At 58.5% G+C, this 57,082-nt stretch carries 56 protein-coding genes and 1 tRNA gene (1 of these 57 only partly in view); 23 read left to right on the top strand and 34 right to left on the bottom strand.

Features of this window, described 5'->3' with window-relative positions:
- The 20 genes from BK659_RS11055 to trmJ form a co-directional block, all read right to left on the bottom strand.
- Window positions 1-345: the 5' portion of a pyridoxal phosphate-dependent aminotransferase gene (locus BK659_RS11055; RefSeq protein ID WP_123425102.1), read on the bottom strand. It extends 804 nt beyond the left edge of the window; 345 of the gene's 1,149 nt are visible here — the first part of the coding sequence; its start codon is at window positions 343-345; the stop codon falls past the left edge of the window.
- 247 nt (window positions 346-592) lie between these two features.
- Window positions 593-2,062 (bottom strand): ribosome biogenesis GTPase Der, encoded by a 1,470-nt coding sequence (der, locus tag BK659_RS11050; RefSeq protein WP_123425101.1) that lies wholly within the window; start codon window positions 2,060-2,062, stop codon window positions 593-595.
- Between the two features lie 140 nt (window positions 2,063-2,202).
- Window positions 2,203-3,354, bottom strand: a complete 1,152-nt coding sequence (gene bamB / locus BK659_RS11045; RefSeq protein ID WP_123425100.1) for an outer membrane protein assembly factor BamB — start codon at window positions 3,352-3,354, stop codon at window positions 2,203-2,205.
- Complete coding sequence (locus BK659_RS11040; RefSeq protein WP_123425099.1) at window positions 3,347-3,988, bottom strand: tetratricopeptide repeat protein; 642 nt, start codon at window positions 3,986-3,988, stop codon at window positions 3,347-3,349. Before BK659_RS11040 ends, bamB begins: the two co-directional genes overlap by 8 nt.
- A 40-nt stretch (window positions 3,989-4,028) precedes the next feature.
- Window positions 4,029-5,318: a histidine--tRNA ligase gene (gene hisS / locus BK659_RS11035; RefSeq protein ID WP_123425098.1), complete on the bottom strand. Its 1,290-nt coding sequence runs from the start codon at window positions 5,316-5,318 to the stop codon at window positions 4,029-4,031.
- A 22-nt stretch (window positions 5,319-5,340) separates the two neighbouring features.
- Window positions 5,341-6,450 (bottom strand): flavodoxin-dependent (E)-4-hydroxy-3-methylbut-2-enyl-diphosphate synthase, encoded by a 1,110-nt coding sequence (gene ispG / locus BK659_RS11030; RefSeq protein ID WP_019693460.1) that lies wholly within the window; start codon window positions 6,448-6,450, stop codon window positions 5,341-5,343.
- Between the two features lie 3 nt (window positions 6,451-6,453).
- Window positions 6,454-7,488, bottom strand: coding sequence for a RodZ domain-containing protein (locus BK659_RS11025; RefSeq protein ID WP_123425097.1), 1,035 nt, complete (start codon window positions 7,486-7,488; stop codon window positions 6,454-6,456).
- A complete protein-coding gene (gene pilW / locus BK659_RS11020) occupies window positions 7,488-8,246 on the bottom strand; it encodes a type IV pilus biogenesis/stability protein PilW (protein WP_123425096.1) in 759 nt (252 codons plus the stop codon). The genes BK659_RS11025 and pilW overlap by 1 nt, the downstream gene beginning before the upstream one ends.
- Window positions 8,247-8,258: 12 nt before the next feature.
- A complete protein-coding gene (gene rlmN, locus BK659_RS11015) occupies window positions 8,259-9,407 on the bottom strand; it encodes a dual-specificity RNA methyltransferase RlmN (protein ID WP_123425095.1) in 1,149 nt (382 codons plus the stop codon).
- A gap of 28 nt (window positions 9,408-9,435) precedes the next feature.
- Window positions 9,436-9,861: a nucleoside-diphosphate kinase gene (ndk, locus tag BK659_RS11010; protein WP_007903599.1), complete on the bottom strand. Its 426-nt coding sequence runs from the start codon at window positions 9,859-9,861 to the stop codon at window positions 9,436-9,438.
- 90 nt (window positions 9,862-9,951) lie between these two features.
- Window positions 9,952-10,152 carry a Fe-S cluster assembly protein IscX gene (gene iscX, locus BK659_RS11005; protein ID WP_071553503.1) on the bottom strand — a complete coding sequence of 67 codons (201 nt, stop codon included), beginning with the start codon at window positions 10,150-10,152 and terminating at the stop codon, window positions 9,952-9,954.
- A 14-nt stretch (window positions 10,153-10,166) separates the two neighbouring features.
- Complete coding sequence (fdx, locus tag BK659_RS11000) at window positions 10,167-10,508, bottom strand: ISC system 2Fe-2S type ferredoxin (protein ID WP_123425094.1); 342 nt, start codon at window positions 10,506-10,508, stop codon at window positions 10,167-10,169.
- Window positions 10,509-10,511: 3 nt separating this feature from the next.
- Window positions 10,512-12,374: a Fe-S protein assembly chaperone HscA gene (gene hscA / locus BK659_RS10995; RefSeq protein ID WP_123425093.1), complete on the bottom strand. Its 1,863-nt coding sequence runs from the start codon at window positions 12,372-12,374 to the stop codon at window positions 10,512-10,514.
- Window positions 12,375-12,425: 51 nt separating this feature from the next.
- Window positions 12,426-12,947 carry a co-chaperone HscB gene (hscB, locus tag BK659_RS10990; protein ID WP_123425092.1) on the bottom strand — a complete coding sequence of 174 codons (522 nt, stop codon included), beginning with the start codon at window positions 12,945-12,947 and terminating at the stop codon, window positions 12,426-12,428.
- A gap of 8 nt (window positions 12,948-12,955) precedes the next feature.
- Complete coding sequence (gene iscA / locus BK659_RS10985; RefSeq protein WP_123425091.1) at window positions 12,956-13,279, bottom strand: iron-sulfur cluster assembly protein IscA; 324 nt, start codon at window positions 13,277-13,279, stop codon at window positions 12,956-12,958.
- Window positions 13,280-13,313: 34 nt separating this feature from the next.
- The gene (iscU, locus tag BK659_RS10980; RefSeq protein ID WP_003443374.1) at window positions 13,314-13,700 is read right to left on the bottom strand and encodes a Fe-S cluster assembly scaffold IscU; all 387 of its coding nucleotides are present in this window, start codon (window positions 13,698-13,700) and stop codon (window positions 13,314-13,316) included.
- Between the two features lie 94 nt (window positions 13,701-13,794).
- Window positions 13,795-15,009, bottom strand: coding sequence for an IscS subfamily cysteine desulfurase (locus BK659_RS10975; protein ID WP_123425090.1), 1,215 nt, complete (start codon window positions 15,007-15,009; stop codon window positions 13,795-13,797).
- A gap of 50 nt (window positions 15,010-15,059) precedes the next feature.
- Window positions 15,060-15,551 (bottom strand): Fe-S cluster assembly transcriptional regulator IscR, encoded by a 492-nt coding sequence (gene iscR, locus BK659_RS10970; RefSeq protein WP_019693470.1) that lies wholly within the window; start codon window positions 15,549-15,551, stop codon window positions 15,060-15,062.
- 251 nt (window positions 15,552-15,802) lie between these two features.
- Window positions 15,803-16,579 carry a serine O-acetyltransferase gene (gene cysE, locus BK659_RS10965; RefSeq protein ID WP_123425089.1) on the bottom strand — a complete coding sequence of 259 codons (777 nt, stop codon included), beginning with the start codon at window positions 16,577-16,579 and terminating at the stop codon, window positions 15,803-15,805.
- Window positions 16,580-16,581: 2 nt separating this feature from the next.
- Window positions 16,582-17,352, bottom strand: a complete 771-nt coding sequence (gene trmJ, locus BK659_RS10960) for a tRNA (cytosine(32)/uridine(32)-2'-O)-methyltransferase TrmJ (RefSeq protein ID WP_123425088.1) — start codon at window positions 17,350-17,352, stop codon at window positions 16,582-16,584.
- 146 nt (window positions 17,353-17,498) lie between these two features.
- On the opposite strand from trmJ, the gene suhB reads away from it, so the two are divergent.
- On the top strand, window positions 17,499-18,317 hold the full coding sequence (suhB, locus tag BK659_RS10955) for a type III secretion system regulator SuhB (RefSeq protein ID WP_123425087.1): 819 nt from the start codon (window positions 17,499-17,501) through the stop codon (window positions 18,315-18,317).
- A gap of 245 nt (window positions 18,318-18,562) precedes the next feature.
- Here the strand turns inward: suhB and BK659_RS10950 are convergent, their stop codons facing one another.
- From BK659_RS10950 to queA, 6 genes are all read right to left on the bottom strand, one after another.
- A complete protein-coding gene (locus BK659_RS10950) occupies window positions 18,563-19,117 on the bottom strand; it encodes a glycine zipper 2TM domain-containing protein (RefSeq protein ID WP_123425086.1) in 555 nt (184 codons plus the stop codon).
- A 118-nt stretch (window positions 19,118-19,235) separates the two neighbouring features.
- Window positions 19,236-20,150: a protein translocase subunit SecF gene (gene secF / locus BK659_RS10945; protein ID WP_123425085.1), complete on the bottom strand. Its 915-nt coding sequence runs from the start codon at window positions 20,148-20,150 to the stop codon at window positions 19,236-19,238.
- A 9-nt stretch (window positions 20,151-20,159) separates the two neighbouring features.
- Window positions 20,160-22,028: a protein translocase subunit SecD gene (secD, locus tag BK659_RS10940; RefSeq protein WP_123425084.1), complete on the bottom strand. Its 1,869-nt coding sequence runs from the start codon at window positions 22,026-22,028 to the stop codon at window positions 20,160-20,162.
- Window positions 22,029-22,090: 62 nt separating this feature from the next.
- Complete coding sequence (yajC, locus tag BK659_RS10935) at window positions 22,091-22,426, bottom strand: preprotein translocase subunit YajC (RefSeq protein WP_123425083.1); 336 nt, start codon at window positions 22,424-22,426, stop codon at window positions 22,091-22,093.
- A gap of 44 nt (window positions 22,427-22,470) precedes the next feature.
- Window positions 22,471-23,586: a tRNA guanosine(34) transglycosylase Tgt gene (gene tgt, locus BK659_RS10930; protein ID WP_185015345.1), complete on the bottom strand. Its 1,116-nt coding sequence runs from the start codon at window positions 23,584-23,586 to the stop codon at window positions 22,471-22,473.
- A gap of 14 nt (window positions 23,587-23,600) precedes the next feature.
- Complete coding sequence (queA, locus tag BK659_RS10925) at window positions 23,601-24,650, bottom strand: tRNA preQ1(34) S-adenosylmethionine ribosyltransferase-isomerase QueA (RefSeq protein ID WP_123425081.1); 1,050 nt, start codon at window positions 24,648-24,650, stop codon at window positions 23,601-23,603.
- Window positions 24,651-24,757: 107 nt separating this feature from the next.
- Here queA and BK659_RS10920 point away from each other — a divergent pair.
- The 11 genes from BK659_RS10920 (at window position 24,758) to BK659_RS10875 (ending at window position 36,908) form a co-directional block, all read left to right on the top strand.
- Window positions 24,758-24,842 (top strand) — tRNA-Leu (locus tag BK659_RS10920).
- 160 nt (window positions 24,843-25,002) lie between these two features.
- The gene (locus tag BK659_RS10915; RefSeq protein WP_123425080.1) at window positions 25,003-25,332 is read left to right on the top strand and encodes a hypothetical protein; all 330 of its coding nucleotides are present in this window, start codon (window positions 25,003-25,005) and stop codon (window positions 25,330-25,332) included.
- A 402-nt stretch (window positions 25,333-25,734) separates the two neighbouring features.
- Window positions 25,735-26,463, top strand: a complete 729-nt coding sequence (locus BK659_RS27640; RefSeq protein WP_148050430.1) for a hypothetical protein — start codon at window positions 25,735-25,737, stop codon at window positions 26,461-26,463.
- Between the two features lie 28 nt (window positions 26,464-26,491).
- Window positions 26,492-28,441, top strand: a complete 1,950-nt coding sequence (locus BK659_RS10905) for a hypothetical protein (protein ID WP_123425078.1) — start codon at window positions 26,492-26,494, stop codon at window positions 28,439-28,441.
- Window positions 28,442-28,653: 212 nt separating this feature from the next.
- The gene (locus tag BK659_RS10900; protein WP_123425077.1) at window positions 28,654-29,427 is read left to right on the top strand and encodes an alpha/beta fold hydrolase; all 774 of its coding nucleotides are present in this window, start codon (window positions 28,654-28,656) and stop codon (window positions 29,425-29,427) included.
- A 119-nt stretch (window positions 29,428-29,546) separates the two neighbouring features.
- Entirely contained in the window at window positions 29,547-30,047 is a 501-nt protein-coding gene (locus BK659_RS10895) for a DUF3916 domain-containing protein (protein WP_123425076.1), read from the top strand.
- A 117-nt stretch (window positions 30,048-30,164) separates the two neighbouring features.
- Window positions 30,165-30,608: a hypothetical protein gene (locus tag BK659_RS27635; protein ID WP_148050429.1), complete on the top strand. Its 444-nt coding sequence runs from the start codon at window positions 30,165-30,167 to the stop codon at window positions 30,606-30,608.
- Window positions 30,609-31,769: 1,161 nt separating this feature from the next.
- Complete coding sequence (locus BK659_RS10890) at window positions 31,770-32,246, top strand: formate dehydrogenase subunit gamma (RefSeq protein WP_123425075.1); 477 nt, start codon at window positions 31,770-31,772, stop codon at window positions 32,244-32,246.
- Window positions 32,243-33,805, top strand: a complete 1,563-nt coding sequence (locus tag BK659_RS10885) for a formate dehydrogenase beta subunit (protein WP_185015328.1) — start codon at window positions 32,243-32,245, stop codon at window positions 33,803-33,805. The genes BK659_RS10890 and BK659_RS10885 overlap by 4 nt, the downstream gene beginning before the upstream one ends.
- Window positions 33,802-36,690, top strand: coding sequence for a formate dehydrogenase subunit alpha (gene fdhF / locus BK659_RS10880; RefSeq protein WP_123425074.1), 2,889 nt, complete (start codon window positions 33,802-33,804; stop codon window positions 36,688-36,690). Before BK659_RS10885 ends, fdhF begins: the two co-directional genes overlap by 4 nt.
- Entirely contained in the window at window positions 36,687-36,908 is a 222-nt protein-coding gene (locus tag BK659_RS10875; RefSeq protein ID WP_123425073.1) for a formate dehydrogenase subunit delta, read from the top strand. Before fdhF ends, BK659_RS10875 begins: the two co-directional genes overlap by 4 nt.
- 222 nt (window positions 36,909-37,130) lie before the next feature.
- Here the strand turns inward: BK659_RS10875 and BK659_RS10870 are convergent, their stop codons facing one another.
- Window positions 37,131-38,468, bottom strand: a complete 1,338-nt coding sequence (locus BK659_RS10870; protein WP_123425072.1) for a sensor histidine kinase — start codon at window positions 38,466-38,468, stop codon at window positions 37,131-37,133.
- 8 nt (window positions 38,469-38,476) lie between these two features.
- A complete protein-coding gene (locus BK659_RS10865; protein WP_123425071.1) occupies window positions 38,477-39,187 on the bottom strand; it encodes a response regulator in 711 nt (236 codons plus the stop codon).
- Between the two features lie 213 nt (window positions 39,188-39,400).
- On the opposite strand from BK659_RS10865, the gene BK659_RS10860 reads away from it, so the two are divergent.
- The 4 genes from BK659_RS10860 (at window position 39,401) to BK659_RS10850 (ending at window position 41,108) form a co-directional block, all read left to right on the top strand.
- Entirely contained in the window at window positions 39,401-39,697 is a 297-nt protein-coding gene (locus tag BK659_RS10860; protein ID WP_123425070.1) for a hypothetical protein, read from the top strand.
- Window positions 39,694-39,801 (top strand): DUF6124 family protein, encoded by a 108-nt coding sequence (locus BK659_RS28300; protein ID WP_221178151.1) that lies wholly within the window; start codon window positions 39,694-39,696, stop codon window positions 39,799-39,801. The genes BK659_RS10860 and BK659_RS28300 overlap by 4 nt, the downstream gene beginning before the upstream one ends.
- 202 nt (window positions 39,802-40,003) lie before the next feature.
- Entirely contained in the window at window positions 40,004-40,444 is a 441-nt protein-coding gene (locus BK659_RS10855) for a bleomycin resistance protein (protein WP_123425069.1), read from the top strand.
- An 85-nt stretch (window positions 40,445-40,529) separates the two neighbouring features.
- Window positions 40,530-41,108, top strand: a complete 579-nt coding sequence (locus BK659_RS10850; protein ID WP_123425068.1) for a DedA family protein — start codon at window positions 40,530-40,532, stop codon at window positions 41,106-41,108.
- 249 nt (window positions 41,109-41,357) lie between these two features.
- Here BK659_RS10850 and BK659_RS10845 read toward each other — a convergent pair whose 3' ends face one another.
- Window positions 41,358-42,539 carry an aspartate aminotransferase family protein gene (locus tag BK659_RS10845; protein WP_123425067.1) on the bottom strand — a complete coding sequence of 394 codons (1,182 nt, stop codon included), beginning with the start codon at window positions 42,537-42,539 and terminating at the stop codon, window positions 41,358-41,360.
- Between the two features lie 102 nt (window positions 42,540-42,641).
- Here BK659_RS10845 and BK659_RS10840 point away from each other — a divergent pair, with 102 nt between their 5' ends.
- Window positions 42,642-43,550: a LysR family transcriptional regulator gene (locus BK659_RS10840; RefSeq protein WP_123425066.1), complete on the top strand. Its 909-nt coding sequence runs from the start codon at window positions 42,642-42,644 to the stop codon at window positions 43,548-43,550.
- 131 nt (window positions 43,551-43,681) lie between these two features.
- Window positions 43,682-44,695, top strand: a complete 1,014-nt coding sequence (locus tag BK659_RS10835) for a GGDEF domain-containing protein (RefSeq protein ID WP_123425065.1) — start codon at window positions 43,682-43,684, stop codon at window positions 44,693-44,695.
- A gap of 7 nt (window positions 44,696-44,702) precedes the next feature.
- On the opposite strand, the gene msrA is transcribed toward BK659_RS10835, so the two are convergent.
- The 3 genes from msrA to msrB all read right to left on the bottom strand — a co-directional run bounded on the left by msrA (window position 44,703) and on the right by msrB (window position 47,867).
- The gene (msrA, locus tag BK659_RS10830; protein WP_123425064.1) at window positions 44,703-45,410 is read right to left on the bottom strand and encodes a peptide-methionine (S)-S-oxide reductase MsrA; all 708 of its coding nucleotides are present in this window, start codon (window positions 45,408-45,410) and stop codon (window positions 44,703-44,705) included.
- 82 nt (window positions 45,411-45,492) lie between these two features.
- A complete protein-coding gene (locus BK659_RS10825; protein WP_123425063.1) occupies window positions 45,493-47,304 on the bottom strand; it encodes a cytochrome c biogenesis protein DipZ in 1,812 nt (603 codons plus the stop codon).
- 44 nt (window positions 47,305-47,348) lie between these two features.
- On the bottom strand, window positions 47,349-47,867 hold the full coding sequence (gene msrB, locus BK659_RS10820; protein WP_123425062.1) for a peptide-methionine (R)-S-oxide reductase MsrB: 519 nt from the start codon (window positions 47,865-47,867) through the stop codon (window positions 47,349-47,351).
- 152 nt (window positions 47,868-48,019) lie between these two features.
- Here msrB and BK659_RS10815 point away from each other — a divergent pair, with 152 nt between their 5' ends.
- Window positions 48,020-48,736, top strand: a complete 717-nt coding sequence (locus BK659_RS10815; protein ID WP_123425061.1) for a response regulator transcription factor — start codon at window positions 48,020-48,022, stop codon at window positions 48,734-48,736.
- Window positions 48,733-50,259, top strand: a complete 1,527-nt coding sequence (locus BK659_RS10810) for a sensor histidine kinase (protein ID WP_123425060.1) — start codon at window positions 48,733-48,735, stop codon at window positions 50,257-50,259. The genes BK659_RS10815 and BK659_RS10810 overlap by 4 nt, the downstream gene beginning before the upstream one ends.
- Window positions 50,260-50,334: 75 nt before the next feature.
- Here the strand turns inward: BK659_RS10810 and BK659_RS10805 are convergent, their stop codons facing one another.
- Together BK659_RS10805 and BK659_RS10800 are read right to left on the bottom strand one after the other, a co-directional pair.
- Window positions 50,335-51,690, bottom strand: a complete 1,356-nt coding sequence (locus BK659_RS10805; protein WP_123425059.1) for a hypothetical protein — start codon at window positions 51,688-51,690, stop codon at window positions 50,335-50,337.
- Window positions 51,690-52,793 (bottom strand): LysR substrate-binding domain-containing protein, encoded by a 1,104-nt coding sequence (locus BK659_RS10800; protein WP_221178150.1) that lies wholly within the window; start codon window positions 52,791-52,793, stop codon window positions 51,690-51,692. Before BK659_RS10800 ends, BK659_RS10805 begins: the two co-directional genes overlap by 1 nt.
- A 43-nt stretch (window positions 52,794-52,836) precedes the next feature.
- On the opposite strand from BK659_RS10800, the gene BK659_RS10795 reads away from it, so the two are divergent.
- The 3 genes from BK659_RS10795 to BK659_RS10785 all read left to right on the top strand — a co-directional run bounded on the left by BK659_RS10795 (window position 52,837) and on the right by BK659_RS10785 (window position 56,970).
- Window positions 52,837-54,777, top strand: coding sequence for an FAD/NAD(P)-binding protein (locus BK659_RS10795; RefSeq protein WP_185015327.1), 1,941 nt, complete (start codon window positions 52,837-52,839; stop codon window positions 54,775-54,777).
- A complete protein-coding gene (locus BK659_RS10790) occupies window positions 54,770-55,837 on the top strand; it encodes an NAD(P)H-dependent flavin oxidoreductase (protein ID WP_123425056.1) in 1,068 nt (355 codons plus the stop codon). The genes BK659_RS10795 and BK659_RS10790 overlap by 8 nt, the downstream gene beginning before the upstream one ends.
- Window positions 55,838-56,265: 428 nt before the next feature.
- Window positions 56,266-56,970, top strand: coding sequence for a hypothetical protein (locus BK659_RS10785; protein ID WP_123425055.1), 705 nt, complete (start codon window positions 56,266-56,268; stop codon window positions 56,968-56,970).
- The last annotated feature ends 112 nt before the right edge of the window (window positions 56,971-57,082 follow it).

Below are 57,082 nucleotides of genomic sequence, written 5' to 3'. Positions count from 1 at the left end.
GAAGACGATCACTTCGTCACCGCTGTGGATAACCGTTTGAATGGCACAGAAAATCGCCTGGGTCGCGCCGGGAGTGATGGTCACCTCGGTGTCGGCATTGACGTTTACGCCATAACTGCGGGCGATCTTTGCCGCCACCTGTTGGCGTAGCGCCGGCAGGCCGGTCATCGGTGAATACTGGTTATGGCCATTGGCGATGTGCCGGCCGACCGCATCGCACAAGGCTTGCGGAGCATCGAAATCGGGGAACCCCTGAGACAGGTTGATCGCGCCGGTCTGTGCCGCGAGCTGAGACATTTGGGTGAAGATAGTGATGCCGATATTCGGCAGCTTGCTGGTGATCATCGGTGATTCCCTACTGAACACCCGGCTCTAACGGCGGCGCGGGAGAGCCCGAGGATAGCCCATCCAGCGCCCATAAAAAAAGGGTGCCCTGGGGGGCACCCTTTTTACTATCGCCACCTGTAGGAGCTGCCGCAGGCTGCGATCTTTTGATCTTCGGCGTTCTAATCGCTGAAAAGATCGCAGCCTGCGGCAGCTCCTACAAAGCAGTTGATAATTTACCCGCGAGTTCGGCGGTGATCCCTTCGAATCAACGCTTGTCGCGGCGCTTCTTGTCGGCTTTCTTGTGGTGCGTCATCAAGCGGCGCTTCTTGTTGACCTGACGGTCGGTAAGCGTGTTCTTGTTGCCTTCGTACGGGTTCTCACCACCTTTGAACTCGATGCGGATCGGCGTACCGACCAGCTTCAAGACGCGACGGTAAGTGTTTTCCAGGTAACGGACGTAAGACTTTGGAACCTTCTCGACCTGGTTACCGTGGATCACGATGATCGGCGGGTTCGCGCCACCCAAGTGGGCATAACGCAGCTTGATCCGGCGGTTGTTGACCATCGGCGGCGCGTGCTCACCGACCGCATCTTCGAGAATCTGGGTCAGGCGGTTGGTCGGCCAGCGAGTGACCGCGGACTTGAACGAGTTCTGCACCGACGCGTAGAGGTTGCCCACGCCAGTACCGTGCAGGGCCGAGATGAAGTGGATGTCGGCGAAGTCGACGAAGAACAGCCGACGTTGCAACTCGACCTTCACGAAGTCGCGCTCGCTCGGCGTCATGCCGTCCCACTTGTTGATCGCGATCACCAACGCACGACCCGCTTCCAGGGCAAAGCCCAGCAGGTTGAGGTCGTGGTCTACCACGCCTTCGCGGGCGTCCATCACGAAGATCACCACGTTGGCGTCTTTGATCGCTTGCAGGGTTTTGACCACGGAGAACTTTTCGACTTCTTCGTGGATCTTGCCGCGCTTGCGCACACCCGCGGTATCGATCAGCGTGTACTTCTCGTCGTTACGTTCGAACGGGATGTAGATACTGTCGCGGGTGGTGCCTGGCTGGTCATACACGATCACCCGGTCTTCACCGAGCATGCGGTTGACCAGGGTCGATTTGCCGACGTTCGGGCGACCAATGATAGCGATCTTGATACCGTCTTTTTCGCTCGGGCCAGGAATGCGCTTGGCTTCCTCGCCTTCGGCAACGATTTCTTCTTCGCCGTCTTCCGGCTCTTCATCGTCTTTAGGGAAGTCGCTCAGGGCGATTTCCAGCATCTGGGTGATGCCACGACCGTGGGCACCGGCGATCGGGATCGCGTGGCCCATGCCCAGCGGGGCGAACTCGGCGCGGGCCATTTCAGGGTCAATGTTGTCGACCTTGTTGGCAACCACGTAAGAACGCTTGTTACGCTTGCGCAAGTGCTCGGCGATCATCTGGTCGGCCGCGGTGAAACCGGCTTTGGCATCTACCAGGAACAGAACGACATCCGCTTCTTCAATGGCCAGCAGCGACTGCTCGGCCATTTTTTCGTCCATACCGTGTTCGTCACCGGAGATACCGCCAGTGTCGACCAAAATGTAGGAACGCCCTTGCCACTTGGCCTCACCGTATTGGCGATCACGGGTCAGACCGGACAAGTCGCCGACGATGGCGTCACGAGTCCTGGTCAGGCGGTTGAACAAGGTGGACTTGCCGACGTTCGGTCGGCCCACCAGGGCGATTACGGGAACCATGCGGCTCTCCACTTCGTTATTTCAGAAAATACAAAAGCCGCTGCGAGGCAGCGGCTGGTGCTCGGGGCAGCGCCTGTAAGCGCTGCGAGCCCCGTAGAACGGGGCCGCTTGGGGAACTAACCCCAAGCATAGTCAAACCATTACTTGATGGTCAGGGCTTCCAGTTTGCCGCTGTTGCCATACACGTAAATCATGTCACCCATCACCAGCGGACGGGCACGCAGGCCGTCGCTGTCGATGCGTTCACGGCCGACGAAACGACCGTCTACCTGACTCAGCAGGTGCAGGTAACCTTCCAGGTCACCGACTGCAACGTAGCTGGAGAACACTTCCGGCGCCGACAGTTGACGGCGGGCCAGCGAGTCGTTGGCCCACAAAGACGTGGTCGAACGCTCGTCGACGCCTTCAACGGTACCCGAAGCGAGGCTGATGTAGACGCTGCCGAAACCTTGAGCGACACCGGCATAGCTGGAAGCATCACGCTGCCAGAGCTGACGACCGCTTTGCAGGTCCAGGGCCGCAACGCGCCCCTGATAGCTGGCCACATAGACCTTGTCGCCGGACAGCAGCAGGCCACCGTCGATGTCGACCACACGCTCCAGCTCCGAGCGGCCCTGTGGAATCGCAATGCGCTGCTCCCAGACCGGCACGCCGTTGGAGATATCCAGCGCCACGACTTTACCGGTCGACAGACCGGCAATCGCCAGGCGGTTGGTAACGATCGGCGCACTGGTGCCACGCAGAGTCAGTACCGCTGGAGTGCTGTCATACAACCAGCGCTGATTACCGGTGGCAGCATCCAGACCGATCACACGATCGTCCTGAGTCTGCACCACTACAACGTCACCGTTGTTGGCTGGCGGCGCGAGGACTTCACTGGTCACGCGAGCGCGCCATTTCTCTTCACCCGAACTCGCATCCAGGGCAACGACTTCGCCTTTGAGCGTGCCGACCATGACCAGCCCGTAACCCACGCCAACGGCGCCGGACACCGGCAGTTCAAGATCTTTCTTCCATTTGACGTCGCCGTTCATGCGATCCAGCGCCATCACAATGCCTTTGACGTCGGCGGCATAGATGGTATTGCCATCGATGGCCGGCACCAGCATGTTGTAGGTTTCGCCCTGACCATTACCGACCGAACGGCTCCACTGCTTCTGCAGGACAACTTCTTCTTTGAAGTTGACCAGCTCAGCCGGCGGCAGTTCTTTTTTGCTGTTGCTGCTGCAACCCGCGGCCAGAATGGCCAGAGCCAGCAATGCTGCATGTTTCCAACGGATCACGTCACGCATCCCCTTTGGCCAGGTCGTCCAGCTTGATTTGTAAGCCACCGACCGCCGCTTCATCCGACAGCGCAGCCTTGGCTTTTTGATAAGCAGCGTGGGCTTCATCGGTACGACCCAACTGGACCAGCAGGTCACCCTTGAGTTCTTCGCGAGTGGCCAGGAATGCCTTGTCGGCATCGCCTTCGAGCAGTTTCAGCGCTTCGTCAGCCTTGTTCTGTGCGGCCAGAACCTGAGCCAGACGTTGACGCGCCACTTCGCCCAGAGTCGGGTTGACAGGCTTGTCAGCCACAGCCTTGAGTTCGCTTGCAGCATCATCCAGCTTGCCGCTGTCGACCGCGACTTTCGCCACGAACAGGCTGCCGTATTGTGCGTAAGCCGTGCCGCCGAACTCGCTGTTGAGCTTGTTGGCGAGGTCCGCTACGCGGGCCATGTCAGGCTTGCCGTCCGGGGTCAGCGTGGTTTCCAGCAATTGCTGATAGAGCATCGAGGCGCCTTGCGACTGATTGCTCTGATACTTGTGAAACGCCTGCCAGCCGAACACGATGACCAGTGCCAACAGGCCGCCGGTCACTAGAGGTTTGCCGTTACGCTGCCACCAGTCTTTGAATTCCGCCAGATGTTCGTCTTCGGTACTCGACACCCCAATACTCCTTATTCGCTAAATCGGCTGTTTGACAGCTTCAACCCTGCACGACGCAGGTGGCCAGGTGAGCGGCAAGCGCATCCCAGGCAATGCTTTGTTGTTCGCCCTGGCCACGCAGGGGTTTGAAACCTACCACTTGCTGGGCCATTTCATCGTCACCGAGGATCAATGCGTACAACGCACCACTCTTGTCGGCCTTCTTGAACTGACTTTTGAAGCTGCCGGCGCCAGCATTGATCTGCAGACGCAGGTTAGGCAGTTGATCGCGCACCCGCTCGCTCAGCGTCAGAGCAGCCAGTTCGGCCGCCTCGCCGAAGGCGCAAAGGTAGACGTCAACCTGACGGGAGATTTCTTCCGGGATCTGCTCCAGGGTTTCGAGCAGCAGCACCAGACGCTCGATGCCCATGGCGAAACCAACGCCCGGGGTCGGCTTGCCGCCCATCTGCTCGACCAGACCGTCGTAACGGCCACCCGCGCAGACGGTGCCCTGGGCGCCGAGCTTGTCGGTGACCCATTCGAATACGGTTTTGCTGTAGTAATCCAGCCCGCGCACCAGCTTCGGGTTGATCACATAAGGAATGCCGGCAGCATCCAGACGCGCCTTCAGGCCCTCGAAGTGAGTACGCGACTCTTCGTCGAGGTAGTCCGCCATCTTCGGCGCATCGAGCAGTGCCGCCTGGGTATCGGCGTTCTTGGTATCCAGCACCCGCAGCGGGTTGGTTTTCAGACGGCGCTGGCTGTCTTCGTCCAGTTGGTCCAGACGTGCTGTCAGGTACTCCACCAGTGCATCGCGATAACGACCGCGAGATTCGCTGGTGCCCAGGCTGTTGAGCTCGAGCTTGACCGCGTCACGGATCCCCAGCTCGCCCCACAGGCGCCAGGTCAGCACGATCAGTTCGGCGTCGATGTCCGGACCATCAAGGTTGAAAACCTCGCAACCGATCTGGTGGAACTGACGATAACGGCCTTTCTGTGGACGCTCGTGGCGGAACATCGGACCGATGTACCAGAGTTTCTGCACCTGACCACCGCCCGTGATGCCGTGCTCAAGCACTGCACGCACGCACGCCGCCGTGCCCTCGGGGCGCAGCGTCAGCGAGTCGCCGTTACGGTCGTCGAAGGTGTACATCTCTTTTTCGACGATGTCGGTCACTTCACCGATGGAGCGTTTGAACAGCTCGGTGAATTCGACGATCGGCATGCGAATCTGCTTGTAACCGTAGTTATCCAGCAGACGCGAAACGGTGCCCTCGAAATGACGCCACAAAGGGGTCTGTTCGGGCAGGATGTCGTTCATGCCACGAATGGCTTGCAGAGACTTGCTCACAAAAATTCCTTAATTCGTTCGATCAGCCGCGGGCGATAACTGCCGCGTCGGCTTCGACCTTTTCGGCCGCTTTCTGACGGATCAGCCTTTCCAGCTCATCCACCAGATTGTCATTCGTCAATTTCTGCGACGGCTTGCCGTCGATGTAAATCAGGTTCGGCGTACCGCCAGTCAGGCCAATGTGGGCCTCTTTGGCTTCGCCGGGACCGTTGACCACGCAACCGATGACTGCAACATCCAGCGGCACCAGCAGATCTTCGAGGCGCCCTTCCAGTTCGTTCATGGTTTTCACCACATCGAAGTTCTGCCGCGAGCAGCTCGGGCAGGCGATGAAGTTGATGCCACGGGAACGCAGGTGCAGGGATTTGAGAATGTCGTAGCCGACTTTCACTTCCTCGACCGGGTCAGCCGCCAACGAGATGCGAATAGTATCGCCAATCCCTTCGGCGAGCAGCATACCGAGGCCCACGGCGGATTTCACTGTGCCTGAACGCAAACCGCCGGCTTCAGTGATACCCAAGTGCAGTGGCTGGACGATTTCCTTGGCCAGCAGACGATAGGCTTCGACGGCCATGAACACGTCGGAGGCCTTCACGCTGACCTTGAAGTCCTGGAAGTTCAGGCGTTCAAGGTGCTCGACGTGACGCAGGGCCGACTCGACCAGCGCGGCAGGCGTTGGCTCGCCGTATTTCTTTTGCAGGTCTTTTTCCAGGGAACCGGCGTTGACGCCGATACGGATCGGAATCCCGCGGTCACGGGCGGCATCGACCACCGCGCGCACACGGTCTTCACGACCGATGTTGCCCGGGTTGATGCGCAGGCAATCGACGCCCAGTTCGGCTACGCGCAAGGCGATCTTGTAGTCGAAGTGAATGTCGGCAACCAGCGGCACCTTGACCAGCTGTTTGATTCGACCGAAGGCTTCGGCGGCGTCCATGTCTGGAACGGAAATCCGCACGATATCGACGCCAGCCGCTTCCAGACGATTGATCTGGGCCACGGTGGCGGCAACGTCATTGGTGTCGCTGTTGGTCATGCTCTGTACAGCGATAGGCGCATCACCGCCCACCGGTACCGAACCAACCCAGATTTTGCGGGATTCGCGACGCTTGATTGGAGATTCGCCGTGCATGACTTATTGACCCAACTTCAGGCGAGCAGTCTCGCCACTGGTGAACGGAGCTACATCGACCACTTGCCCGTTGTAGCTGACCTGCGCGCCACGGGCGTAGCCCAGGCGTACTGTAAACGGTGGTTTACCGCTGACGTCGGCGGTTTCGCCCTTACGTTTTAGACCGCTCAACAGCACTTTGCCGTTGCCATCGGTGACTTGCGTCCAGCAGTTGGCAGAGAACTGAATCCGAACCTGACCCGCGCCGGCAACCGGAGCGGCCGGTGCAGCAGCCGGAGCGGCTAGTGCTGGCGCGGCGGCCACGACTGGCGCTGGCGCAACAGGCGCGGGTGCCACGGGTGTCGCAACAACCGGGGCCGGCGCAGTGCGAGCTGGCGCGACAACCGGAGCCGTCGGCACGACTACAGGGGCTACCGGAGCAGCCGGAGCTGGCGCTTCAACAGTTGCCTGAACGTCGCTAGTCGCCGGGCCTTCAGGCAGTGCAAGAGGCGTCCCGGCTTCGGTCTGACCTTCTACCACAGCTTGATCTTCCGGCTCGTCGAGCGGATGGATCTGTGTGGTGCCATCGGCGCCTTCGACTTCGACGTGCTCTGGGCTCAGACCAATCAGGTCCTTGGTGCGCAACGACGTTTGATCCTGCCACCAGACAAAACCGCCCCCCACCACGGCAATCAGCAGCAACAGGCTGACGATGCGCAAAATGGTGTGGGAAACCCGCGATGGCTCCTCGATACGCCCAAGGCCTTGCACGTTGCTGCCCTTGGAATCGGTGCCGGTGTGCTGGTCGAACTGCTGCACCAGAACGGCCTGGTCCATGCCCAGCAATTTAGCGTAAGCACGGATATAGCCGCGAGCAAAGGTATGCCCAGGCAGCTTGTCGAAAGCGCCGTCTTCCAGATTCTTCAAGGAATTCACGGTGAGATTGAGCTTGAGCGCTACTTCCGCCAGCGACCAACCATTGCCTTCGCGGGCCTGACGCAGGGTCTCTCCGGGGTTTACGCGAGTCGCTGCTACAACTTCTGGATGCGCCGCTTTCATCATTGCTCCGACAGGTATTGCTGATATTCCGGCGTACCGGGATAGAGTCGTTTTAATTGCAGGCCAAAACTGGCGGCCTTGTCGCGATCTTCGAACACTTTGGCCAGCCGAACGCCGAGCAATAGACTACGTGCATTTTGCTCGGCGAGCAGGCTAAAACGATCGTAATAGTCACGCGCGGGCACATAATGCCTGTCTTCGTACGACAACTCAGCCATTTCCAGCAACGCACGTGGCTGTTGTCGGTTCAGGCGCAGGGCTTTTTCCAGTTGCTGCCGGGCCAGGTCACGCTGGCCGAGCATTGAAGCAGTCATGCCAAGGTTCTCGAAAACCCGTGAACGCTCAGGATAAAGGCTATCGGCAGCCGCTTGCTCAAAGCGCTCGTACGCTTCTTTGTAACGTTTCTCTTCAAAGAGAAAGCTGCCGTAGTTGTTCAGGATGCGTGCATCGCCCGGACGACCGGACAGTGCCTTGCGAAAATGTTGATCGGCGAGCTCAGGCTCCATTTCGGCCTGAAATACCAGGCCCAACGCCGCGTTGGCATCCGGGTCGGAGCTATCCAGTTCAAGGGCCTTCTTCAACGGGACTTTCGCCCGCTCGGTCATGCCCTGTTGCAAATACCCCACGCCCAGCTGCACGTAAGCAGCACGCGCCTCGTCGCGCCCCTTGCTGGTTTTCATCGGATTGAAATCACCCGACAGAACACAACCAGCCGACAGGCTGGCGAACAGCAGAAGCAGCGCTAGGCGCAGTGACATAGAGATCCTCTCTTAAGTGCGATTCGCAGCGTCTTGCGCCATATCGTTGTCGGCGCTCAACTCACGCACGGCGATATAACGTTCGCTACGACGGGTGCGATCCAGCACCTGTCCTACCAATTGGCCACACGCAGCGTCGATGTCTTCGCCACGGGTGGTGCGCACGGTGACATTGAAGCCAGCGTGATGAAGTTGATCCTGGAAACGACGGATGGCGTTGTTGCTCGGCCGCTCGTAACCGGAATGGGGGAACGGGTTGAACGGGATCAGGTTGATCTTGCAAGGGGTGTCCTTGAGCAACTCGATCATTTCAACCGCATGCTCGACCTTGTCATTGATGTCCTTGAGCAAGGTGTACTCGATGGTCAGCACGCGCTTCTCGCCCAGGGACGACATGTAGCGGCGGCAGGACTCGAGGAGCATTTTCAGCGGGTATTTCTTGTTGATCGGTACCAGCTGGTTGCGCAACGCATCGTTGGGTGCGTGCAGGGACAACGCCAGGGAAACGTCGATGTGCTTGGACAGCTCATCGATCATCGGCACCACGCCTGAGGTCGACAGGGTTACACGGCGCTTGGAAATGCCGTAGCCCAGGTCGTCCATCATCAGGTGCATGGCGGCAACGACGTTGTCGAAGTTCAGCAGCGGCTCACCCATGCCCATCATCACCACGTTGGTGATGGCACGGTCGGCGGTTGCCGGGATGCTGCCGAACGATTTATTGGCAATCCACACCTGGCCGATGACTTCGGCGGCGGTGAGGTTGCTGTTGAAACCTTGCTTGCCGGTGGAGCAGAAACTGCAATCCAGGGCACAGCCTGCCTGGGACGAAACGCACAGAGTGCCGCGTTTGCCCTGGGGAATGTAGACGGTCTCGACGCAGCTGCCGGACGCCACGCGCACCACCCACTTACGGGTGCCGTCGCTGGAGATGTCCTCGCTGACCACTTCGGGGCCGCGAACTTCGGCAATAGCCTTGAGCTTGTCGCGCAAGGCCTTGCTGACGTTCGTCATGGCGTCGAAATCATCGACGCCAAGGTGGTGAATCCACTTCATTACCTGACCGGCACGGAAACGCTTCTCCCCGATTGAGTCGAAGAATTTTTCCATTTCCAGCTGAGTCAGACCCAGCAGGTTAGTTTTTGCAGTCGATGTAGTCATGGATTCACCTTCACTCATAAGCCAATGCTTAGCGAGTGGTTACTTCAGTAGCTGCGAAGAAGTACGAGATTTCGCGAGCAGCAGCGGCTTCGGAGTCCGAACCGTGCACAGCGTTGGCGTCGATGGAGTCAGCGAAGTCAGCGCGGATGGTACCGGCAGCAGCTTCTTTAGGGTTGGTAGCGCCCATCAGCTCACGGTTCAGAGCGATAGCGTTTTCGCCTTCCAGAACCTGAACGACAACCGGACCGGAGATCATGAAAGCAACCAGGTCGTTGAAGAAACCACGAGCGCTGTGCTCAGCGTAGAAGCCTTCAGCTTCAGCTTTGGACAGTTGCTTCAGTTTCGAAGCTACAACGCGCAGGCCAGCTTTTTCGAAACGAGTGGTGATCTCGCCGATAACGTTTTTTGCAACTGCGTCAGGCTTGATGATGGAGAAAGTACGTTGAACAGCCATGGTGTAACTCCAGAAACGGTAATTTGCGAAAAATTAAACCCGCGAATTATACGCGGGTTCTTTGGTATTGCCTAACGGCGTACGGTGCGTTCAGTCGGCTTCTTCGATCCAGGCCGCTTGAATGGCTTCAAGCACCTTCTCGCCACCGCGAGCAGCGTCATCATTGAACTCCGGCAACGCCAGCACCCATTGGTGCAGATCGACGAAGTTCACGTAACGCGGATCCACATCCGGCTTGCTTTCAGCCAGCTGGATCGCGATTTCCAGCACATCAACCCATTTAAGACTCATGCCAGTTCCTTGAATCAATGCGGCGCTTCGGCTGCATGGTTGAGCGAGTATTTAGGAATTTCGACGGTCAGGTCTTCAGTCCCGACGACTGCCTGGCAGGTCAGTCGCGACTGCGCTTCCAGACCCCAGGCTCGATCAAGATAGTCCTCTTCCAGCTCATCGGCCTCATTCAGCGAGTCAAAGCCTTCGCGAATGATGCAGTGACAGGTGGTGCAGGCACAGACGCCGCCGCAGGCGCTCTCGATCTCGATATGGTTGTCATGGGCCACTTCGAGGATGGACTTGCCGGTCTCAGCCTCTACAACCAAACCGTCCGGGCAATGCTCGGCGTGTGGCAGAAAAATGATCTGCGGCATCAGTTATTCCTCGATTTCATTCAGGTTACGCCCCGCCAGAGCGGCTTTCACCGTCGAGTCCAGGCGGCGCGCAGCAAAGGCATCGGTCACTTGCGACAGACGCTTGGTCTGCTGCTCGATGGCGTAACCATCGGTGCCTTTCATCAATTCGGTCAGTTTCTGCATCTGCAACTCGATGACCATGCGCTCTTCGGCGTCGAGCAGACGCTCGCCGTCAACATCGAGGGCGCCCTGCACCGCTTCGATCAAACGCTGGGCATCGACTTGCTGCTCACGCAATACGCGGGCGACTTTGTCGTCGTTGGCGTGCTGGAACGAATCCTTGAGCATGCGGGCGATTTCGCCGTCGGTCAGGCCGTAGGACGGCTTGACCTGGATGCTCGCCTCAACGCCCGAACCCAACTCGCGGGCGGCCACGCTGAGCAAGCCATCGGCGTCGACCTGGAAGGTCACGCGAATCTTCGCCGCACCCGCCACCATGGCCGGAATACCGCGCAATTCGAAGCGCGCCAGGGAACGGCAATCGCTGATCAGCTCGCGCTCGCCCTGCAGCACATGAATCATCATGGCCGACTGGCCATCTTTATACGTCGTGAAATCTTGAGCGCGGGCGACAGGGATGGTGGTGTTACGCGGAATCACCTTCTCCATCAGACCGCCCATGGTTTCCAGCCCCAGGGACAACGGAATCACGTCGAGCAGCAGCAGTTCGCCGCCATCGCGCTTGTTGCCAGCCAAGGTATCGGCCTGGATCGCAGCACCAATGGCCACCACCTGATCCGGATCGATCTCGGTCAGTGGCTGACGACCAAAGGCTTGCGCCACGGCATCGCGAACACGCGGTACACGGGTCGAACCGCCGACCATCACCACGGCGTGCACTTCTTCCAGTTCGATACCGGAATCACGCACGGCGCGACGGCAGGCTTTCAGACTGCGAGCAACCATCGGCTCGATCAGCGCATCGAAGGCTTCACGGGTCAGCTGGGATTTCCAGCCGTCATAGGCGACTTCAACCGTCGCGGCATTCGTCAGGGCTTCTTTGGCCGCACAGGCGGTTTGCAGCAGATGACGTTGCGCCCCCGGATCGAGGTCAGCGGACAAGCCCGCGCTCTCGATGATCCAGCCAGCAATCGCGTGGTCGAAATCATCGCCGCCCAGGGCGCTGTCGCCACCGGTGGCCAGCACTTCAAACACGCCGCCGGTCAGACGCAGAATCGAAATATCGAAGGTGCCGCCGCCCAGGTCGTAAATGGCAACCAGGCCTTCAGCATGCTGATCCAGACCATAAGCCACCGCCGCCGCGGTCGGCTCGTTGAGCAAACGCAGCACGTTCAGACCCGCCAGCTTGGCCGCATCCTTGGTCGCCTGGCGTTGTGCGTCATCGAAATAAGCCGGAACGGTGATCACCGCGCCAACCAGTTCGCCGCCCAGCGTCAACTCGGCGCGCTGACGCAGCACCTTGAGGATATCGGCGGAAACTTCGACCGGGCTTTTCGACCCTTGCACGGTGTCGATGAACGGCATGTGCGACTCGCCATCGACAAAGCGGTACGGCAGCTGTTCGCCCAATTGCTTGACGTCGGACAGACCACGACCCATCAAGCGCTTGACCGACAACACCGTGTTCAGCGGATCGGTAGCGGCTGCCAGTTTGGCGGACTCGCCGACCTCGACACGGTCAGCGTGATAGCGCACCGCAGACGGCAGAATGACCTGCCCGTCTGCGTCGGCCAGCGGCTCGGAAAGACCACTGCGCAACGCAGCGACCAGCGAATTGGTAGTGCCCAAGTCGATCCCCACAGCCAGACGACGCTGGTGCGGTTGAGGACTTTGGCCGGGTTCGGCGATCTGCAGTAGGGCCATCGTTATCAGGACTTATCTGTATATCAGGCGTGCGACCGAGGCGGCACTGGGTTAATCGTCGAGGCGCTCTTCTAACTGGCGCACTTCGTAGGTGAGCTTGTCGAGGAACTGCATGCGCCGCATCAGGCGTTCGGCCTGTTCACGTTGCGCTGCATCATTCCAGCAAGCTGCGAAGCTTTCGTTCAGTTCATCCTGAGCGACCTTCAGGCGACGCTTGAACACTGCAATACCCGCCAGATCGGCGCTGTCCTGCAGGTCTTCGAGCTCTTCACGCCAATGCATCTGCTGCAGAAGAAATTCCGGATCATGCACCGTGACCTCCAGCGGCAGCTCACGACCACCCATGGCGAGCAGGTAACGCGCGCGCTTGGGGGGACTTTTGAGCGTCTGGTAGGCCTCGTTGAGGCTTGCGGATTGCTCTAGCGCCAGCCGTTGCTCGCGCTCGGAAGCGTCAGCAAAGCGATCTGGATGAACGCCGCGCGCCAACTCACGGTAGCGCGTAGCCAGCTGATCGAGATCCAGAGTGAAGCTCGGTTGCAGCTCAAATAAAGCGAAATGACAAGGAGTACCCACGAGCAGCCTCAGATGTTGAAGCTTTCGCCGCAGCCACATTCACCGCGCACGTTGGGATTGTTGAACTTGAAGCCTTCGTTCAACCCTTCCTTGACGAAATCGAGCTCGGTGCCGTCCAGGTACGCCAGGCTTTTCGGATCGATGATCACTTTCTCGCCGTGACTTTCGAATACCTGATCGTCTGCCCCTACCTCATCGACAAACTCCAGCACGTAGGCAAGGCCGGAACAGCCCGTGGTGCGAACACCCAGACGAATCCCATCACCCTTGCCGCGCCCGTCGAGGGAGCGTCGCACGTGTTGAGCAGCCGCTTCTGTCATGCTGATAGCCATCGGTGACTCCTTACTCGTCGCCAATACTTGAAAGTCAGATCAAGCCTTTCTTCTGCTTGTAATCGCGAACGGCAGCCTTGATGGCGTCTTCAGCGAGTACCGAGCAGTGGATTTTCACTGGCGGCAAGGCCAGTTCTTCAGCCAGCTGAGTGTTCTTGATGGTTTCTGCCTCATCCAGCGTCTTGCCCTTCATCCACTCGGTGGCGAGGGAGCTGGAAGCAATGGCAGAGCCGCAGCCGTAGGTCTTGAACTTGGCATCTTCGATGATGCCTTGCTCGTTGACCTTGATTTGCAGGCGCATAACGTCGCCGCACGCCGGAGCGCCGACCATGCCGGTGCCGACATCAGGATCTTCCGCGTCCATCTTGCCGACGTTGCGCGGGTTCTCGTAGTGGTCGATGACCTTTTCGCTGTAAGCCATGATTCAATCCTCACTCATCAGATAGTCGCTCTTCGGGCCCTGCAAGCCAACGTTTCAACAGGTTTACAGAGCCCGTGTGCGGCGACTTAATTCGTTAGTGTGCCGCCCACTCGATTTTCGAAATGTCGACGCCGTCTTTGTACATGTCCCACAGCGGCGACAGAGCGCGCAGCTTGGTGACGGCCTCGCAGACTTTCTGCGCGGCATAATCGATTTCTTCTTCGGTGGTGAAACGGCCGAAGGTGAAGCGAATCGAGCTGTGTGCCAGTTCGTCGTTGCGGCCCAGGGCGCGCAGTACGTACGAAGGCTCAAGCGACGCCGAGGTGCAGGCCGAACCGGACGATACTGCCAGATCCTTGAGCGCCATGATCAGCGACTCGCCTTCAACGTAGTTGAAGCTCAGGTTCAGGTTGTGCGGAACGCGAGCAGTCAGGCTGCCGTTGACGTACAGCTCTTCGAGGCCTTCGACCTGCTTGAAGAAACGGTCGCTCAGGGCTTTGATACGGACGTTTTCGGCAGCCATGTCTTCCTTGGCCACACGGAACGCTTCGCCCATGCCAACGATCTGGTGAGTCGCCAGGGTGCCGGAACGCATGCCGCGCTCGTGACCGCCGCCGTGCATGGCCGCTTCAAGGCGAACACGCGGCTTGCGGCTTACGTACAGCGCACCGATGCCTTTAGGGCCATAGGTTTTGTGAGCCGAGAAGGACATCAGATCGACTTTCAGCTTCTGCAGGTCGATCTCGACCTTGCCAGTGGACTGTGCAGCGTCGACATGGAACAGGATGCCCTTGGAGCGGGTCAGTTCGCCGATGGCTGCGATGTCGTTGATGGTGCCGATTTCGTTGTTCACGTGCATGACCGAGACCAGGATGGTGTCATCACGCAGCGCGGCTTCGATCATCTCAGGCGTCACCAGACCGTCTTCACGAGGATCGAGGTAGGTGACTTCGAAACCTTCGCGCTCCAGTTGGCGCATGGTGTCGAGGACAGCCTTGTGTTCGATCTTGGTGGTGATCAGGTGCTTGCCTTTGGTGCCATAGAAATGCGCGACACCCTTGATTGCCAGGTTGTCGGACTCGGTGGCACCGGAGGTCCAGACGATTTCACGCGGGTCGGCGTTGACCAGATCGGCGACCTGGCGGCGAGCGTTTTCGACCGATTCTTCGGCTTTCCAGCCGAACACGTGGGAGCGGGACGCCGGGTTACCGAAGTTTCCGTCGACCAGCAGGCATTCACTCATCTTTTGCGCGACACGCGGATCAACCGGGGTGGTCGCAGAGTAATCAAGGTAAATCGGCAATTTCATGGACTCTCTCCTAAATCAGGCTGGCTGGCGTGCCGCTAGCTCTTTGGCTGTCATTCGACGGCGGACGCTTCAATCTTGTCCAGACGCGGTGTCTTGCTGTTGCAACGACGCTGGTCCTGACGCTGGGCTACTTCCTGCACCTCACGGCGAGTGACAAGGTCAGCCAAGCTGATACCGCTCAGAAATTCGTGGATTTGCAGGCTCAGATCACACCACAAGTGGTGAGTCAGGCAGGTGTCGCCACCATGGCAATCACCCAGGCCCTGGCATTTGGTTGCATCGACCGATTCGTTTACCGCATCGATCACCTGAGCGACCTGGATGCCCTGCATGTCACGCGATAGCTGGTAGCCACCACCCGGACCACGAACACTGGAGACCAGATTGCTGCGGCGCAATTTGGCGAAAAGCTGTTCGAGGTAGGACAGGGAAATGCCTTGGCGCTCAGAGATATCGGCCAGGGACACCGGCCCGTGTTGCGCGTGCAACGCCAGGTCAAGCATGGCGGTGACAGCGTATCGGCCTTTTGTAGTCAGTCGCATGGACAATTACCACGGAGTTTCGGGATGGGGGCGAGTATGCAATTCCCGAGTATTTAAGTCAACTATAAGACCTAGTACTTTAGTCAGGTTTACCCGCAAAAGAGCGCGCGCACTATAGCAAAGGCTGGAGGTGATCGACCAGCAAATGCGCGTTATCGCTCATCGCGAGCAAGCTCGCTCCCACAAGGGTTCTCTGGTGTTGCATAGATCCAGTGTGGGAGCGAGCCCGCTCGCGATGGGGCCAACCCGATTCAGCTGGCCTTGCTTTCATCCTTGCCTTTTACACAGGCGAAGTCTTCTTCGCGCAGCTCGGGCAAGTCTTTGGCACAGTAAGGGCTGCCCAGGTCCTTGAGCGCGCCGCACATGTCTTCCAGACGACCGTCGACCGCTTGCAGGTGATCCAGCAACTGACCGATGGCGCGCGCCACCGGGTCCGGCATGTCTTCACTGACGCCGTAGGCATCAAAACCAATCTTCTCGGCCATGGCCTTGCGCCTGGCTTCCAGCTCATCATCGGACTTGACGATAATCCGCCCCGGAATACCGACCACCGTTGCCCCTGCCGGCACAGCCTTGGTCACCACCGCATTGGAACCCACCTTGGCACCGGCACCCACGGTGAACGGACCCAGCACCTTGGCACCCGCCCCCACCACTACGCCGTCTTCCAGCGTCGGGTGGCGCTTGCCTTTGTTCCAACTGGTACCGCCGAGGGTCACGCCCTGATACAGCGTCACGTCATTGCCGATTTCAGCGGTTTCGCCGATGACAATACCCATGCCATGGTCAATAAAGAAGCGACGGCCAACCTTGGCGCCTGGATGAATTTCGATCCCGGTCAACCAGCGACCGAAGTTCGATACCAGCCGGGCCAGCCATTTCCAGCCCATGCCCCATAACGCCGACGACAGACGATGAATCCAGATGGCGTGCATGCCCGGGTAGCAGGTCAGCACCTCGAAAGCATTACGTGCCGCCGGGTCACGGTGGAAAACGCTCTGGATATCTTCATGCAAACGCTCGAACATCATTAATCCTTCCGCTTAAGGAGCTCACCACGGGCCGCTTTTTGGGTTTCCGTGAGGATGCCACGCAAAATATTCATTTCCGCCCGACTGACCGAGCTTCGTCCGTACAACCGACGCAGGCGCGCCATCAAGTGCCGTGGCTTTTCCGGATCGAGGAATTCGATGGCCACCAGAGTCTGTTCCAGGTGCTCATAGAATCGCTCAAGCTCATCCATGGTCGCCAGCTCGCCACTCTTGGTGGACGCCACTTCATCCTTCTCGATCTTGCTTGGCTGACCTTCAGCCGCCAACCAGGACATGCGCACTTCATAGCTCAACACCTGCACCGCTGCCCCGAGATTCAGCGAACTGAACTCAGGGTCCGATGGGATGTGCACGTGATAATGACATCGCTGCAGCTCTTCATTGGTCAGGCCGGAGTCTTCACGACCAAACACCAACGCGATCTCGGCGCCTTGCGCCGCTTCCTCGACCACCTTCACCCCACATTCACGGGGATCGAGCAGCGGCCAAGGGATACGACGGTCACGCGCGCTGGTGCCGAGCACCAGATTACAGCCGACCAGCGCATCTTCCAGCGTGGCGACGACCTGGGCGTTTTCCAGGATGTCGCCAGCACCGGAAGCACGCGCATCGGCTTCGTGGTGCGGGAACAACCGCGGCTCGACCAGCACCAGTCGCGACAGGCCCATGTTCTTCATGGCACGCGCAGCCCCGCCGATATTCCCCGGATGGCTGGTATTGACCAGGACGACACGAATGTTCTGCAGCAAGGGAGGCGCTCTCTGACACTAAATATGGGGAGCAAATCTTACAGTTGATCCTACCGTTAAGCTATGAAAGCGAACGCCGACCTTCACCTGAAGAAAACTTCTGATAGAATGCTCGGCTTTCTTTAACAACCTTAGGTGACACATCCATGCAGCCCATGCTGAATATCGCGCTGCGCGCCGCCCGCAGCGCCAGTGAATTGATCTTCCGCTCCATCGAGCGCCTGGATACCATCAAGGTCGACGAAAAAGACGCCAAGGACTATGTGTCCGAAGTGGATCGCGCTGCCGAACAGAAAATCATCGACGCGCTGCGCAAGGCTTACCCGAATCATTCGATCATGGGTGAAGAGACCGGCATGCACGCCGGTACCGGGATCGAAGGTGAAGAATACCTGTGGATCATCGACCCACTGGACGGCACCACCAACTTCCTGCGCGGCGTTCCGCATTTCGCCGTCAGCATCGCCTGCAAATACCGTGGCCGCCTGGAACACGCAGTGGTTCTGGACCCGGTTCGCCAGGAAGAATTCACCGCCAGCCGTGGTCGTGGCGCTCAACTCAACGGTCGTCGTCTGCGCGTAAGCGGTCGCACCAGCCTTGAAGGCGCGCTGCTGGGTACGGGCTTCCCGTTCCGTGACGACCAGATGGACAACCTCGACAACTACCTGGGCATGTTCCGCGCCCTGGTTGGCCAGACCGCCGGCATCCGCCGCGCTGGCGCAGCGAGCCTGGACCTGGCCTACGTAGCTGCCGGCCGTTTCGACGCATTTTGGGAGTCGGGCCTGTCCGAGTGGGACATGGCTGCAGGCGCCCTGCTGATCCAGGAAGCTGGCGGCCTGGTGAGCGACTTCACCGGCGGTCACGATTTCCTTGAAAAAGGCCACATCGTTGCCGGTAACACCAAGTGCTTCAAAGCAGTCCTGACGGCCATCCAGCCGCACCTGCCAGCCTCGCTGAAACGCTAAGCGCCAGGCACAAAAAAGCACCCTTCGGGGTGCTTTTTTTATGCCTGAGATTTGACCTTGAAAACACCACATCCCCATTGTGGGAGCGAGCTTGCTCGCGATGACCATCTAACATTCAACATTGATGTCGACTGATATATAGCCATCGCGAGCAAGCTCGCTCCCACAGGGGATGAGGGGTGGGCATAAATCCCGGGTACAAAAAAGCACCCGTTCGGGTGCTTTTTTTGAGCCTGGCAATCAGCTTATTTCTGAGCGGGCTGATTCTGTCCCAGGATCAGATGACCGTCCTTGTCGACCGGAATCTGGTTGCCCGGATCACGATCCATCCGCACTTTGCCTTCTTTACCACCCAACGAATACCGAACGTCATAGCCTACGAGCTTGTCGCTGACGTCGTTGACCGTTTCGCAACGCCTTTGCATCGAGGTGCTGGTATCACGCTCCTGCATGCCTTCCTGCACTCTGTTGCCGGCGTAACCGCCGCCAACCGCACCGGCCACGGTGGCAAGTTTTTTGCCATTACCGCCACCGACCATATTGCCCAACAGACCACCGCCGACTGCGCCGATCACCGTACCGAGGATCTGATGCTGATCCTTCACCGGCGCCTGCCGGGTAACAGGTACATCCCTGCACACTTCACGTGGCGTCTTGATCTGTGTCTTGACCGGCTCGACTGCCAGTACTTGCGCATACTCAGGTCCGCCGCTTTTTACCAGGCTGTAGGTGGCAACAGCGCCTCCGGCAGTGACACCGACAGCACCCAATACCGCACCAACCAGTAACGACTTGTTCACATGAACCTCCTGACCATCACATGCGGGACGTGCCCGCGCTTCTCCCAATGTTGGAGCATAAAAAAAGGCGCGAGTTCAATACTCGCGCCTTCTGGTTATAACGAGAGGAAATAACGCCTCAAGGGCGGTCGTCCACTTCCTTCTCGGTATTGGCAGGAGGAATCAGGTCCTCGCTGCTCAGGTTCAGCCAGATCAGCACCACGTTCGCGATGTAGATCGACGAGTAAGTACCCGCCAGAACACCGATAAACAGCGCAATGGAGAAGCCGAACAGGTTGTCGCCGCCGAAGAACAGCAGCGCCGAGATCGCCAGCAAGGTGGAGATCGACGTCGCCATGGTCCGCAGCAGGGTTTGCGTGGTCGAGATGTTGATGTTCTCGATCAGCGTAGCCTTGCGCAGCACCCGGAAGTTCTCACGAACCCGGTCGAATACCACAATGGTGTCGTTCAGCGAGTAACCGATGATCGCCAGTACCGCCGCCAATACCGTCAGGTCGAAGGTGATCTGGAAGAACGACAGGATACCGATGGTCACGATCACGTCGTGGATCAGCGAGACAATCGCACCGACCGCGAACTTCCACTGAAAGCGGAACGCCAGGTAGATCAGAATGCCGCCCAGCGCCATGAGCATGCCGAGGCCGCCCTGGTCGCGCAGCTCTTCACCGACCTGCGGGCCCACGAACTCGACACGCTTGACCACGGCCGGGTTGTCGCCGCCGACTTTCTGCAGCGCTTCAGCGACCTGGTGACCCAGCTGCGGGTCTTCGCCAGGCATGCGCACCAGCAAATCGGTGGTAGCGCCGAAGCTCTGAACGATCGCTTCGTGATAACCCGCCTCAGTCAGCTGGGAGCGAACCTTCATGACGTCGGCCGGATGCTCGTAGGTCAGCTCGATGAGCGTACCGCCGGTGAAGTCCAGACCGTAGTTCATGCCCTTGTGGAAGCAGCTGAACAACGCCAGAGCGGTAAGGAACAATGTGACGCCGAACGCAACGTTGCGAACGCCCATGAAGTTGATAGTACGTAACATGGCAGCCCCTTAAATCCACAACTTCTTGAAGTCACGACCGCCGAAGATCAGGTTGACCATCGCGCGGGTCACCATGATGGCCGTGAACATCGAGGTAAAGATCCCGAGGGACATGGTCACTGCGAAGCCTTTGACCGGGCCGGTGCCCATCGCAAAGAGGATGCCGCCGACCAGCAGAGTGGTCAGGTTGGCGTCGAGAATCGCAGTGAATGCCCGGCCGAAGCCTTCGTTGATTGCCCGCTGCACCGTCATGCCGGCCGCGATCTCTTCACGTATCCGCGAGAAGATCAGTACGTTGGCGTCGACCGCCATACCCATGGTCAAGACGATACCGGCGATACCTGGCAGGGTCAGCGTTGCCCCCAGCAGAGACATCAAGGCCAGCAGCAGCACCATGTTCACCGCCAGCGCAACCGTGGCGATCAGGCCGAAGAAGCGGTAGATGGCCATGATGAACAGCGAAACGAACAGCATACCCCACAGCGACGCATCGATACCCTTGGTGATGTTGTCAGCACCCAGGCTTGGACCGATCGTGCGCTCTTCAGCAAAGTACATCGGTGCCGCCAGACCACCGGCGCGCAGCAGCAATGCCAGCTCCGAGGACTCGCCCTGACCGTTCAGGCCAGTGATGCGGAACTGCGCACCCAGCGGCGACTGAATGGTCGCCAGGCTGATGATCTTTTTCTCTTCCTTGAAGGTCTGAACCGGCACGTCTTTCTCGACGCCGTTGACCATCTGCTTGACGTAAGTCGTCACCGGGCGCTGCTCGATGAAGATCACCGCCATGCTGCGACCGACGTTGGAACGCGTCGCACGGTTCATCAGCTCACCACCGTGACCGTCCAGACGAATGTTCACTTCCGGCGCACCGTGCTCACCGAAACCAGCCTTGGCGTCAGTGACCTGGTCGCCAGTGATGATCAGGCCACGCTCGATTTGCGCAGGAGGACGCTTGCCCTCACGGAACTCGAAGGTCTCGGAAGTAGCTTTGGACGCACCTGGCTCAGCGGCCAGACGGAACTCGAGGTTGGCCGTCTTGCCGAGGATACGCTTGGCTTCGGCAGTGTCTTGCACGCCTGGCAGCTCAACCACGATGCGGTTGGCGCCCTGACGCTGAACGATAGGTTCGGCAACACCCAGCTCGTTGACGCGGTTACGCACCGTGGTCAAGTTCTGCTTGATGGAGTATTCGCGGATTTCCGCCAGCTTGGCCGGGGTCATCGCCAGACGCAGTACCGCCTGACCATTGAGGTCGGCCGGAACAATGTCGAAATCGTTGAAGTTCTTGCGGATCAGCGCACGAGCGTCTTCGCGGGAAGCTTCATCACTGAAACCCAGCTGAATGGCGCCATTGAGTTGCGGCAGGCTGCGATAGCGCAGCTTCTCTTTACGCAACAGGCTCTTGACGTCGCCTTCGTAGACTTTCAGGCGGGCGTCGAGGGCTTTATCCATGTCCACTTCAAGCAGGAAGTGCACACCACCGGACAAGTCCAGACCCAGCTTCATCGGATGCGCGCCAAGGGTGCGCAGCCATTGCGGGGTTGTTTGTGCCAGGTTCAGCGCGACAACATAGTCATCACCCAGCGCCTTGCGCACGACGTCTTTGGCTGGCAGTTGGTCTTCAGCCTTGGTCAGACGCAACAAACCGCCCTTGCCGTTGGCCGAAAGAGTGGCAGCCTTGACGTTGATCCCGGCGTCGTTGAGCGCTTTGCTCACACGATCCAGATCCGCCTGATTAACCTGCAGCGCAGTACTTGCACCACTGACCTGAATGGCCGGATCGTCAGGATAAAGATTGGGAGCGGAATAAATCAAACCGATCGCCAGCACCGCCAGGATCAGTACGTATTTCCACAGAGGGTATTTGTTCAGCATCACGCCGCCCGCTTATGACGCGGGGCGCCTTGCGCGCCCCGTCGATTGGTAAAAGATGAAACTTAGATCGCTTTCAGCGTGCCTTTTGGCAGCGTGGCAGCGATAGCGCCTTTCTGGAACTTCAGCTCTACCGAGTCAGAAACTTCGAGAACAACGAAATCATCAGCTACTTTGGTGATCTTGCCGGCGATACCGCCAGAGGTCACAACTTCGTCACCTTTTTGCAAGTTGCCAAGCAGGTTCTTCTGCTCTTTGGCGCGCTTGGCCTGTGGACGCCAGATCATCAAGTAGAAAATGACCAGGAAACCCACCAGGAAAATCCACTCGAAACCGCCACCCATAGGGCCGGCAGCAGGTGCAGCGGCGTCAGCCATCGCATTAGAGATAAAAAAGCTCATTTAGCACTCCAGTTGCAAAATTAGGGTCTTAAACGTTTTAAAACTCAGTCCAAAGGCGGAACAGGCAACCCGCGTTTGGCATAGAAGGCATCGACAAAGGCGGCCAATGTACCCTGTTGAATAGCCTCGCGCAAACCAGCCATAAGCACTTGGTAATGGCGCAAATTATGGATGGTATTGAGCATGCTCCCGAGCATTTCGCCGCACTTGTCCAGGTGATGCAGATAAGCGCGCGAGAAGTTCTGGCAGGTATAGCAATCGCAGGTCGGATCGAGCGGCGAATCATCATGGCGATGGAACGCGTTACGGATCTTCAGCACGCCGGTATCAATGAACAGGTGCCCATTGCGGGCATTACGGGTTGGCATCACGCAATCGAACATGTCCACACCGCGGCGCACACCCTCAACCAAGTCTTCCGGTTTGCCAACGCCCATAAGGTAACGAGGTTTGTCAGCCGGCATCATGCCCGGCAGGTAATCGAGCACCTTGATCATCTCGTGCTTGGGCTCGCCGACCGACAGACCGCCGATCGCCAGGCCGTCAAAACCGATCTTGTCGAGGCCTTCCAGCGAGCGCATGCGCAGATCCTGGTGCATGCCGCCCTGAACGATGCCGAACAGCGCAGCAGTGTTATCGCCATGAGCGTTTTTCGAGCGCTGAGCCCAGCGCAACGACAGCTCCATGGACACCCGCGCGACATCTTCGTCGGCCGGGTACGGCGTGCATTCGTCGAAAATCATCACGATGTCAGAGCCCAGGTCGCGCTGAACCTGCATCGACTCTTCCGGGCCCATGAACACTTTGGCGCCATCCACCGGAGAGGCGAAGGTCACGCCCTCCTCCTTGATCTTGCGCATGGCGCCGAGGCTGAACACCTGGAAACCGCCGGAGTCGGTCAGAATCGGGCCTTTCCACTGCATGAAATCGTGCAGGTCGCCGTGCTTCTTGATCACTTCAGTACCAGGACGCAGCCACAGGTGAAAGGTGTTGCCCAGAATGATCTCGGCGCCGGTGGCGACGATATCCCGCGGCAACATGCCCTTGACCGTGCCGTAAGTGCCGACCGGCATGAACGCCGGAGTCTCGACAGTGCCACGCGGAAAGGTCAGGCGACCGCGACGAGCCTTGCCGTCAGTGGCCAGCAATTCAAAAGACATACGACTAGTGCGACTCATGCTTGATCCTCAGGGCCGCGTGGCGCGGGATTACGGGTGATGAACATCGCATCACCGTAGCTGAAAAAGCGGTATCCATGCTCGACGGCGGCCTTGTAGGCGGCCATGGTCTCGGGATAACCGGCGAACGCCGAAACCAGCATCAACAACGTGGATTCGGGCAAATGAAAGTTGGTCACCAGGGCATCGACCACATGGAACGGCCGGCCTGGGTAGATAAAGATATCGGTGTCACCGCTGAACGGCTTGAGCACGCCATCGCGGGCCGCGCTTTCGAGCGAACGCACGCTGGTAGTCCCCACCGCCACCACACGCCCGCCCCGCGCACGGCACGCGGCGACCGCATCCACCACGTCCTGGCCGACTTCCAGCCATTCACTGTGCATGTGGTGATCTTCGATCTTCTCGACCCGCACTGGCTGAAAGGTGCCAGCGCCAACGTGCAAGGTCACGAACGCAGTCTCAATACCCTTGGCAGCAATCGCCTCAAGCAACGGCTGATCGAAATGCAGCCCCGCCGTCGGTGCCGCCACTGCGCCCAGACGCTCGGCGTAAACCGTCTGATAACGCTCGCGGTCCGAACCCTCGTCCGGGCGGTCTATATAAGGAGGCAACGGCATGTGCCCGACGCGGTCGAGCAGCGGCAGCACTTCTTCGGCGAACCCCAGTTCGAACAACGCATCATGACGCGCCAGCATTTCCGCTTCGCCACCACCGTCGATAAGGATCTTCGAACCCGGCTTCGGCGACTTGCTGGAGCGCACATGGGCCAGCACGCGATGACTGTCGAGCACCCGCTCGACCAGAATTTCCAGCTTGCCGCCGGAAGCTTTCTGGCCAAACAGCCGCGCCGGAATCACCCGGGTATTGTTGAACACCATCAAATCGCCCGGGCGCAAATGCTCAAGCAAATCAGTGAATTGACGGTGTGCCAGAGCGCCGCTGAGCCCATCCAGGGTCAACAGGCGACTGCCGCGCCGCTCAGCCAAAGGGTGGCGAGCGATCAGCGAATCAGGGAGTTCGAAAGTAAAGTCAGCAACGCGCATGATGGGGTTCGTCTAGCAGGGCCGGGAAGTCTAGCGGAAATAGTGAAAATTCTCCATGTACCTGATTGACCGACGGTTATCTCATCTCTATACTTCGCCGCCATTGAGCCCTGATGGCGGAATTGGTAGACGCGGCGGATTCAAAATCCGTTTTCGAAAGGAGTGGGAGTTCGAGTCTCCCTCGGGGCACCAAAATTAAGAAAGGTCTTGCTTAGCAAGGCCTTTTTTTTCGCCTACAGAAAAGTGAGCCCACCCCGCCGCCCCGTGGGAGCTGCCGAAGGCTGCGATCTTTTGATCCTGCTCCTCTTCCACGCCCCTTGACCGGCGGACCATTTCAAAAGGATTCCCCCCCATGGAATTACCCCTGGAAACAGTCGCCCTCTTCTCCCTCAAACTCGCCTACGAAACCGAAGGCCAAAGCCCGATCCTGCGTGACGATCTGATGATGGGCGACTACCAGCGGGACGTATTCGGCTTGCTGGTACGCAGAGGTGATGTCGAGACCATTAAGGTCAAAGTGGCTGAATGCGTGGGGCTGGCGCTGAACGCTATTGGTGGTGTTAATACCGTCCTGGGACGCGAGCTGCATAGGTTGGCGGTAGATTTCAGCGGTGTGCGAACGATGGAGCAGCTTGAATCCCCGCTCTTCGCGCTCAAGCACTATTTGATAGATATCCAGTGAATGAAGCTGCTCAAATCTAGGATCTTTGGATTCTGAGAGAGCCAACCCAGGGTAATGCCCCCAATGCAAGGGCCATCTTCGCCCTCAAAATCGGATCTATTTTATAACCGCGCCACAACAATCGCATCAGATCGGCAGATATCCAGCACACGTCTGACCCCACGCCAAAGCCACGAAACTGACTTGCTGGCATAGAAAAGCGTTAACAGCCGTAAAAAATTGTAGTACCTCTGTGCCCGTCATCCCAAAGGCTTTCACGCAGGACCATAGGCATTGGTGACAATTGAAGGAGACTAGCTTGGAGTAAAACCTAATCGCCAGTATCCTGCTAAGACAAGCGTGTTCAAAAATATTGTTAACCATCTATTAATAGTTTTAAACGTGCACAGAGAGAAAACCGGGATGTTGACATCTGAAGAAGAAATACAAGCACTTACTGATAAAATACGTCCAGACCAAACCTTAGATTCAAATTTTGATTTGATTTCAAGTATAAAATTACAAAAAATAGGTTTTACTTATACAAACAATGAAATCACCACTGAAGTCACAGGCAACATAGATCTCAAATCTCGCACAATAGAAATCCATCCACTTCAAAAACTTAACGCATCATCTACGCACTGCCTTTCTTACCTCCTAGGCGCAGCAGTATTATTTAATTCAGATGAAATTTCATCCATCTCAGCATCGAAGAACATCATAGATCTCACTCTAAATAAAAATCACTCCATACCAAAAAGTATAATTGAATCTAAAATCAGCTTATTCATAAACTTATTATTAATGCCCAGAAAACTTACAGAAAGGCTCGTAGATCAACTTATGAGCGATTTCGATATAAAAGACCACAACCATGGACTAATATACGTAGACTATCAAGAGTGCAACCACACGCAGTATGTAAAAATGATCAACAATATTTGCAGCATCATGTCCGTTTCTAGCAATTTTGCGATAAGCCGTCTTACCGAGCTAGAAATATTAAAAGACACACGGACACGCAAGCCCAAAAACTGGTCAACTTATGTGGACGACCCGAAAAGAGAAGCTAACAGAAAAGCCGAAGCACCACGACGGGTATATATTGATCTTGACAAAGAGTCAAACCAAGAGCCCCTCTCTGACTAAATATTTATACTAGACTGGGAGCATTAAAATGCAGCCTGAACATTACGACTTCGATAACGCCCTGTATCTCCCAGTTAGCGAAAAAACTGTTAACCGCCTAATAGCATCAGGCGAAAACAGCATATTGGACACCCTCTCCAATGCAGAACTCTCTGCAATTCTAGTAATTCAAAACCTCACAGAAATCTATAAGCACAGCAAAAACCACGCCTCTGAGCAAATATTAAAAAAACTTATAGCATGGGGAAACGAAAGCGCTAGCAACAAAAACACAATTAGATTACTAAGCGAAACCAAACGCTTGTTAGACCTACCAAAACTAAACATCGGACTTAGTATTCTTTCCCAAGCAAAAATCGAGTTACTTCCAGACAGTCTAGTCAAAGAAGCAGCATACTTACTTCCTAATGGAGATTGGGATACAACGTTCAGAGGAAGGTACTTTAATTCAACATCATCCTATCGTCATCAAATAGTCACCCCAGGAAATCAGGAATTGTGGCTTTCAAATGCGCAAAATATGATAGTCCGTACTCTGCAGGCCAACACTCACGAACATCTACATATTCAAGGCTATGCGGGCATAGGAAAGAGCTTCCTAATTTCATCTTTATTGAATTTCCTGAACCTAAGCAAAACTATAGTTCTAGTGAAAAACACTAAAAAACTCAACGAGCTAAAAAAGCGTTCAAAGCTTGAAAAATTCAAGCTTTATACATTTGAAGAATTTTCATTCCGTTTGATTTCAAATAAATTTGATCGTACATCTCTGCGCAACGCTTACGAGACCAAACAATATACCAACGCAGAAATCGCAAAAAATCTAAATATATCAAGCATAAAAAAACTCGATGAAAATCAGGTGATTTCTATATGTATGGAAACGATAAATTCATATTGCTTATCCGACGACTACAGCCTAAAAGACAAGCATTTACCTAACATCGAAAACTATCTTTCACAGATAGACAGAACAGCACTACTTGAATATTCCATCCGGATCTGGCAAGCCATTGATCCAACTCATATCGGTCCGCTGGCATTACCATTCAACGGGTTTAGCGTAGTAAAAAAAGCGTCCTTGCTTGGAGGCTCTGTGCACCCAAGCATTACCCACATACTTATAGATGAAAGCCACGACCTTCCTCCATCTCTTTTAAAAATACTTGAACGTGGCCCTCAATGCCTGATAACTCTAGGCGATGAATATCAGCGATTAACCGGAAAACCAACAAAACGTGGTCTAGAGGTGCGTCAAAAGGAAGCCACGCAGTCTGTAAGAACGGGAAAAAAAATGGAGAAAATTCTTAACCCGCTAATTTACGCGCACCCCAACAAGCTGAAATTGCCCTTTGAGGGAGCCAAAGATACCACGTTAAATATTTCCCACTATGATATGGCTAATTTACCGCCACCTGCTAATACAATATTAGTTGCTAGCCGATGGGGTATGCTTCTTTGGTTTTGGTCACTCAGCGATGCCGGACACTATATTTCCTTTATGGGAGATAGCGCTGCTAATTTTTCTCAGTTTGCCCATGATTGCCTTCGTCTTTTCCGCGATGGCACACCATCCACACATTCAGACTTAGTCCACTATCCAAACTGGCAATTATTATCTTTAGACCTTAGCAACGACGAGTCATTTTGCGCAGTAGAAAGAAAACTACAAAGTGGATATAAGGTTGCAGACCTAACTGCCACATTCAACAAACCCGGCAAAAGCCTAAACAACTCATATACATTGGCACTAGCTGAAGAAATCGGAAACATGGAGTTCAATAGCGTGATAATCGCAAACGATCTGATGCCCGACCGCCCACCAAAAGATGGTTATGAATTAGACCGAAGAATATCTACCTTATACACGGCCATTTCCAGAGCGATACAAGAGCTATATTTACCTATTGATATTGAAGAATGGCTCGCAAGCTATCGTGTCGCCGGGCTCTATATTCCAACCAAAAAAAGCTATTAGTTTCAGGAGCGAACCTTTTGAAGAAAAAGGGGACAGAAAAAAGTGACACCCATTAGCCTTGACTTGAGACCGGCTAATGGGTGTCACCTTTTCTCCCACAAAAGATTACCGGAACAACTCCGCGTTACGGTGGATTGCCCAGAGCCGCTGATCGGAGTTGTCGTCGGCTTATTTTTTCCACGGACGGTACGGAACACACAAAGGAGAACACTATGAAGCAGACAATATTCGCTGGAACGCAGGGCAATCTTGCCGTGATTGAAGCAGGACACGGCGAAGGTTTGCCGGTGCTCTTCCTCCATGCGGACTCCGGTCGAGCAAGCCAGTGGGCGGAAATGCTCGAACCTATCGGACGAGACAGGAAAGTCTATGCCCTTGATTCACGGGGTAGCGGCGACAGTTCCCCGGCTGCGGATGGTGACTATTCATATGCAGGGCGTGTACAGGACATCATCGATACAGCGGCAGGATTGAAACTTGAACGCTTCATCATCGTGGCCCACAGCGGAAGTGGCGCAGCAGCGCTGGACTATGTCGCCAGACACGCCGACCGGGTGGCGGGCTTGTTCCTGCTTGATCCCGCGACAGATCCAAGGGCACTTCCCGATGAGGTTCGCGCCGGAATGCTGGAAGCGCTTGTGGGGCCTGCGAGCCTTGATGTGCAACAAGGGTTCTACGCCACGATCGCGGGCAAGAACGAAAAGGTAAAGATCAGAGTTCTGGAAGACTGCGCTGCGGTCGATGCAGCCGCACGATTGGGGTTTGCGGTGGCGTTCGCCAATTGGAACCCCGAACCCGCGCTGGATGCATGGAAAGGTCCTGTTTTTCTCCTGGTCAGTAGCGCGAACGACAATCCCAATGCGCTCTACGCGTTACGACCGGAGTTACCCCACGCCGTGGTGGCTGATACGGGACACTGGATACAGCTCGACCAGCCCGAAAAGGTCGAGCTGGAAATACTGCGTTTCATAGCTAGCGTTCGATAACGAAGTAGTTGGGAGATACTGGGCAGGGCTTTGGCTGATATGAAAATAAACATGTCCACTTTTCCATAGCGCCAGCAGACAACAACGAAAGACTTTTTCGGCATCACAAGGACGTATCAATGCGGCAAATCGCCCTCAGCAACAAGCCACTCAGAGGCATTCCCCGCCGCCTTCGCGCTCTGGAACGCTGGGCCTCCAGTTTTCGCGACGAGTTTCACCCGCGATCCGTGCATATGGAGCGCTACACACATTGGAAGATCCCGGTGCACGCGGCCTTGGTCCAAGGCCCTCAAGCCAGGATCGAAGTTCAGGCCTTCTGCATTCAGCAACTGCTCGAAGCCGCTAGCCACCTGTCCAACGCTGCTGACCGCTCACAGGGTTACTACCGGGTCGCTTGCCTGCTGGTGTGGCCATGGGCTCATCAGAGCGAAATCACCCTCTTCTATGACCGGGACTATTATCTGGGTTTTCTCGGTGAAACCAACGCGCTCAAACCAGAGCGGATCAGTGATGCTCTTGCGTTGCACACGCCAGCGCATTTCATCGAGCACGGGCATGACGTAACTCAACCTGACGATGAGGTCGCAGTACAGTGGTGGTGCATCGGGGAACCGGCCTGACGTGGAGAAAAACGGGATAGATTTATTTTCAGAGATACGGGGACAAACCACGATTATGAGCGTTAAAAAACGTGGTCTGCCCCCGTTTTTTTCAAACTCTTTTATTGGAAAATTGCTTTGGAACATCTTGACCATCCGACATTCGAACAATGGAACAAAAGGCGCGATTGGTTTGAGGCCTTCATTTTTGATTACGAAGAAAGAGGCTCCTACTTAGTAGGAGAACAAGCATGCGCTATTATTTCTGACGTTCAGTCTTGCTTCTGCTCGGGCGCTTGGGCAGCAACAATCGTACTTGCCTTTACGGTTATCGAAGCAAATCTTCAAGAGACAAGTTATACAGAAAAAAAACAACGCTCTGTCGAATTATTGAGCTCATTTAGTACCGACACAAGATTTGACATACTACGAAAACGCAGAAATGCACTTATACATGCCACCCCTAGCAACCCAGCCATTACAACAGATCAACAATGGGATGATCGTGACTCACTGGAATCCGAAGCAAAAGAAGCTATAGAACTTATGTTTATAGCATTTTATTCGCAAATTGGGACCTAACCTGAAGTCACTGACATTTCTCGCAAAGACAAACCTTACAAAAAGGTAAACACTCGCAAGCCGTACATCATGGATCAAACACATGAAAACCACACACAAAATTTGCGAAATCTTCATGTATGTCAACGCTCTTTAAAAATATGATCCATTCACTCCAAATAACCTGAAGACAACACTGGAGATACAGGGACAGACCACGATTATGGGTGTGAGAAAACGTGGTCTGTCCCCGTTTTTCCGATGTTCCAGAAATAAGAAGGCCCGAACGTAATGCCGGACTAAGCCGGCACCAGAGGATCGGGCGCGATTGGGATCAATGCTGCCGTAGCCTAATAACCATGTCAATGTATACGTCACATAAAACGCGGCAACCACTAGGGTTTATGCGGGTTTTCAACGATCTGTTGCAGACGATACCGCCCGCGTATGAACAGCCTAAATAGAGCACTGTGGATTGTTGTCAGACCATTCCGAAATAGCGGTAGGGGTATTTTCTGCGATGCCTGATGCTAGCGATTTTCAGAGAGAGCGCTGAGAAAAGGGCCTTCGAAAGTTGCAGGAACGAGGCCTGCACAATATCCCCCACCGTCGCAGCCAATTCAGCGACCGGGTGTGGTAATGCACTCAGCATTGATGTTGGCTGAACTGGCGCTATCGCGAGCAGGCTCGCTCCCACAGGGGTTGTGTGTGCTGACTGGGATTTGGGATTAGCCCTGAGGGTTTCGGGGTTTTCAGTATTCGGGGCAAAGCGAATGCGGAGAAACCCGTTTCGAAATCTCCACCGTCGAATTCCTTCCGGTGAGCTCAGCCGTGACCTTCCCCGCCTGCAATCCTTTTTGCATAACCCCTAAAGCAAAAAAGCATAAATCCCCTCCAGAGACGGCGCCTTGGGCCACACTCTTCTACACTCAACGATTGGTCGTAGAAAGAACCAAACACGTCGCTTTCGTGCAGATGAATCAAAGGCAGCGTGGCAAGCTGCCGTATATGCCCTGAACAGGTGCGGCAAAGACCGCGCCGGGCCCAACAAGATGCCCGCTCAGGGTGCCTGGCCAACGGCCTGAAAATGCCACGAGACCGTGACGTGGTGTGAGTGCCGCAGCCGACACTTTCGGACAACCGACAACCGCCTGGTTTGCCCGTGACCGTGAGGAATGCTGTATGCCTGATGAGATGTTGCACCTGCCGATGGTCAACAGCCTGCTGGAGCGCCACAAGGGTTCGCCCGGCGCACTGTTGCCGATCCTTCATGATATTCAGGAGGGCATCGGTTACATCCCCGATGCCGCCGTCCCCGAGATTGCCCACGCCCTGAACCTGAGTCAGGCCGAGGTTCGCGGGGTGATCAGTTTCTACCATGACTTCCGCACCGCGCCCCCGGCGCGGCATATCCTGCGTCTGTGCCGGGCCGAGTCCTGCCAGAGCCGCGGCGCCGAGCAGCTCGCGGCGCAGTTGCGTGAACGCCTGCAACTGGACGACCACGGCAGCAGCGCCGACGGCAACATCAGTCTGCGCCCGGTGTATTGCCTCGGCGCCTGCGCCTGCTCGCCCGCTCTGGAGCTGGATGGTCAGGTGCATGCGCGGCTTAGCGCCGAGCGTCTGGATGCCCTGCTCGACGCTTGCCTGGAGGACGCATGATGCCGAGTCTTTATCTGCCCTGTGATTCGCTTGCCCGTGCCGTGGGCGCCGATGAGGTGGCCGTGGCCCTGGCCACTCAGGCCCGCGAACACAATCTGCCGCTGGACCTGCAACGCACCAGTTCTCGTGGTCTGTACTGGCTGGAACCGCTGCTGGAAATGGACACGCCGCAAGGCCGTATCGGCTTTGGCCCGCTGACCGCTGCCGATGTGCCGTCGCTGCTCGAGGCGCTGCAAGGCGAGCCGTCCGCCCATCCACTGGCCTTGGGCCGGGTGGAAGAGCTGCCTTATCTGAAGACGCAACAACGCCTGCTGTTCGCCCGCGCCGGCATTACCCGGCCGCTGTCCCTTGAAGATTACCGGGCCCACGGCGGTTTCGAAGGCTTGACCCGGGCCGTCGCCCTGGGCGGCGAGCAAACCGCGACCGCCGTGTTCGATTCGGGCCTGCGTGGCCGTGGCGGCGCGGCGTTCCCGGCCGGGATCAAATGGCGCACGGTGCGCGCCACCCAGGCGGCGCAGAAATACATTGTGTGCAACGCCGACGAAGGCGACTCCGGCACCTTCGCCGACCGCATGTTGATGGAAGGCGACCCCTTCCTGCTGATCGAAGGCATGGCCATTGCCGGCATCACCGTCGGCGCCAGCTATGGCTACATTTATGTGCGCTCGGAATATCCACAGGCCGTGGCCACCCTGCGCGAGGCGCTGGATATCGCCCGGGCCGCCGGTTACCTCGGCGCCAATGTCGGCGGCAGCGGCCAGGCTTTTGATATGGAAGTGCGGGTCGGTGCCGGCGCTTACATCTGCGGTGAAGAAACCGCGCTGCTCGACTCGCTCGAAGGCAAGCGCGGGATCGTCCGCGCCAAGCCACCGATCCCGGCCTTGCAGGGCCTGTTCGGCCTGCCGACCCTGGTGCATAACGTATTGACGCTGGCCTCGGTGCCGCTGATTCTGGCCAAGGGCGCGCAGTTCTATCGCGATTACGGCATGGGCCGTTCCCTCGGCACCATGCCCTTCCAACTGGCGGGCAATGTTCGTCACGGCGGCCTGGTGGAACGGGCCTTTGGCCTGACCCTGCGGGAACTGGTGGAAGACTACGGCGGCGGTACCGCCAGTGGCCGGCCGCTAAAGGCCGCCCAGGTTGGCGGCCCCCTCGGCGCCTGGGTGCCGCCAGGGCAATTCGACACGCCGCTGGATTACGAAGCGTTCGCCGCGATCGGCGCAATGCTCGGTCACGGTGGTGTGGTGGTGGCTGACGACAGCCTCGACATGGCCCACATGGCGCGCTTCGCCATGCAGTTCTGCGCCGAGGAATCCTGTGGCAAATGCACGCCTTGCCGCATTGGCTCGACCCGGGGCGTGGAGGTGATCGACCGCCTGCTGGCCGCGCCGGACCAGAGCAGTCGTGATGAGCAGGTGATCATCCTCAAGGACCTGTGCGACACCCTGCAGTACGGTTCGTTGTGCGCATTGGGCGGCATGGTTTCCTTTCCGGTCGCCAGCGCCCTCAAGTACTTCCCCGCCGACTTCGGTCTGCAATCTTCGGAGGCCGACCAATGATCACTCTCTTCGACCCGAACACCGATATCGATCTGGGCACTCCTGCTCGCAACAGCGAAGTGCAGGTCACCCTGAACATCGACGGCCAAAGCATCAGCGTGCCCGAAGGCACCTCGGTGATGCGCGCCGCCGCGCTGCTGGGCACCACCATTCCCAAACTGTGTGCCACCGACAGCCTGGAAGCCTTCGGCTCCTGCCGCATGTGCCTGGTAGAGATCGACGGCATGCGCGGCTACCCGGCGTCCTGCACCACGCCGGTCAGCGAAGGCATGAGCGTGCACACCCAGACGCCGAAGCTCGCCACGCTGCGGCGCAACGTCATGGAGCTGTACATCTCCGATCACCCGCTGGACTGCCTGACTTGCTCGGCCAACGGCAACTGCGAGCTGCAAACCGTCGCCGGCCAGGTCGGCCTGCGGGAAGTGCGTTACGGCTATGAAGGCGAGAACCATCTGGCCGACCAGAAGGACACCTCCAACCCCTATTTTGACTACGACCCAAGCAAGTGCATCGTCTGTAACCGCTGCGTGCGCGCCTGCGAAGAAACCCAGGGCACCTTTGCCCTGACCATTACCGGGCGCGGTTTCGAATCCCGGGTCGCGGCCGCCGGTGGCGAGAACTTCCTCGACTCGGAATGCGTGTCCTGCGGTGCCTGTGTACAAGCCTGCCCGACCGCGACGCTGATGGAAAAAAGCGTGGTCGAACTGGGTCAGCCCGAACACAGCGTGATCACCACCTGTGCCTATTGCGGCGTGGGTTGCTCGTTCCGCGCCGAGATGAAAGGCGACCAGGTCGTGCGCATGGTCCCCGACAAGAACGGCCAGGCCAACCACGGCCACTCGTGCGTCAAAGGGCGCTTTGCCTGGGGCTACGCGACCCACCCGGATCGCATCACCAAGCCGATGATCCGCAAGCACATCAACGACCCTTGGCAGGAAGTCAGCTGGGATGAAGCGGTGACCTACGCCGCCAGCGAATTCCGCCGGTTGCAGCAAAAATACGGTCGCGACTCCATTGGTGGCATCACCTCCAGCCGCTGCACCAACGAAGAAACCTATCTGGTGCAAAAACTGGTGCGCGCCGCGTTCGGCAACAACAACGTCGACACTTGTGCGCGGGTCTGCCACTCGCCGACCGGCTATGGCCTGAAACAAACCCTGGGCGAGTCCGCCGGCACCCAGAGTTTCGACTCGGTGATGCAGGCCGACGTGATCCTGGTGATGGGCGCCAACCCCAGCGACGCCCACCCGGTGTTCGCTTCCCAGCTCAAACGCCGCCTGCGTGAAGGCGCGCGGCTGATCGTCATCGACCCACGCCGCATTGATCTGGTGGACACGGTGCATGCCCGCGCCGAACTGCACCTGGCGCTGCGCCCCGGCACCAACGTCGCCATGCTCAACGCCCTGGCTCACGTCATCGTCACCGAAGGCCTGCTCAATCAGGCCTTTATCGACGCCCGTTGCGAGGGCAGCGATTTCGCCCAGTGGCAGGCGTTCGTCAGCCGCGCGGAAAACTCGCCGGAAGTCCTTGGCGAAATCTGTGGCGTCGTCGCTGCCGACATCCGCGCCGCCGCCCGTCTGTATGCCACCGGTGGCAATGCGGCGATCTACTATGGCCTGGGCGTCACCGAACACAGCCAGGGCAGCACCGCGGTCATGGGCATCGCCAACCTGGCCATGGTCACGGGCAACATCGGCCGCGAAGGCGTGGGCGTGAACCCGCTGCGTGGGCAGAACAACGTTCAGGGCTCCTGCGACATGGGCTCCTTCCCGCACGAACTGCCCGGCTACCGGCACATCTCCAACGAAGTGGTACGCGCGCAGTTCGAACAGGCCTGGAACGTTACGCTGCAACCCGATCCGGGCCTGCGCATTCCCAACATGTTCGAAGCCGCCCTGGGCGGCAGCTTCAAGGGCTTGTATTGCCAGGGCGAAGACATCGCCCAAAGCGACCCCAATACCCAGCACGTCACCGCGGCCCTGTCAGCCATGGAATGCATCGTGGTGCAGGACATTTTCCTCAACGAAACTGCCAAGTTCGCCCACGTGTTCCTGCCGGGCAGTTCGTTCCTGGAAAAAGACGGCACCTTTACCAACGCCGAGCGGCGCATCTCCCGGGTGCGCAAAGTCATGGAACCGCTGGGCGGCAAGGCCGACTGGGAAGGCACCGTGGCCCTGGCCAACGCCCTCGGTTACCCGATGAACTACCAGCATCCGTCGGAAATCATGGATGAAATCGCCAGCCTGACGCCGACCTTCACCAACGTCAGCTACGCCTCGCTTGAGCGCCACGGCAGCCTGCAATGGCCGTGCAACGCTGCGGCACCGGACGGCACGCCGACCATGCACATCGAGGAATTCGTGCGCGGCAAGGGGCGCTTCATGCTCACCGGCTACGTGCCCACCGAGGAAAAGGTCAACAGCCGTTATCCGCTGCTGCTGACCACCGGGCGCATCCTCAGCCAGTACAACGTCGGCGCCCAGACCCGGCGCACCGAAAACGTCGCCTGGCACGACGAAGACCGCCTGGAAATCCACCCGACCGACGCCGAGAGCCGTGGCATCAACGAAGGTGACTGGGTCGGCATCGGCAGCCGCGCCGGGCAAACCGTCCTGCGTGCGCGGATCACCGAACGGGTAGCCCCGGGCGTGGTGTACACCACCTTCCACTTCCCTGAATCGGGGGCCAACGTCATTACCACCGACAACTCCGACTGGGCCACCAACTGTCCGGAGTACAAGGTCACCGCCGTGGAAGTCAGCCGCGTCTACCACCCTTCCGAGTGGCAGAAACGCTATCAGGAGTTCAGCGACGATCAACAACGCCTGCTCGACGAACGCCGCCAGGCACGCACCACCGGAGCAAAAGCCGAGGTACGCCGATGAGCACCGCCAACCTGATCAAAATGGCTAACCAGATCGCCCAGTACTTCGCCAGCGAACCGGACCAGCAACAGGCCGTGCTCGACGTGCGTAATCACCTGAAAATGTACTGGACGCCCGGCATGCGCAAGGAATTGCTGGCCTGGCAGACGGCGCATCAAGGGGCAGACTTGCACCCACTGGCGCAGGCGGCGGTCAGTGGGGCGGGCTGGGAGGCTTAGGTTCAAACCGAACCCTTGGGATTGCCACCTTGGCGCATTGACGCCTCGGCTTGGGCGAGACCATCCAATTACGCCGAGCAGTCGAAACCATACGCAAATCTGTAGGAGCTGCCGCAGGCTGCGATCTTTTGGGGGAGTAGAAAAAGAGAAAAGGGCACTGATTTATTTTCATGACAACTGGACGCCAGTTATGGAAATCAAATCAGTCCCCATCAATTATCTCTACCCCTCCAACACCGGCAACACCACCCGCGCCTCCAACCCTCCAACCGAGCGGTTGCACACCGTCAACGTCCCCCCATGCTCCAACACAATCGCCCGCGCCGCCGACAACCCCAACCCCACTCCCCCCGTGCTCTTATTCCGCGACCCTTCCAGCCGAAAGAACGGCGCAAACACCTGTTCATAACTGTCCGCAGGTATCCCCGGCCCGCGATCAAGTACGTGAATGATCACCTGCTCATCCTCCTGCCGCAGTTCAATCGCCGGTTCACTGGCGTACTTGATCGCGTTATCCAGCAAATTGGTAATCACCCGTTTCAGCCCCAGCGGGCGGCCGAAGTAGACCAGTCGGGGTGGGCCGCTGAAGGTGATGTCGATGGACTGGTCGCGGTAGTCGTCGATCAGGGTTTGCAGCAGTTCGGCCAGGTCGAACTGGGTCGCCTGTTCCAGCCGGGCGTCGTCGCGGAAGAATTCCAGGGCGGAGTTGATCATGGCCTGCATTTCGTCGACGTCGCGAAACAGCCGTTGTTGCTGCTCGGGGTCTTCGATGAATTCGCCGCGCAGGCGCATTCGGGTCAGAGGGGTGCGCAGGTCGTGAGAGATGGCGGCGAGCATCTGCGTGCGGTCCTTGATGAAGTGCTGCAACTGAGCCTGCATGGCATTGAACGCGAGGATCGCCTGGCGGATTTCATGCGGGCCGAGCGGATCGATGGGCGGTGCGCGAAAGTCGACGCCGAAGCGTCGGGCGCCTAGGGCGAATTGCTGCAAGGGTTTGGCCAGACGGCGGGTGGCGATCAGCGCCACGATGCCGGTCGACAGCAACACCAGCAGAATCACGATCAGGGTTCGTGGCCCTTCCGCCAGCCCCCAGCTGCGTGACGGCACGCTGAACATCAGCCAGGACTCATCCGCCAGTTGCACCAGCAAAGCGTAGTGACCGTTTTTTTGTGGCCAGTCGCCGGGTTGATAAGCTTCGACCCGACGGGTCGGCGTGTTGAACAGACGCTGAGCCTCCGGTGAGGCGGCGCGGTGAGCCGCTTCGGGAGTGTCCGGCAAGTCCAGGCCCTCACGGCTGGCATGCCAGCTCACGCTCAAGGCACTATCGCTGCCGGCCTCGGCCAGGCGTTCGCGCTGCGACACTTGCGCGGCTTCGATCATCCGGGTGATGGACGCGGTTTTTTCCAGGAGGCCGGTTTCGACCAGCGGTGGATACGCCCAGACACCGGCCAGCTGGATAAACAACGCGTTGAAGGCCAGCGAAATGAGCATCGCGATGAGGGTGGTCAGGGCGATCCAGCGGGCCACCGTGTCACGCGGGCGCAGGCGCAAACCGGTCATGAGTTTTTTCACTGGCGGGTCACGCTGGGGGTGAACAGATACCCGCCATTGCGCACCGTACGAATCATCTCCGGGCGTTTGGTGTCGTACTCCAGCTTGCGCCGCAAACGGCTGACCTGAACGTCGATGCTGCGATCGAACGCCTCATGCGTGCGGCCCCGCGCCAGGTCCAGCAACTGCTCCCGAGTGAGAATGCGCTGTGGATGTTCGACAAACACCAGCAGCAAGTCGAACTCCCCGGCCGACAGCGGGATCATCACCTGATCCGGTGAGCGCAGTTCCCGACGCGTGAGGTCCAGTTGCCAGTCGGCGAATTTGATCAGCGGGCGTGGCGCTTCCCCGGTCAGCGGGAGGCTTTCCCCCGCCCGGCGCAACACTGCGCGCACCCGGGCCAGCAGCTCGCGGGCGTCGAACGGTTTGCTCAGGTAATCATCGGCGCCCATCTCCAGCCCGACCACCCGATCACTCAACTCACCCATGGCGGTCAACATGATCACCGGCGTCGGGTATTGCTGGCGCAGGCGCTGGCACAGCGTCAACCCGTTCTCACCCGGCAGCATCAGGTCGAGAATGATCAGGTCCGGCGCCTGGCGCTCAATCGCCGCCCACATCGAGACGCCATCGGTGGCAACCTCCACCGCATAGCCTTGTTGCACGAAAAACTTCTTCAGCAGCGCGAGGACCTCAAGGTCGTCGTCCACGATCAAAAGACTGCTCACCAGCGGGCATCACTTATGGCCTGAAAGAACCCACATCTAAAACCATTCGGCGTGGCCCGTCATATATTTCAATCGGGTAACAAAGCGACATCGCGGTAAAAAAGCAGACATCTTTGCGCAAGACCCGAATGTCAGCATCCAGCACCTATTCCCGAAGACTGTTTGCCCATGCCCTCGCTCACGCGTTCCACCGCTGCCAGGAAACCCCGACCGATGACCTCTGAAAACCAGTCCCTGATCCTGCAACAACGCGTGGTGAAACACGCCAACGCCAACCTGCACTGCCGCGAAGTCAGCCTGCGGTTGTCAAGCGACCAGCGCGAGATGATCCTCACCCGCTACACCGAACACTACAGCCCCGACGGCCTGCAATGGGTCGAACGCAGCCACCGCGTGCCCGTGACCGACCTGCTGCGCTGGGTGATTGAACAGGGTGAGGCGCAGACTTTGGTGCAGGGTGGTGACGCTTCAGACAGCTTGCCGATTGACCGTTCTCACGCTCTCGCGTGACCTACACCTACGAGACTTTCTGCTCTGTGAGCACGTTTATCCTCGATCTGTCCGACGACCTGGAACACACGCATCGCAACTTGGCGCTGGACAATGAGCACTAGATCCAGCCGATCAATTACACGCTACAGTTGTAGCGCGCTGAACGTCAAAAGATCGCAGCCTGCGGCAGCTCCTACACAGTATCGGTGTAGGAGCTGGCGTAGCCTGCGATCTTTTGATCCTGCGTTGTCGTTGATCCGCTAAATACGGAAACCGGTATTTTGAACACACATTGATCGGGCTGGACGCTCACCAAGGAGAGGTATGTTTTCAAGGAACAGGATGGTCCCCGAACTGATGGTCGGCGACCTCAGGAAAAGTCTGGATTTCTGGACCACATTAATTGGATTCCAGGTGGCCTACGACCGCCCGGAAGAGGGATTTGCCTACCTCGACTTCGACGGCGTGCAAGTCATGCTGGAGCAGTACGACCCGCTCGAAGGGCAATGGGTGACCGGCCCACTGGAGGCGCCGTTTGGGCGCGGCATCAACTTTCAGATGACGATCGACAGTGTCGAGCCGATTCTCCAGCGGCTGACTGCTGTCGAGTGGCCGTTGTTTCGCCCGTTTGCCGATGCCTGGTATCGATCCGGCACGGTAGAAGTTGGCCAACTTGAACTATTGGTGCAGGACCCGGACGGCTATCTGCTACGGTTGGTTGAGTATCTGGGGGAGCGTCCGCTCTCTAATGCCCCCACCACATGATCCACAACACCGGACGCAACGAAGCCACACGGTAACGGTCCACATCCGCCAAGCACCCCAACGTTCAAAAGGTCGTCGATAGCCCATGTTCGCGCACATAGACCTCAACCACTTCCTCGCGGCCTACGGCTACTGGGCGGTTTTCCTTGGCTGTGTCATGGAAGGCGAAACCATCCTGATATTGGGCGGCATGGCGGCGCATCAGCATTTGCTGAAGCTCTGGCCGGTGATTGCCTGGGCCAGCGCCGGCGGAATGTTGGGGGATCAGTTGCTGTTCTGGACCGGTCGTTATTTCGGCCCGCGACTCTTGCCTCGTCTCAAACGCCAGCAAGCGCAGATCAAGCGAGTCTCCGGATTGATCGATCGTTACCCGTCGACATCGGTTTTTTCGGTACGTTTTCTGTATGGCATGCGGTTGGTGGGCCCGATGGTGATCGGTGCCAGTGGTCTGTCACCGTTACGCTTTTCACTGCTGAACATGTTCGGTGCAATGGTCTGGGCCACGCTGTTCGTCATCGGTGGTTATTGGGCTGGCGAAGCACTTCAGCAATTGTTCGGCAACCTCAAGCCTTACCGGCTGCCGATTGCCCTGGGTGTTGTGGTGGTCGTTGCAGTGGTGGCGGTGATCCTGCACCTGAGGAACAAGCGTAAGTTCCAGCAGTAAATCTGGCCCCTTCGTACCTGACGACGGACAAAAAACCGTAGGAGCGGCCAGACGGCATAAGTATCGGCACATCTGTTCGTTCTAACCCTTGTAGCAGCTGCCGAGCCTGCGAGGCTGCGTTCGAGGACGAAGTCCTCGCAAATCCTGGATCGACGTTTTACCTGGAAAAACGCGCTACCCGATTCAACGACTGCTTCGCAGCCGAACGCAGCCTCGCAGGCTCGGCAGCTGCTACGGGAGGGGTAACGATCAGTTGCCAGCACCTCTCACCACCCGCCCTACCCCGCGCACAATCATCTCCACCTCGCGCTCATCAATGGTCAGCGGTGGTAGCAAGCGGATGGTTTTGCCCCGTGTCACGTTGATCAGCAACCCGTGATCCCGCGCAGCGATCAGGGTCAGGTCGCGAATGGGCTGGGCCAGTTCGATGCCGATCATCAAGCCTTGGCCACGGATAGCCAGCACCTGCGGCTCGCCATCGAGTTCGGCGTGCAAGCGTGCGAGCAAGCGTTCGCCCTGACGCTTGGCGTTCTCCAGCAGGCCTTGCTCTTCGATGATTTCCAGCACGGTGCAGCCGACCCGACACGCCAACGGGTTTCCGCCAAAGGTGCTGCCGTGGCTGCCGGGGGTGAACAGTTCGGCGGCTTTGCCACGAGCCAGGCAGGCGCCGATCGGGACACCGTTGCCCAGGCCTTTGGCCAGGGTCATGACGTCCGGGACGATGCCTTCGTGCTGGAAAGCGAACCATTGCCCGGTGCGGCCGATACCGGTCTGGATCTCGTCGAGCATCAGCAGCCAGTTGCGCCGATTGCACAGTTGGCGCAGGGCTTTCAGGTAGCCGGGTGGCGCGAGCTGTACGCCGCTTTCGCCTTGAATCGGTTCCATCAGAACGGCCACGATGCGCTGGCCGTAGGTCCGATGGGCCTTATCCAGCGCGGCGAGATCGCCGAACGGGACTTTGATGAAGTCCCCCGGTAACCCCTGAAACCCCAAACGCACCGCAGGACCATCGCTGGCCGACAAGGTGCCCAGAGTCCGGCCATGAAAGGCGTTTTCCATGACCACCACCAACGGCTGCTCGACGCCTTTGTGCCAACCGTACAGCCGCGCCAGCTTCAACGCGGTCTCATTGGCTTCGGCACCAGAATTGTTGAAAAACACCCGATCAAGACCAGACAGCTGTGTCAGTTTTTCCGCCAACCGCTGCTGCCAGTCGATGCTGTACAGGTTGGATGTATGCAGCAACAGGCCGGCCTGTTCGCTGATAGCGCTGACCACTCGCGGGTGCGAGTGGCCGACGTTGGTCACCGCCACACCCGCCACCGCATCCAGGTACTCGCGACCGGCCTGATCCCACAGGCGTGTGCCCAGCCCTTTGGTAAAGCTCAAGGCCAGGGGTTGATAAGTGGTCATCAGGCAGGCGGCGGTCATGACATCAAGCTCCATCATCAGTCGGTGTTTTTGCAGTATCGTTAACCACCTGAGCTGGATAAACGCCTGAACACTTCAATCATTTTAAAGCTGAGCTTGATAATGGACTTACTGCTGGCGATGTCGGTTTACGTGAAAGTGGTCGAGGCTGGCAGCATGACCGCCGCCGCCCTGGAGTGCGAAATGTCGACCACCATGGTCGGCAATCACCTGCGAGCGCTGGAGCAACGCCTGGGCGTCAGCTTGCTTCACCGTACGACACGGCGTCAGCGCTTGACCGAATTTGGCTCGACCTACTATCAACGCTGTCTTGAGGTGCTGGGACTGGTGGCCGACTCCGAGCGGCTGGCTGAACAAACCCAGGGCGAACCCAGCGGTACGCTGCGGATTACCGCCCCGCTGACCTTTGGCACAGAACGCCTGGCGCCGGCCTTGAGCGAATTCGTGCTGCGCTGTCCGCAGGTCAAGCTGGACGTGGTGTTGACCAATCAACGCCTTGATCTGCTGGACAACGGTTTTGATGCGGCGATTCGCCTGGGTAACAGCGAACCCTCCAACCTGATCGCCCGGCCGCTGGAGGACTACACCCTGACGATGTGTGCCTCGCCGGCGTATCTGGCACGCCGTGGCACACCGCAAAAGCCGGAGGAGCTGGCCGATCACGACTGCCTGGCCTTCGCCTACCCGGCGGGCGATGAATGGCGCTCGGTGGAAAAGCAGTGGCGCTTGAGCGGCCCTGACGGGGAGATCGTCGTTGCGGTGAGCGGTCCGATGCTGATCAATAGTTCATCGGGTCTGCACCAGGCAGCGCGCACCGGGATGGGTGTGGTGATGCTGCCCGATGCACTGGTGGATCAAGATCTTCGGGAAGGGAAACTGGTGGCACTGATGCAAGACTATCAACTGCCCCGCCGTCCGATGAATCTGATCTACGCGCAGGACCGATACCGCTTGCCGAAACTGCGCAGCTTTGTCGAATTTGCCTTGCAGACGTGGGGTAAACAGAACTGATCGCGCACGCCATTATTACTACGAAAGAGGCTTCTATCCCTTGATTCCCGGCGCTACAGTGTCAACGTGCCATGAGTTAGTTTCTACGACTGGCCGGCCACTTCAAGTTCAGGGCAGCAGGGAGAGCGGTGATGGTTGAGTTGTCCAGTATCGAGCCGTTGAAAGTCAGCCTGATTGATCTGAATGAAGACATGCTGCACGCGATTCTGGAGCTGGTCAGCGACGGGATCTGGGACTGGAACGCCAACACCGGGTTTGTCTACCGCAATCGCGGTTGGTACGAAATGCGCGGCTACGAGCCTCATGCACTCGAGAACAACGTGCTGGCCTGGGAGCGCGCGATTCATCCCGACGATTACCCCCGGGTGATGATGTATTTCGATGACCACCTGCATCAGCGCTCGCCCCACTACCAAACCGAGTACCGTTGCCGCAAGCAGGATGGCAGCTACATCTGGATCGAAGATCGCGGTCACGTGATCGCACGTAACGCCGACGGCTCAGTGGCGCGGATGATCGGAGCGAACCGCAGCATTGAAGACAAGAAGCGTCTGCTCGAGCAACTCGAACGGCGCAATCATTCCCTGGAAGCGATAGTCGAGGAACGGACCCGCGAGTTGTCTCTGCTCAATCAGCAGTTACAGGCTCAGTTGGACGAGAACCGCAAACTGGCAGAAAGCGACACCCTGACCGGAATCGCCAACCGCTATCTCCTGGAAAAAGCCCTGCCGCTGGAATGCGAGCGCTCCCAACGTTTTCGTCAGCCGCTGTCATTGATCGCCATGGACATCGACGACTTCAAATGCATCAACGACCATTACGGCCATGCCTTGGGCGACGCGGCGCTGGTGCACGTGGTCGAAAGCGTCAAACGCTGCGTGCGCGAAGGCGACTTGCTGGCCCGTTGGGGCGGCGATGAGTTCATCGTGATCCTGCCCAACAGCACCGCTGCCACCGCACGCGCCCTCGCCGAAAAAATCCGCCTTGAGCTGTCGAGCCTGCCACCAGTGGGCGACTTCCAGGTCACGATGAGCTTTGGCGTGGCGCAGCGCTTTGAGGACGAGCAACAAACCGGCCTGCTGGCCAGGGCGGATCAAGCGTTGTATCGCTCGAAAATCATCGGCAAGAACATGATTTCCGGATGATCCAGAACTACATACCCGCCTTCACCAACACTGGTTTTTCCTGATACCGCTCCGGGTACAGCTGTTTAAGCTGCGCCACTTTCGGCAGATCGTTGATCACGATGTAGGGATATGTCGGATGCTCCGTCAGGAAGTTCTGATGGTAGGCCTCTGCCGGGTAGAAGCCGTTGTAGGTTTCGAGTTTGGTCACGATCGGTTTGTTGAAGGCATGTGCTGCATCCAGTTGTGCGATGTAGGCCTGGGCGACTTTTTGTTGTTCGGCACTTTCCACGAAGATCGCCGAGCGATATTGCGTGCCGCTGTCGGGGCCCTGGCGATTGAGTTCGGTGGGGTTGTGGGCCACCGAGAAGTAGATTTGCAGCAAGGTGCCGTAGCTCACTTGAGCAGGGTCGAAGGTGACTTCGACGGACTCGGCATGGCCTGTATCGCCATCACTGACGCGCTCGTATTGCGCGGTGTTCGCTGCACCTCCGGCGTAGCCGGAAACCGCATTCTTGACGCCTTTGACATGCTGAAACACGCCTTGAACGCCCCAGAAGCAACCACCGGCGAACACCGCCGTTTCGCTGTTGGCCTTGGGGGTTTCGTCGAGGGCTGGCGGCGCAATGGCGACCGCGTCCTCGGCAGCGCCGAATGAAAAGGCCAGGCATTGACCTGCGACTGCAGCGACGGCCAGCCCGAGCAGGGTCTGGCGCCAGGTAAATAGGGCTTTCATGATGATGACTCCTGCATAAGTAGATTCACGGTGTACCGGAAAAGATCGCAGCCTGCGGCAGCTCCTACGGACTGAAGGTTCATCAACCAAAGGTAAACGCATACGCCGACACGCCCGGGTCAAGGAACTCGATGCTGAAGGTTCGATCTGCCACGTCGCCGGGTTGGCGCACCAACTGGTAGAGGCGTTGTTCGGTCACACTGCCGCTGCCATCCGGTGCAACGTCGGTGCCGTGGGCATCACCTGGGGCTTTGCCGTCGATCATGACTTTGAAACGCACCGGTTTGCCGTCGGCACCGGGGCCTAGCACCAGGTGCAGGTCGCGGGCATGGAAGCGGTAGACGATGCGACTGGCCCGAGCCGCCGATGTGGCGCGTTCCGAACCGACGTTCCATTGACCGTCCAGCGTCCAGTCATTCAGCGCCAACGTCGCGGGTGCGCTATACGCAGCAACCTTGTCGGGCGCGAGGCTCGCCTCAGGTACGAAATGTTCCGAGCGCTGGTAGCCGACGTAGGTTTCTGGCGAGCGTACTTCGTTCATGTCCGGCGCCCGTTGCACGCCTTGAGCGCTGGCGTCGATCAGGCCATCGGCAACTTTCGCCGCGCCGGCTTCGCGCAGCAGTTGCTGGATCACCCGTTCTGATTCAGCGTAGTTACCCTCACCAAAATGGTGGTAACGAATGCGTCCTTGAGCGTCGGCAAAGTAGTGGGCCGGCCAGTATTCGTTGTTGAAAGCACGCCAGATCTTGTAGTCGTTATCAATGGCCACCGGGTAATTGATGCCCAGGTCCTTCATGGCCTTGGTGACGTTGCCCACATCCCGCTCGAAGGCGAACTCCGGCGCATGCACGCCGATCACCACCAGGCCCTGATCGCGATACTTCTCGGCCCAGGCTTTGACATACGGCAAGGTGCGCAGGCAGTTGATGCAGGAGTAGGTCCAGAAATCCACCAGCACTACTTTTCCTTTGAGCGCCTGAGCGTTCAACGGCGGCGAGTTGAGCCACTGCACCGCGCCGTCCAGCGACGGCAGGTTGCCTTCGACAGGCAGCGTCACCGTGTCTTTGGCGGCCATTTTCATCGCACCACCGGCGGCCATCATGCTGGCGCCCGATTGATCGTCGGTGGACGACGGAATCTGCGCCATCATCACCCCGCTGTTGGCGGGTGATTTAGCCGCCAGTCGGCCGACCAGCGCTTGTTCGAGCCCACCGGTGGACGCGGTCGATACCCGCGCCAGAATCCCGGTATCCAGCCCCAAGCTAATAGCCGCCACACCCGCCAGCATCGCCGCACCGAGGCCACGGCGCAGCCATTCACCGGCACCGATCGAACGTTTCATCGCCGCGAAGACTTTACCGCCCAGCAGCAAGGCGACCGCGAGGGAAGTGGCGGCGCCCAGCGCGTAGGCCAGCAACAGCAAGGTGGTGCCGATGCTTGCCCCTTGCAACGCAGCGCCGGTCAGCACCAACCCGAGGATCGGCCCGGCGCATGGCGCCCAGAGCAGGCCCGTGGCGACGCCGATCAGGAATGACGCACCGGGACGCGGCCGGGCATCGGCGCCCGCCACTTCCGACAGCCGACTGCCGGCCGCCACCAGTGGCCGCGTCAGTCGTTCGGCGAGTTGTGGCAGCAGCAGCGTCAGCCCGAACAGTGCTACGAACAGCAACGCGAGCCAGCGACCGTACTGATTGAGTTGCACCACCCAACCGCCGCCCACCGCCGCCAACGAGGCGACGAGCGCGAAGGTCAGCGCCATCCCCGCCAGCAGCGGCAAGCCACTCTTGATAAACGGCTGCCCGGTGCGAGCGAAGACAAAGGGCAGTACCGGCAGAATGCACGGGCTGACAATCGTCAGCACACCACCGAGATAAGCGAGGACCAGAAGCCACATAACAAGGACCTGTATGAAGTGAAGGAGAAAACCTGCCCATGGTGTCAGGCCGATTGCGGCTTAAAGGTCATCGCCAGGCCGTTCATGCAGTAGCGCAGACCGGTCGGTTTTGGCCCGTCGTTGAACACATGCCCCAGATGCCCGCCGCAGCGTCGACAGTGAACCTCTTCGCGCAGCACGCCAAAGGAACGGTCGTCACGCGTGGCCACGGCGTTGGTCAGCGGCGCCCAGAAACTCGGCCAACCGGTATGGCTGTCGAATTTGGTGCTCGATGAAAACAGCGCCAGATCGCAGCCCGCACAGGCAAAAATACCGTCGCGGTGTTCGTTGTTCAGTGCGCTGCTGTAGGCGCGTTCGGTGCCCTCTTTACGCAGGATTTCGTACTGCTCGGCGCTGAGCATCGCGTGCCACTCGGCATCGCTATGGGTGACCTCGAAGGTCTCGGCGGCGCTCGCCTCGCCGATCAGCACCGAGCGCGCGGTCATTTTTGGCAATACACCGGCAACCAGCGCCGCAAGGCCCAGCCCGCCGCCCGTTAGAAGAATCTGTCGCCGTGAAAACATGGCCCTCTCCCTAAATTCGCCGTGGTTTACATGGAACACAGCCTAGGCTTCAGGTGATCGCCAAATCCTCACGTGGAGTTAAACAATTCGTGATAACTCGCCGAGGGAAAACCCCGCACAATGCATTCACTGCGCAACAGGATTTAGCCCAAATGGATCAACCCAAACGAGTTCTGGTGGTCGAGGACGATGTGCACATCGCCGACCTGATCTGCCTGCACCTGCGCGACGAGCAGTTCGAGGTCGTGCACAGCGCCGATGGCAACGAAGGCTTGCGCCTGCTCGAACAAGGCAGTTGGGATGCATTGATTCTCGACCTGATGCTGCCAGGCGTCGACGGTCTGGAAATCTGCCGCCGCGCCCGCGCCATGGCCCGCTACACGCCGATCATCATCACCAGCGCCCGGTCGAGCGAAGTGCATCGCATCCTCGGTCTGGAACTGGGGGCCGACGACTATCTGGCCAAACCGTTTTCGATGCTTGAGCTGGTGGCACGGGTCAAAGCCCTGCTGCGGCGGGTCGACGCCATGGCCCGCAACCTGAAAATGGATGCCGGGAGCCTGACCAGCGACGGACTGTTCATCGACCCGATCACCCGCGATGTGTCCCTCAACGGCAAGCGCCTGGACCTCACGCCGCGCGAGTTCGACCTGCTGTATTTTTTCGCCCGGCAGCCGGGCAAGGTCTTCTCGCGCATGGACCTGCTGAATGCGGTCTGGGGTTACAGCCACGAAGGCTACGAGCACACCGTCAACACACACATCAATCGCTTGCGGGCCAAGATCGAAACCGACCCGGCGCAACCGGTGCGGATTCTCACGGTGTGGGGCCGTGGCTATAAATTCGCCCCGGCGCAGGAGCAGCCATGAGACTGACACTCACCCAGCGCCTGTCGGCGGTGTTCGCCCTGTTGCTGTTGGTGTGCAGCGGCACCTCGGTGTGGATGCAGGTGCGCTCCAACCACATGCATGAGCTGGAAGTGGTGCAAGGCTTGTCCCGGGATCTGGCGCAGCACATCGCCCACGACACCCAGTTGATGGACGCCAATGGCCTGAAACCCGACGCACTGCGTGAGTTGTTCAGCCAGTTGATGCTGGTGAACCCGAGTGTCGAGGTCTATCTGCTCGACATCGGCGGCCGGGTGGTCGGCAATGCCGCGCCCGAAGGTCACCTGCGGCGCGAACAGGTCGATCTGGCGCCGGTGCGGCGCTTGCTCAATGGTGAGGCGCTGCCGATTCTCGGCGACGACCCGCGCAGCATCGACGGGCGCAAGGTATTCAGCGCCGCGCCACTCAAGGTCAACGGTCAGCAAGCCGGCTATCTCTACGTGGTGTTGCTCAGCGAAGAACATGACCGCTTCGCCGAACGCGGGGCCACCAGCGTGGCACTGAACACCGCGCTGTGGTCGATCGGGATGGTCGCGTTGCTGTGCCTGATCGCCGGTCTCACAGCGTTTACCCTGATCACCCGACCGCTGCGCCGTTTGACCGACACGGTCGCGCATTTCGACATCGACGGCGCACCGGTCGCCCCGCCGTCGCCGGCGCCATCAGGCACACCGGACACCCTCACCAGCCACGACGAAATCGCCGTGCTCGATGCCGCGTTCCGGCAGATGCAAAACCGTCTGGGCGAACAATGGCGTTCCCTGACCCGCCAGGATCAGGAACGTCGCGAGCTGGTCGCCAATATCTCCCACGACTTGCGCACACCGCTGGCATCGCTACATGGCTACCTCGAAACCCTGTCACTCAAAGACGCCAGCCTGACCCCGGCCGAGCGCCGCCGCTACCTGGGCATCGCCCTCGACCAGAGCCGCAAGGTCGGCGGTCTGGCGCAGTCGTTGCTGGAGCTGGTGCGCCTGGAACACGGCTTCGTCCAACCGGTGCTTGAGCGCTTTTCACTGACCGATCTGGTGCAGGACATCTTCCAGAAATTCGAGCTGACCGCCGAAGCCCGGCAAGTTCAACTCAAGGCGAGCTTCGCACCGAATGTGTCAGCGGTCTGCGCCGACCTTGGGTTGATCGAGCGTGTGCTGACCAACCTGTTCGACAACGCCTTGCGCCACACACCCGGTGGCGGCGAGATTGATATCAGCCTCGTCCCCCAAGGCAAGTTCGTCGAGATCACCGTCAGCGACAGCGGCCCGGGCATCGCCGCCGAGCTGCGCGAAGGCTTGTTTTTGCGCCCATTCAACATTGGCGGTGCGCGCCGCGACGGCGGTTTAGGCTTGCGCATCGTGCAGCGGATTCTGCAACTGCATGGCCGCGAAATCCGCCTGATGGACGTGCCGGGACGAGGCGCGACCTTCCGCTTTTCGCTGCCGGTGGATGAGGAAACGGCGAGCGCATTGGCGGTTCGTTCGATGAATTTGAACTCGCCCCAGCGATAAAAAAACACTTCCATCGCATAAAGAAAAGCCCGCACTTCATCGCGAAGGCGGGCTCTTTTTCAACGGTGACCGAACCTAGCCGGCCACCGCGACCATATACACAAACCCAGCCAGCGCAAACGCCAGCGCAAACTGTGCGTGGCTTTCAAAACTGACCTTCCACGGCGACTCATTCACCGACGCCGCAGCCGTCACCGCGCTGATGGACACCGGCGAGATCAACTGCGAAATCACGAACATTGCAATCCACGCCTGATACTCGACCGTGACCGGCAGCTGGGTGATGGGATGAAAGATCGGGAACGCGCCGGCAAACAGAATCATCGGGTGAATGCCAATGATCGTCAGCAGTGGCATCAGCCCAAGGATCAACAGCAGTTGCACCGGAGCCGAACTCAACAGCAGTTTGAAGTCACCGCTCAACGGGCTGAACAACTGCGCGGTTTCCGGCGCGCCGAGTGCTACTTGCAGCGTTCCGCAGGCGATGAACAGCAGGATTTCGGCACTTGAACGCTGAAAACCATCAGCTATGGTCGCGGCCAATTGCGCAATGCCATATTTGGCCCATAGCGACACCGCACCGGTAATCGAAACCGCCAGCGCAACCGTCGTCACCGTGGCGTAACCGAGCAGCAGTTTGCCGAGCACAATTACACTGATGAAGATGGCCATCGGCAGCATCAACCCATGGGAAGCGCCATCTTTTTCCACAGGTGACAGCTCGATCGCCGGCTCTTTCTCGCTACGGGTGAACAGCAGGCACAACAGCGCCAGCGGTAACCCCGTGAGCAGTGCTTGCGACCAGCTAAGCCCGGGGAACATCGCGCTGACCGCCGCCGCCCCCGCTGTAGTCGGCGCAATGAACATCGTTGCGCCCACCGCACGCATGGCCAAACGCAGGTGGTACATATGATTCAGGCGGGTGCTGCGGGTCAGCGAGCCGACGATGGGCACGGTCGCCAGGCTCAGGAAAAACGCCATCGCGCTGTAGAGAAGAAAGATCGGCCGCGCACTGCGCCGAACGGCCGGGTGACTGAGTGCTCGCTCGATCCGCCCTTTGATGTCTTGCCGATCCAGGTAAGCGCGCAATTGCCCAATCCCCAGCAACAGCAAAATCACCCCTTCAAACGAACCGGCGCCGCGCAGCGGATTAAAAGGAATGGTGGTGAAGACCGCGAGCGCGGCAACAATCACCAGCAAGCCCAGCCCCAGACGCGCAGAGGTTTTGCCGAGCCAACTGCTGAAGGTCAGCGCCAGCCCGGCGACAATCAGGCCGAAGGTCAGAGCATCCGCCACCGCCCCCTGAGGAATGACCAGCGCCTTGGCGATCAACCACATCACCAAAGTCGTGGCGATCACCGCCAGCGCAGTGCCGCGTGTCCGCCACTTCGACGCCACAGAAGACTGGACGCAGAGCGTGTCCTTGGACATTACAAATTCCTGAGCTGAGCCCTATCACTGTGTGCGATGGCGACCGGCAGGTGCTCCTTGGCCAGAGCGTTGGTGATCACCAGCGCATCGCACACCGTTTCAGAAAACGACGCCATGGCCGGCGTCCAGGTGTTCTGCTGCGCCGCCGCAAAATAGGTGTCGACGATCGCATAGCGCTCCGGCAGGTCGAGGCTATAGATGTTGAAGCGAGACCTCTGAGCCTCGACCGTGGACTTTGGCAGTACGGCATACCCCATACCCGCTGCGACACAGCCAAGCATGGCGTCCAGCGTACCGAAATCGATGATGCGTACCGCCGAAACCCCGCAAGAGGCCAGCAACAATTCAATACTGTGGCGATAACTGCAGCCTTGGCGGAAGGCCAGGAAGGTTGCCGTCAGCAGGGTTTCCTTGGGCGGCATTTTTTCCAGCGGCCGAGAGGAAATCAGCACCAGTTCCTCGGTGAAGGCTTTGTACATGTGGAACCGTCGATGATCGACTTTACCGGCCACAAACACGCAATCGAAGCGCCCTTCCGCCAATCCCCTGACCAGATCTGCCGTCGGCCCGGTGGTGAGCTTGATATCGACTTCCGGGTTCTTGCCATGAAAGCTCGCCAGGATCCCCGGCAAGCGAAACGCCGTGGTGGTTTCCATCGCGCCGATGCGCAACTCGCCACTTAGGGACTGATTGCCTCGGAAAAAGGCTACAGCCTCGTCGTGATTTCGCTGAATCCTGTCAGCATATTCGCTAAGTGCGTGACCGGCGGAGGTAAGACGCGCCCGACCATTGCGGTCGATCAGTTGAGCGCCCAACTCGGTTTCGAGCTTCTTGATATGCGCAGTGACGTTGGACTGCACGGTGTGCAGGCGCTCAGCGGCCGCCACAAAGCTGCCCGTCTCAGCCACAGCCAAAAAAATACGCAGTGATTTGAGCTGCATGGATCTGCCATCCCTGGACGCGAATATCTCGAAAAGTGATGCGCAGTATCTCGGATAATCGTTGGCAAAGCTATTTTTGCGCTGCGTATCCTGCCCCCGATTTAAACGCATATGAGGTGATGTTGAGCAGAACACGACCTGAAACGGGGAGATGTCCTGCACAACGTCGAGGAAACGCCTCTCTAAGAACAAGGGAGTTGGGCAGATGCAACACGCTACGCCAGCGATCGCGATTATCGGCATGGGGCCACGAGGCCTGAATGTGCTCGAGCGAATCACCGCCTACGCTTGCGATCAGAAAACCGACAAGAAAATAGCAGTGCATCTCATCGACCCCGGTGTACCGGGCGAAGGCATTCACCATTCCTCGCAACCTGACTACCTGCAACTCAACACGGTAGCGTCGCAGATAACCCTGTTCATGGACCCGACCGTGGTCGACGCCGGGCCGTTGATTCAAGGGCCAAGCCTGTACGAATGGGCTGTCGGCAACTGGAAGCACCCGTTACCGCTAGGGCCCGACACCTACCTGCCACGCAGTGCTTTTGGCGAATACCTGAACTGGGTTTTCAAGTTCCTGATCGACCGACTGGAACAGCACTGCGACGTGCACCTGCATACGTGCACGGCCACCGATATCGAGCAGACCGCGACGCATTCGTTTGTCATCCAGATGGCGCACGGTAAAACGATCAACGCCGACTATCTGTTCCTGACCACGGGCCACTCGGAAAACCATCCGGACGCGCTCGACATCGACCGTCGAGCCTTTGTCGCGACCCACCGTTTCAACAACGCCAACCTGCGCTACGTGGTCACCGGGCCACTGCCGATCCACAAGCAACTCGACGAGATTGCCCCTGACGCCTCGGTGGCTATCGAAGGCATGGGCCTGACCGCCATCGACGCGATCACCGCGCTGACCGTGGGTCGTGGTGGTCGCTTCAAGCGTGACGAAGCGACCGGCGTGCTGAACTATCAACCGTCTGGCGCAGAGCCGTCGCTGGCGCTGTTCTCGCGCAGCGGGATTCCGTTCGCCGCGCGCGCGGTGAACCAGAAGGGTGTCTCGGGCCAATACCAGGCACGGTTCCTGACCCTCGAGCGGATCAATCAATGGAAGCAGACCCACAAGCCCGGTGAGCTCGATTTCCATGGCCGTATCTTCCCGCTGATTCTGCGCGACATGGCCCACGCTTATTACTTGTCCCATGCCACCCGGTTGCATGGCAGCTCCTTCGCCGAGTTGCTCGACACCACCCTGGTCCATCTCGACACGCCCGCAGCTGAAAACGTGCTGCGCCAATGCTGCCCACAGATTCCGCGGTTCTCCTGGGACGCGCTGGCCAACCCCATCAGCCGCAACGCCCTGGCCAGCAAGGAGCACTTCCATCAATGGCTGACCGACTACCTGGAGCAAGACCTCGCCGAGGCGCGTGAAGGCAATTGCGAAAGCCCGATCAAGGCCGCCTGCGATGTGCTGCGCGACATTCGCGACAACCTGCGTCGAGTGGTCGATTTCGGCGCGCTGTCGGCCGCGTCGCACAAGCGCTTCATGAACGAGTTCATCCCGGTGATGAACCGCCTGGCCGTTGGCCCGCCACTGCAACGCACCGAAGAAATGCTCGCACTGATGCGTGCGGGTTATCTGATGGTCAGCTTCGGCCCTGGGGCCCGTGCGTACATGGACAGCGCCTCGTATTCGTTCGCGATCAAAAGTACCAGCCTGCCCGACCGCGAGTTCCGCGCCGATGTGCTGATTCGCGCTCGGGTGCCGAAGTCGTCGCCCAACCAGGACAAATCACCGCTGCTCTATCGCCTGCTGGAGAAAGGCCTGGTTCGCCCGTTCACCAATCAGGGCATGGAAGTCAGCGGCATCGATGTCGATGAAGGCCTGCACATCGTCCCGCTGAGCGGCAAACCACTGAGCAATGCCTGGGCGTTGGGGACGATCTGCGAAGGTGCCAAGTTCTACACCTACATCGTTGCGCGACCGTTCGTGAACTCCACCGCACTGGTGGACGCCGGACGCAGCGTGGGCGAGTTGTTCCGGCAGATCAACGCGCCACAAATCGTGAAAAAACCGGCTGTCTACCTCATTGACTCATCGGCCACCCACAACAGGGAAAGGACCTTGGCGTATGAATGAACACCGCAACACTACAAACCTGACGCTGACGGAACTGCTCGGCATCCAGTATCCAATCATCCAGGCGCCCATGGTTGGCGTGTCTACCCCGGCACTCGCGGCGGCGGTGTCGAATGCCGGCGCCTTGGGCTCGATCGGGCTGGGCGCGAGCAACGTCAATCAGGCCAAGGCGATGATTGCCGACACCCGTGCGCTGACCCGCAAACCCTTCAACGTCAACCTGTTCTGCCATCGCACGCCCGAGCCGGACGAGGCCCTGCAGTCCGACTGGCTGAATCACCTGCAACCGCTGTTTGCCGAGTTCGACGCCTCGAAGCCCACCACGCTGAATGAGATCTACACCAGTTTCCTCGATGATCCGGACATGCTCGAACTGCTGCTGGTGGAACGTCCGGCCGTGGTCAGCTTTCATTTCGGTCTGCCGCCGACGTCCTGGATCGATGCCTTGCAGAGGGCCGGCATTGTGCTGCTGGCCACCGCGACCGATCCACACGAAGCCGAGCTGATCGAACGCGCCGGCCTCGACGCGATCATCGCCCAAGGCGTCGAAGCCGGCGGCCATCGCGGCGTGTTCAACCCGCAGCAGGATGCCCTGACCGGAACCCTGGCGCTGGTCAGAACCCTCAGCCAGCAGCGCTCGGTCCCGATCATCGCCGCGGGCGGGATCATGGACGGCCAGTCGATCAGCGCCATGCTCAAACTCGGCGCGCAAGGTGCGCAGTTGGGCACCGCGTTTATCCTGTGCCCCGAGTCCGCCGCGAATACGTGCTACCGCACCGACCTGAAAAGCCCGAAGGCCACCCACACACGCATCACCAGCGCGATTTCTGGACGACCGGCGCGGGGCATGGTCAACCGCCTGATCACCGACCTCGACGCCGGCGCACCGCAATGCCCGGCGTACCCGCTGACTTACGACGCCGCCAAAGCCCTGCACGCAGCCGCGAGCGCCAAGGGTTGCAACGAGTTCGCGGTGCAGTGGGCCGGCCAGGGAGCCACACTGGCACGGGAAATGAGCGCCCGTGATTTGGTTGAAGTGCTGGTTGCCGAAATGAACTGAATACCGCTTGCCCTAATGCCGGTAAGTAAAGAAATTTCAGGCTCGGCACACTCCCCGTAGCAGCTGGCGAAGCCTGCGTTCGGCTGCGAAGCAGTCGTAAAATCAGACACCACGTTTTTTCAGGTTAACCGTGGAGGCAGGATTTACGGCCGCTTCGCAGCCGAACGCAGGCTACGCCAGCTGCTACGGATCGTGTAGCGGCTTAACTTACCGGCATTACGGTTTGCCCACCGGCCTCCCTTTAGCCCTGCCTTCGGATCGAACGCGGGGCTTTTTTTGCACAATGAATCGCTGATGTTGCTGTCACATTGGTCGCCGCGCTGTCCTAATCCCGTGACAACATCGCAGCGCTCCAATAGATTAAGCGACCCGAAAACGCCGACGCCGTTCTCGTCTCAAATTCTGTTTAAAGAAGTAGTGAAATTTCAATGCCAGATTCCAACACCGCTGAATCCGTAATCACCTTGTCGTCCAAAGCGGAATACGAAAACTCCATCAATCTTTCACAACACGTGCCGCAGGCCAAAACCATCAGCGAGATGGTCCTGGACGCCTTCCACACCTCGAAAGAAAGCGACCAGATTCGCGAGTTGCGCACGGCCATCCGCCAGGCTCACGACCGCTTCGACGACGACAAAGCCTACGAACTGATGGGCGAACTCAAGCAGCTCAAGGACGCCGAGGCCGCCGATATCGCCGCCCTGGAAGACCTGAGCAGCAAGTTCCCGATCAGCCGGATTCTGTCGAGCTTCAAGGATGACCCAAGCTTTCAGGAACTGGTCTATGGCCTGGCGCTGAAAGTGCTGAACCAGACCCATCAAGCGATCAGCAACCCAAGCAGCGGCAAAAGCAAGGCTGCGCGTGCCAAGAAAGACATCGAAGTGTTCAGCATCAGCAAGGACGGTGTCAGCGTCAGCCTGCCACTGCGCAACCCACGGGTTAAGCCGAACGCCGACCGCGAAGCGTTCGAATTCCTCGGTTTCACCTTTGTCGGTGAAGGCGATGACGCTGAGCTGGAAAGCGAGACGTTCATCGACAACGCTGGCACCGAGCAACCGGCTACGCGCAAGGCCATCGTTACCGCGCTTCAGCAGCAGACCGCTTTCGACGGTTACAGCATCGCTGTGCAGTAACTGCTGAAATTGATCGTTCCCATGCTCGCGTGGGAACGAGCGTCAAACGTAGGACCGTTCTGAATTTTGCTTTTGGATATCCGGTTGATTTCCGAGCCACCTCCCCGCACAA

Origin of the sequence: Pseudomonas brassicacearum, from assembly GCF_003732225.1 — a bacterium.
Classification (GTDB): domain Bacteria; phylum Pseudomonadota; class Gammaproteobacteria; order Pseudomonadales; family Pseudomonadaceae; genus Aquipseudomonas; species Aquipseudomonas brassicacearum_E.
The sequence above is the reverse complement of the archived record's forward strand: the minus strand, read 5'-3'. Positions and strand labels throughout refer to the sequence as shown.

What these genes read in the sequence shown, in the direction of transcription:
- der (WP_123425101.1), bottom strand. Translation starts at nt 2,062, where the DNA reads ATGGTTCCCGTAATCGCCCTGGTGGGCCGACCGAACGTCGGCAAGTCC.
- bamB (WP_123425100.1), bottom strand. Translation starts at nt 3,354, where the DNA reads ATGCGTGACGTGATCCGTTGGAAACATGCAGCATTGCTGGCTCTGGCC.
- ispG (WP_019693460.1), bottom strand. Translation starts at nt 6,450, where the DNA reads ATGCACGGCGAATCTCCAATCAAGCGTCGCGAATCCCGCAAAATCTGG.
- BK659_RS11025 (WP_123425097.1), bottom strand. Translation starts at nt 7,488, where the DNA reads ATGAAAGCGGCGCATCCAGAAGTTGTAGCAGCGACTCGCGTAAACCCC.
- pilW (WP_123425096.1), bottom strand. Translation starts at nt 8,246, where the DNA reads ATGTCACTGCGCCTAGCGCTGCTTCTGCTGTTCGCCAGCCTGTCGGCT.
- rlmN (WP_123425095.1), bottom strand. Translation starts at nt 9,407, where the DNA reads ATGACTACATCGACTGCAAAAACTAACCTGCTGGGTCTGACTCAGCTG.
- ndk (WP_007903599.1), bottom strand. Translation starts at nt 9,861, where the DNA reads ATGGCTGTTCAACGTACTTTCTCCATCATCAAGCCTGACGCAGTTGCA.
- iscX (WP_071553503.1), bottom strand. Translation starts at nt 10,152, where the DNA reads ATGAGTCTTAAATGGGTTGATGTGCTGGAAATCGCGATCCAGCTGGCT.
- fdx (WP_123425094.1), bottom strand. Translation starts at nt 10,508, where the DNA reads ATGCCGCAGATCATTTTTCTGCCACACGCCGAGCATTGCCCGGACGGT.
- hscA (WP_123425093.1), bottom strand. Translation starts at nt 12,374, where the DNA reads ATGGCCCTACTGCAGATCGCCGAACCCGGCCAAAGTCCTCAACCGCAC.
- iscA (WP_123425091.1), bottom strand. Translation starts at nt 13,279, where the DNA reads ATGGCTATCAGCATGACAGAAGCGGCTGCTCAACACGTGCGACGCTCC.
- iscU (WP_003443374.1), bottom strand. Translation starts at nt 13,700, where the DNA reads ATGGCTTACAGCGAAAAGGTCATCGACCACTACGAGAACCCGCGCAAC.
- BK659_RS10975 (WP_123425090.1), bottom strand. Translation starts at nt 15,009, where the DNA reads ATGAAATTGCCGATTTACCTTGATTACTCTGCGACCACCCCGGTTGAT.
- iscR (WP_019693470.1), bottom strand. Translation starts at nt 15,551, where the DNA reads ATGCGACTGACTACAAAAGGCCGATACGCTGTCACCGCCATGCTTGAC.
- cysE (WP_123425089.1), bottom strand. Translation starts at nt 16,579, where the DNA reads ATGTTCGAGCGTTTGCATGAAGATATCCAGAGCGTTTTCCACCGTGAC.
- suhB (WP_123425087.1), top strand. Translation starts at nt 17,499, where the DNA reads ATGCAGCCCATGCTGAATATCGCGCTGCGCGCCGCCCGCAGCGCCAGT.
- secF (WP_123425085.1), bottom strand. Translation starts at nt 20,150, where the DNA reads ATGTTACGTACTATCAACTTCATGGGCGTTCGCAACGTTGCGTTCGGC.
- secD (WP_123425084.1), bottom strand. Translation starts at nt 22,028, where the DNA reads ATGCTGAACAAATACCCTCTGTGGAAATACGTACTGATCCTGGCGGTG.
- yajC (WP_123425083.1), bottom strand. Translation starts at nt 22,426, where the DNA reads ATGAGCTTTTTTATCTCTAATGCGATGGCTGACGCCGCTGCACCTGCT.
- tgt (WP_185015345.1), bottom strand. Translation starts at nt 23,586, where the DNA reads ATGTCTTTTGAATTGCTGGCCACTGACGGCAAGGCTCGTCGCGGTCGC.
- queA (WP_123425081.1), bottom strand. Translation starts at nt 24,650, where the DNA reads ATGCGCGTTGCTGACTTTACTTTCGAACTCCCTGATTCGCTGATCGCT.
- BK659_RS10915 (WP_123425080.1), top strand. Translation starts at nt 25,003, where the DNA reads ATGGAATTACCCCTGGAAACAGTCGCCCTCTTCTCCCTCAAACTCGCC.
- BK659_RS27640 (WP_148050430.1), top strand. Translation starts at nt 25,735, where the DNA reads ATGTTGACATCTGAAGAAGAAATACAAGCACTTACTGATAAAATACGT.
- BK659_RS10905 (WP_123425078.1), top strand. Translation starts at nt 26,492, where the DNA reads ATGCAGCCTGAACATTACGACTTCGATAACGCCCTGTATCTCCCAGTT.
- BK659_RS10900 (WP_123425077.1), top strand. Translation starts at nt 28,654, where the DNA reads ATGAAGCAGACAATATTCGCTGGAACGCAGGGCAATCTTGCCGTGATT.
- BK659_RS10895 (WP_123425076.1), top strand. Translation starts at nt 29,547, where the DNA reads ATGCGGCAAATCGCCCTCAGCAACAAGCCACTCAGAGGCATTCCCCGC.
- BK659_RS10890 (WP_123425075.1), top strand. Translation starts at nt 31,770, where the DNA reads ATGCCTGATGAGATGTTGCACCTGCCGATGGTCAACAGCCTGCTGGAG.
- BK659_RS10885 (WP_185015328.1), top strand. Translation starts at nt 32,243, where the DNA reads ATGATGCCGAGTCTTTATCTGCCCTGTGATTCGCTTGCCCGTGCCGTG.
- fdhF (WP_123425074.1), top strand. Translation starts at nt 33,802, where the DNA reads ATGATCACTCTCTTCGACCCGAACACCGATATCGATCTGGGCACTCCT.
- BK659_RS10875 (WP_123425073.1), top strand. Translation starts at nt 36,687, where the DNA reads ATGAGCACCGCCAACCTGATCAAAATGGCTAACCAGATCGCCCAGTAC.
- BK659_RS10870 (WP_123425072.1), bottom strand. Translation starts at nt 38,468, where the DNA reads ATGACCGGTTTGCGCCTGCGCCCGCGTGACACGGTGGCCCGCTGGATC.
- BK659_RS10860 (WP_123425070.1), top strand. Translation starts at nt 39,401, where the DNA reads ATGACCTCTGAAAACCAGTCCCTGATCCTGCAACAACGCGTGGTGAAA.
- BK659_RS10855 (WP_123425069.1), top strand. Translation starts at nt 40,004, where the DNA reads ATGTTTTCAAGGAACAGGATGGTCCCCGAACTGATGGTCGGCGACCTC.
- BK659_RS10850 (WP_123425068.1), top strand. Translation starts at nt 40,530, where the DNA reads ATGTTCGCGCACATAGACCTCAACCACTTCCTCGCGGCCTACGGCTAC.
- BK659_RS10845 (WP_123425067.1), bottom strand. Translation starts at nt 42,539, where the DNA reads ATGACCGCCGCCTGCCTGATGACCACTTATCAACCCCTGGCCTTGAGC.
- BK659_RS10840 (WP_123425066.1), top strand. Translation starts at nt 42,642, where the DNA reads ATGGACTTACTGCTGGCGATGTCGGTTTACGTGAAAGTGGTCGAGGCT.
- BK659_RS10835 (WP_123425065.1), top strand. Translation starts at nt 43,682, where the DNA reads ATGGTTGAGTTGTCCAGTATCGAGCCGTTGAAAGTCAGCCTGATTGAT.
- msrA (WP_123425064.1), bottom strand. Translation starts at nt 45,410, where the DNA reads ATGAAAGCCCTATTTACCTGGCGCCAGACCCTGCTCGGGCTGGCCGTC.
- BK659_RS10825 (WP_123425063.1), bottom strand. Translation starts at nt 47,304, where the DNA reads ATGTGGCTTCTGGTCCTCGCTTATCTCGGTGGTGTGCTGACGATTGTC.
- msrB (WP_123425062.1), bottom strand. Translation starts at nt 47,867, where the DNA reads ATGTTTTCACGGCGACAGATTCTTCTAACGGGCGGCGGGCTGGGCCTT.
- BK659_RS10815 (WP_123425061.1), top strand. Translation starts at nt 48,020, where the DNA reads ATGGATCAACCCAAACGAGTTCTGGTGGTCGAGGACGATGTGCACATC.
- BK659_RS10810 (WP_123425060.1), top strand. Translation starts at nt 48,733, where the DNA reads ATGAGACTGACACTCACCCAGCGCCTGTCGGCGGTGTTCGCCCTGTTG.
- BK659_RS10805 (WP_123425059.1), bottom strand. Translation starts at nt 51,690, where the DNA reads ATGTCCAAGGACACGCTCTGCGTCCAGTCTTCTGTGGCGTCGAAGTGG.
- BK659_RS10795 (WP_185015327.1), top strand. Translation starts at nt 52,837, where the DNA reads ATGCAACACGCTACGCCAGCGATCGCGATTATCGGCATGGGGCCACGA.
- BK659_RS10790 (WP_123425056.1), top strand. Translation starts at nt 54,770, where the DNA reads ATGAATGAACACCGCAACACTACAAACCTGACGCTGACGGAACTGCTC.
- BK659_RS10785 (WP_123425055.1), top strand. Translation starts at nt 56,266, where the DNA reads ATGCCAGATTCCAACACCGCTGAATCCGTAATCACCTTGTCGTCCAAA.